This is a genomic window from Ruegeria sp. HKCCD7181 (assembly GCF_057221055.1).
Genome location: NZ_JBWVBC010000004.1, coordinates 172,862 through 230,532, shown reverse-complemented (window position 1 = coordinate 230,532; position 57,671 = coordinate 172,862). Strand labels below are relative to the sequence as shown.

Sequence of the window (57,671 nt, the reverse complement as noted above, 5' to 3'; positions counted from 1 at the left end):
TCTGCGAGAAAGCTTCATCTTGGTTCTCCTTGTTGTCCGACAAATTTTTCAGATTTATTGGTCGACGGCATATTTCTTCTCCAGGTGGCTCACGCCGATCGACAGGATCAGGGTCACCACCAGATAGACCAGTGCGATGGTGAACCAGATTTCGAAACTCATGTAGGTATCGGAAATGATGTTGCGTCCGAACGTGGTCAGTTCAGCAACCGCGATCACACTAACAATCGCAGAAGACTTGATCAGGTGAACGATCTCACCGGTCATGGGCGGCAGCATGAAGCGAATGGACTGTGGCAGTATGATGTAGCGATAAGACTGATAGGTCGTCATCCCGATGGACTTAGACGCCTCCCACTGGCCTGTGGGAATGGCGTTAATCCCCGCGCGCAGGATCTCGGAAATCAGGGCGGAATGGAAAACGGCCAATGTCAGGATGCTGGCAACATAGCGGTCAAACCCGAATATCGGCCCCAGAACGTAATAAAACAAATAGAGCAGAACCAGCAGAGGGATATTACGGATCAGTTCAAGGTATCCAACCGCGACGGCAGACCCGATCACCAATCCCGACAACCGCAAAAGCGCCACCAGCAGGCCGATGACGGTTGCAAGAAGGAAAGCGGTGACCGACAGCTTTATCGTTGCCACCAGCCCAATCGGGATTTCACCCCATTCAAACCCAATTTCCGTGTTGCGGTACAGGAACTGTGGCACCCTGTACCATTGCCAATTATACCCCATGCCCTGCGCACCAACATACGCGCCGTATGCGATAAGCCCCACAATGATCGCGTAGATGGTAATCGAGATCAGAACCGAGTCGAAAAACCGCTTATAGACCGGCGGTTTCGGCAATGGCTGACCTTTTGGCCCCGATATGCCCAAATCGGCCACGTCAATGCGCCAGAATCTGATCCAGGAACAGGCGGCACCGTTCGCTGGATGGGTTGGTAAAGAATTGTTGGGGCGGTGAAACCTCGACGATGCGGCCTGCTTCCATGAAGACCATCGTATCGGCAACTTTTCGGGCAAATCCCATCTCATGGGTAACGACAACCATGGTCATACCGGTATCTGCGAGTTCGACCATAACATCCAGAACCTCGTTGATCATCTCGGGATCCAGCGCGGATGTTGGCTCATCGAACAACATAATCCGAGTTTCCATGCAGAGCGACCGTGCAATGGCCACGCGCTGCTGTTGCCCACCCGACAACTGCGCCGGGTATTTGTCGGCCTGTTCGGGAATATGTACGCGCTCCAAATAATTGCGGGCGGTTTCTTCGGCCTGCGCTTTAGGGATCTTGCGCACTTTCATCGGGCCGATCATCAGGTTTTCCAAAACCGTCAGATGCGGGAACAGATTAAACTGCTGAAAAACCATACCCACTTCCTGACGAAGCTCACGGATTTCCTTGGCACCGTCATACACCTCGATCCCGTCAATCACGAGACGGCCGGAATTGTGCCATTCCAATCCGTTGAAACAGCGGATCAGAGTGGATTTTCCAGATCCAGATGGGCCACAAATCACGACTTTCTCACCCTGATGCACCGTCAGATCGATGCTCTTCAACGCGTGAAACGAGCCGTAGTACTTATCCAGATTGGTCACTTCAATCATCGGAGTGGCTTGGTTCATGTTGCGCCTGTCTGGGTTCGGGACATCATGTTCGACTGTCCTTTGCGGTGATGAGTGTGGTGTGCATTCTTTGCAATTCTCCACATGGTCGCCGAGTAGATCTCCGGTCGCAGGGCGGCATGAGAACCGATGAAACAGCCAGTTCCAGCCAGGCGCTGGGATTGAGCGGGGCAATCGGGCAAGGCTTCAGAATCCTCAAATTCGTTGCACTCTGATTAATATGGTTGCTTAATATGCAATACTCGTCAATAAAAAACTCATGGGACAGAATTACAGCGCCCAAATTTCGAGCTGACGACCAAGGGAGGAACCGCGAATGTCTGCCTGGATCAGGATGATTTCCGATGAAGATGCCGACGAGCAGCTGAAGGCCACTCTGGATCTGGCGCGGACGCCACATGGAACAGTAGACAATGTCATGCGCGTTCATTCCCTGCGGCCTAACACCATGAAGGGGCACGTGATTTTGTATCGCGCTTGTCTGCACGATCAGGTCAACACAGTTCCGATGTGGTTTCAGGAAGTGATCAGCTCTTACGTTTCCACGCTAAACACCTGCCCCTATTCTTACGCCAACCACTGGACAAATGCCCGACATCTGATCGACGACGACTCGCGGGCCGACGAGATTGAGGCCGCGCTTAAGGCGCGTTGCCCGCAGGATGCGTTCGACGGCGCCCATCTTGCAGCGCTGAATTATGCCGAGAAACTGACGCTATCACCCGGAGCCATGACCGAAGCCGACGTCGCCGCCCTGAAAACAACAGGATGGGAAGATGGTGAAATCCTCGAAATCAATCAGATCGTAGGATACTTCAACTACGCGAACCGCTTATTGAACGGGCTGGGTGTGACAACTGACGGCGATGTTGTGGGATATTACAGCAACGATTGATAGGACAGATCATGCAGGGAGACCCTCCGGGAAGACAGATCGACCGCGCAATCGGAGCATCGCTCAGAGAACTGCGTCAAAGCCGCAAGCAATCGGCTCGCCGACTGGCCGAACAGTCGGGTATTTCCGCCGCGATGGTCAGCCGAATTGAGAATGGGCTTGTCTCACCGTCGATCGACACGCTGGCGGCGCTTGCCGAGGCCCTTGAAGTTCCGATCGTGTCTTTGTTCCGCGAAGCCCGCACCGACCATACTGACTATACCCTGGTACGTCACGGCGAAGGCTTGAAGTCGACGCGGATCGCAGGCGGGCATAGTCATGAGTATGTCAATCTGGCACTGCACTCGCGCAAAGATCTGCGATTTCAGGCGCGGCGCGTCACACTGTTGCGCGACGGCGGACAGCCGCCCACCTATGTCGGACATGGCGTCGTCTTTGTACTAGCGCTCGAGGGAGAGGCCGTCTACCGCTATGGCGACGCCCGGTTCAAACTTAAGACGGGCGACAGTATCAGCGTGGACGCAGAACTGAACCACGGTTTTGAAGAGGTTCTGACCCCTGAGTTTGTCTTTCTGACTGTTCAGGCTGAGCGGCCGTGATGCCCCGGTAACATGGCTCTTGCAGTCGACCTTGACCTGACCCGCGGATCCATTTCGGGACACTTCCGAACGCTGGCGGTGCCTGGTGCGGTTGGGATGCTGTTCAGCACACTCTACAACGTCGTGGACATTTTTTTTGCCGGACTGTTGTCGACAAGTGCACAGGCCGGACTGGCCCTTGGATTTCAGGCGTTTTTTATCGCGATGTCTGTGGGCGTCGGCCTTGGTGCCGCCATGAGCGCACTGGTTGGAAATGCGCTTGGGGCGGGAAACCATCGAATGGCTCGGCGTCTGGCTGCACAGGGAATGACCTTTGGCTTCATCGCCGCCGGTCTGCTCGCGTTGGCGGGGCTTTGGTATGGGCCGGCCTTGATACACTTGGTCTCGGTACCGGGCGAATATCGCGATGCCGGAATGCGCTATTTCTATTGGCTTCTCTTGGCGTTGCCCGGGTTTTTGTTGGCGCATGGGTGTAATGGTATCTTGCAGGCGCATGGCGATGCCGTGTCCATGCAACGAGCACTGATCATAGCATTTTTCGCCAATATCGGGCTGAATCCCTTGCTGATCTACGGTATTCCCGGGTTGGTTCCGGGTATCGGATTTGACGGTTTGGCGGCATCCACCGTGATCAGCCAGACCGGTGTAATGGCGTACATGATCCGGCAGGTTCTGAGGCGACGTCGGATGAAGCGGATGCGAGCCGCGTATTTCGCACCTCGCCTGAAACGATTTGCTGAAATCTCCGTTCAAGTGTTGCCAACAGCTGTGTCCTTCATGGTGATGTTGCTGTCTGGCTTTGTCATGCAATTTGCTCTCAAGATATTTGGAGAGCACGCAATAGCCGGGTTCGGTATCGCCATCCGGCTGGAACAAATCCTGCTTCTGCCCGTGCTTGGTGTCACCGGCGCTCTGCTACCAATTGCATCACAGAATTATGGAGCGCGCGAGTATCACCGCATGCGCAACGCCCTGTTTTATTGTTGGAAAGTTGGGTTTGTCATGACAGCGGTCGCTGCCCCCATCTTGTGGTTTCTGGGGCCATTCGTAATGCGTTTTTTCACCAACGACCCCGAGGTCATTCGGGTTGGCGTCAGCTACCTGCGCGTCGACAGTTTGATTTTGCCGTTTTACATGATGCTGTTTTCTATAAACTCACTGCTTCAGGCCCTCAAAAGACCCATTTGGACAGTTTGGATCAGCCTGTACCGCCAGGGTTTCGGCGTTGCATTCTTTGTCTGGGTGTTTGTCGGCCTGTGGGGCTTCAGCGAAATCGGCGTATGGTTTGGAACCGCGACGGCTGTTGTCACCGGGTGGGTTATTGCGTTGCTCATGACAACATATGTTGCAAGGCGGGAAATGGGTGGCCTCTGGAGACCTTCACGCCCTGCCTGACCAGACGCGACCGAGCTGCAATCATCATACAAAGAAGGGAGCGACAAAGCCCCTGTGACACAGTAGCTGCGGGCACCCGTACCGCCCGCCGTTGATTTTTCGATACCAAGACTAACGTCGACGAGGTCATCGCCTACCAGCTACAAGCGCCACCACTTTTCTCCTCAGATCATTGCTCACGCAGTGTGCTTTACTTTTGAGCCTGCGCGAAAATGAAGAGATGCTGCTGCAATGTGGTATCGATGCGTTTTATGAGACTCGAAACTAAGGAGCGCCGTTTCTTAGGTGCCCTGTTTGCGTAAGATTTTTTAGGCAGTCGCTCGAAGCTTGCCGTGTCTGACTATCCGGCAATTTCTGCAAGCAGTTTCTTGGCAATAGCTTGATCGTCAACGCAATCCCCATCTGCGATATTGTTGCTAGCAGACTCGAGGACGGAAATTGCTTCGTTCACCTGATCGCTTACTTGCCACAGAGTGGCAAGGTTAATGGCCGCCCGCAGTTCCCATGTTTTCGCGCCCTGTTTCCTTGCAACTTTCAGCGCTTCTGAAAAACAACCCTCTGCAGTTTTCCCGTCGCCGGTTTTCACCGCAATGACACCTTCGAGACGCAACAGATCGCTCTTAATGAAGTTCTCATGGGTTTCACGGAGTGCATGCCGTGACTGCGCCGCGAACATTTCTCCGAGGTTCATTTGGCCCGCGCCAAGAGCTTTCCATGCAGCCAAATTTCTGAATATTGGCAAGTATAGACGCGCGTTCAATTCCTCATACGTAACTTCAAACCTATTGTAGGAGTTTACCCACTCATCGTCTTCTTCGACCCCCGTGGCCAATGCGTTAATGGCATCAACGTAAATGCGCATTTGTTTCAAGCCGAATTTTTCACTTGTTTCCTGAAGCACATCGGCATGCCGACGGGCTGAGGAATGGGATCGGTTCAGTAGCTCACGCAGCCCAACGTGCATGTGCACATAACAGATCGTGGTCGCGTGATCAGTTTTCGATGCTGCGTCCTCTGCTCTTTTCGCCATAAAGTCGGATTCTTGCGTTCTGCCCAGACACCAGAGGTTTAGTGATTGATAAGCATAAATTGCAGCACCCGGATCTTGCCCGAAGCGGCTTTCATATCCACTGTTTTCGGCGGGCACATATAGATTTAAAGCACGGTCAAACTCAGCTTTCGCTGATTGGAACTTACCAAGCATGCAGCATGAAACACCTATCAGACGGGCGCTGATCATTTTGTTGACACGAACCCCTGAAGTTGTTGCTTCAGTTGCGACGTGTCGTGCTATTCTCAGGGCTTCCTCATGCCTTCCTGTCATCAAGTTTCCCACCCATAGACCATAAAGCGCAGGAAACCTAAGCGGTGAATCTCCGAGCTTCTCGGCCAAAGACAAGGCAACTCTATATGCCTCAGCCGTTTCGTCCGCAGCGTAACCATGCAGAGCCAGCAGTAAGGGCGCAATCTGCACCTGGAGGTCCAGCGCTCGCTTCAACCCTTCAGGCTCCTCCGCATTAGGTTTTTGGCTATTCAGGCTGAAGGCCCGTCTAAGGTGCGAAACCGCTTCTTCGAATGCGGGCCTTGCAAATGCAACTTTGCTTGCACTTTCCCATAGGTCTATTGCCCGATCAGTTTGGCCTGCGGCTTCAGCATGTGCCGCCAGTACTTCCGGCGCAATGTCGGCATCGTTTTCGAACGCGGCCAAGATGCGCGTATGAACTGTCCTGCGCTTTTCTTTCAGCAAGCTTTCATACGCGGCATCCCGAACCAGTGCGTGTTTAAATATATAGGTGGCCTCGGGCGGTAAACCGCGCCGATAGATTAGCTCCGCCGTGATCAAGCCCTCTAACGCAGCTCGGAGTTCGTCCTCTGGAAGGTGCGTAACCTTCGCCAGAAGGTCGTGGCTAAACTGACGTCCGATACAAGCAGCCGTCTGCGCCACATCCTTGATCGGTTGCAATCGGTCCAGTCGTGCCATCAAACTATCATGCAGAGTGGTCGGAATGGCCACAGCACTCAGCGGACCAACCATGACGAGTTGGTCACTCTCTTCTTTCAGCACACCAGATTCAAGGATCGTTTTTGTTAGTTCTTCTACAAAAAGAGGGACACCATCTGTGCGCTGAGCAATAATTTCCATTATCTCGTCCGGCAACGCCTTGCCGCCCGTCAGTTTTCCAGCAATGGCCACGATCTGATCTTTGCCCAGCCTGTTGAGTGCAAAGCGTGTCACAAGTGGATGCCCGCCAAACCCGTGTTCGAAACTTGGCCGCGCTGTTGCAAGGATCATGACCGGCTGTTTCGTGATCGCATCCAAAATAAGGTCAAGAAGCTCAAGCGAGGTCGGGTCAATCCAGTGCAGATCCTCGTAGATCAACAGCACCGGCTTTTCCGAGGCTTGTTGCGCCAGCAGCCGGATCAATGCCTGCATGGTATGTGCGCGCAATTGGACAGGTGTCAGGTTATGGTCGCCATAACGCTGTGCGCCATTCAATCCCAGCATCGGCGCGATCAACCTCAGCGTATCTTGATCCTTTCCTATCAGCGCCTCGAGCTTGTCAAGACGCGCCGCCAAATCATCATTCGCTGCGAAGCCGGCGGCAAAAGACAACTGCTGAATGATTGGGTAAAATGCGCTATCTGTATGATAAGGCGAGCATTGATAAGTGATACGGATATGATCGTCATGCGAAATGCTGTCGACAACCGCCCGCGTGATGCGAGATTTACCAATACCTGCTTCGCCGCTGACAACGGTCATTTGACCTTGCCCCGCCCGAGCCAAAGACCAACGTTCGAGCATCAGCTCTATCTCGTGGTCTCGCCCTATGATGGGGGTCAGGGTTCCAGATTGCCGGGCGGCAAACCGACTTTCGACTGCCTTTTCACCTTCGACAGCAAAAGTTTCGACCGGCGCGCCAACACCTTTCAATCGTTGCTTACCAATGGGCTTCAGCTTGAAGGTGCCGCCCAACAGCCGCTGGGTTTCGTAAGGTAGCACAAGTTGGTTTGGCTGAGCGATACCTTGCAATCTTGCCGCCAGATTGGGCGTTTCGCCAACCACAGCGGCTTCCTGTGATGCGCCGCTGCCCACCAAGTCACCAACAATGACAATCCCGGTGGCAATTCCAACACGGGTCGCAAGGGCGGTACCGTCAGGTGCTTTTGTATTCTGCACGCTGGTGATGACCTCTAGTCCAGCACGCACCGCGCGGTCCGCATCGTCTTCGTTAGCGCGGGGCCACCCGAAATAACACAGCACCCCATCGCCCATGAATTTGGCGACAAACCCTTCATGGCGCCCAACTACACCCGCCACAGTGTTTTGGTAGTTTGTTATGACATTGCGCATGTCCTCAGGATCGATACGTCCGGCTATCTCCGTCGAACCGACGAGATCGACAAACATGACCGTCAGGTGGCGGCGCTCCGCATCTATAGAAGAATTGTGTGACGGCTCGGTTGACTCAGCCGAATTCGCCCTTTCGGTAGAAGGTCCATGGTCGAAGTTGCCTAGCAAGGTTTGGGAAACTGCATCCATGATCCTGCGACGAGGTCCGATTGGCAGTCCAAGTTCTTTCAGGTCGTCCTTGTCCAGACTCGGCAAAATCTCCAAATCAATCTCAGCTTTTGCAAAGGCTTCAGAGTATTTTTCCAACCCCAGTTCGGTCAGCCAGCTTTGAATATCCTGCAAATCAAACTCCTCCCCCTGCTATTGCGGACGAGCAAAAATCCAATAATGTTCAACTCTAGCCGCAACGAGAGTTGCTTGTCATGTTTGGATATTTCTTTGGAACGAACCGACCACAGTATTTGTGCCAACGTACGTCACCCAGGCATGTGAGACACAACGGGTCCTTGATTGCGATCCAGCAACGGCGAACAGCTTGGATTATAGCTGTATTTTCAGGAACAGATCATAGGCGTAATACGCCAATGTCACATGCATAAATACTAATTCACTTTCAATAGCCTAAGGCTCTATGTCCAATTTGGGAGTATATTCAGCAATGCAGGAGCTTTACATTTCCAGCCAAAAAAATTCCTCCGTGTGTCTGGATCGATTGATGGATCGGTTGTTTTTTGAGCTTGCAGATGCAGCCGAGAACCCCGCCCGCAAAATTGCGTTGTCTGAAGGGGCGGTTAGAAACCTCTCTCAAATCACGGAAAGCGTTTGACTTGGTTAAATCCAATCAACCCGAACATGGAAGTGGCAGGACCGGCAGACCCGCCGCCTCCATTTGCGGGAATTAAGTGATTGTGAAGAGGACTAACCCTATGCGGACGAAGTGATTTTTCGCTGCGATTGCACCGATGTCGGCTTTGGGGGACTCAACAAAGGATCGTTCATTGAGGCAAATTATGTGTTGACCTACAAAATGCAGTAATTTCGTTGCAATAACCAAATTTCCGAAAAGGAACACACTGAATGATTGCCTACGTCACCGTTGGTGTTGACGACATCGCTCGCGCGGAGCGTTTTTACTCTGCGTTCCTGCCAGCCCTTGGTTACGAGCTAGAAGAGTTTCATGGAGACCTGAGCTACGTGCTGCCCGTAGAGCCGGACCAGTCTTTTGTTATGCCGGACTTCTACGTTAAATCCCCCTTTGATGGACGTCCGGCCTCGACTGGTAACGGTACTATGGTTGCATTCGCGGCTCGCAATCAAAAGCAGGTTCGTGACCTTCACTCCGCTGCTCTTGCCGCAGGCGGTTTTGACGAGGGCCAGCCGGGCTTCCGTGCCTCGTATGGATCTCAATTTTATGTTGGCTACCTTCGCGACCCTCAAGGTAACAAGATCGCTTTGTTCTCCAGCGATCCAGACGAACCCGGACGAGACGGATAACGCGGGTTTCGTGGGTGACAAAAGCCGTTCGTTGCGATGGAGAACATCGGTACAATGAGCTCGTCTCTAACCTTAGATGCACAGTGCCTGAACGGCTGGACTTGTTCCGACCTGTTATCTGGGTAGCATATGCAATGGACATGCCTGCCCAAGTGCCATTGGTGGGATCGAAGCGCAATTCTCATGGAATGGAGCTTGCCTGCGGGGCGTAAACTCACGTCATTGGTACGGTAGATCGGGCGAATGCCTGTGACCTCAGGAGCCGGTTCTGTATTTGACCAGCAGTTGATCTAGTCGCGGCGGGAGGAATCGAACCTCTGAATTCTACCTTGCGAAGACCATTGCAGGTAGCCAAGCCGTTGACTTCCTTCAAAGGAATGCTGTTTTCTGAGATGATTAGCCAGCTTGGATCAGATTCGCCAGTTTCATTGACCAAGGGGCACTACCTGCATAGCCCCGGCAGATACCCTGGCCCGAGTTAAAAGCCAGGTCGTTCTTTACTGTATTACCCCAAATTCAATCCATTTATGCACGATGAAGAGTCCTGCCGTGGGTTAAGCCATTCACTTTCTCCAGGATGGCATCCGCATCAATGCCGTGGTGGCGATAGAGATCGCCGATCGTTCCGGTCTGACCAAAATGCTCAACCCCCATTGGAATGGTCTGATGTCCAAGCACGGCCCCAAGCCAGGAAAGCGTCGCAGGATGTCCATCAATAACGGTGATCAGCTTGCAGTGAGGCGGAAGGCCGGACATCAGAGTTTCGACGTGGGAACGTGCCGCCAGATTGCCGCGCGAACGCGCCCGTTGTGCGGCCGTCCACCCGGCATTCAACCGATCGGCCGAAGTCACAGCCAAGACACCTATATCCCGGCGACCTTGGCCAATCATGCCTGCGGCCTTGATTGCCTCCGACGCGACTGCACCTTGGTAAGCAATCACAACCTCGCAATTTGGCCCCGGCTTGCGCAGCCAGTATGCACCGTCAACAGCACCCTGACGAAACGCGTTATCCACGCGATTGCCCGGTTGTTCAATCGGGTTGGTTGTCAGGCGCAAATAGACTGAGCCGCCGGTTTCGTCGCGAAGCCACGTGCGCTCGTCCGGTTGCCCTTCGCCATCACGTTGCAGGTAATCGAAGGCCCATTCCATAATCACGGCCAGCTCATCAGCGAAGGCCGGTTCAAACGCGGCCAACCCGTCCTGGCTCATCCCGATCAGCGGCGTGCCAACGGATTGATGCGCCCCGCCTTCAGGTGCCAGTGTAACGCCCGATGGCGTGCCGACCAGCATGAAGCGTGCGTCCTGATAACAGGCGTAGTTCAGAGCATCGAGCCCGCGGCTGACAAAAGGATCATAGACGGTGCCAATCGGGATCAATCGCTTACCGAACAGGGAATGCGACAGACCCGCGGCGCCCAGAAGCAACATGAGATTCATCTCGGCGATGCCAAGCTCGATATGCTGCCCTTTCGGTGTAAACTCCCACTTCGCAGTCGATGGGATGCGGTGCTCAATGAAGGCGTCGGCTTGCTCGGATCGGGCAAACAGCTTGCGCCGGTTCACCCAGGGACCAAGGCTTGTTGTGCCTGTCACATCTGGGGATGTTGTCACGATGCGCTCGGCCAATTGGCTGTCGCCCTTTGACAGATCGTCAAGGATCTTCCCAAACGCCATCTGGGTCGAAATTTCCCGACTGGTGTCGATTGCGATCGGCGGCACATCCAGCTTGTCATCAAAATAGCGGCGCGGACCTTTGGCAAAGAACGGCGTGTTCGCCAGAAAACCTTTGAGCGCGCCTGGGTTTTGCACAGTTGCAAACGGCTCCCATTCTTCTCCTTGAGGCACGCCCATATGGCTCTGCCATGTAGAGAACTGGCTGTTATTCATCAGCCCGCCGTGATTGTCCTTGTGACCTGCAATGGGTGTTCCCCATCCTTTGACGGTGTAGGCCAAGAAACACGTGGGACGATCATGATCGATTGCGGCAAATGTTTGGGCCATGGTCTCGACGCAGTTGCCGCCAAGGTTTTCCATCAAGGCAGAGAGTTCTGCATCCGTGCGCCGTTCAATCAAGGCGGTCACTTCCCCTTGATCACCCAGATCGTCCATGAGGCGCTGACGCCAGACCCCACCGCCCATGAAGGTCAGGGCCGAGTAATCCTGGTTGGGGCAAGCGTCGATCCAGTCGCGCAGGCGGTCGCCTCCGGGTTCTTCAAAGGCCGCACGTTGGAGGACTCCGTATTTCACGCGGACGACATCCCAGCTGAACGCATCGAAGATTTTTTCGATCCGTTCAAAAAGCCCCTCGCGGACGATACCGTCCAATGACTGGCGGTTGTAATCGATTATCCACCACGTATTGCGCAGGTCGTTCTTCCAGCCTTCCTGTAACGCCTCGTAAACGTTGCCTTCGTCCAACTCCGCATCGCCAACAAGTGCCACCATGCGTCCCATTGGGGCGTCCGAGCCCCATCTTTTGGCCTTGATGTAATCCTGAATGATCGAGGCAAACGAGGTTATCGCGACACCCAAACCAACTGACCCGGTCGAGAAATCAACGTCGTCGATATCCTTGGTCCGGCTGGGATAGCTTTGCACACCACCAAATCCGCGGAAGTTCTCCATCTTCTCTCGGGTTTGATTGCCCATAAGATAGTGCATCGCGTGAAAAACCGGCGACGCATGGGGTTTGACCGCAACCCGGTCCTCGGGGCGCAAGGCCGAGAAATAGAGCGCGGTCATGATCGACACCATCGACGCAGACGACGCCTGATGACCGCCGATCTTGATTCCATCCACCTTGGGCCGGACATGGTTGGCATGGTGAATCATCCAGTGCGACAACCACAGCAGGCGTTGTTCAACGATCTTTAGCTGGGTGGGATCAATGTGCATGGCGGTCTCCGGGTTCAGGCGGCGCTGCGGGCAGGATAAGGCAGAGCTTGCTCTAGGTCTGCAAGGATATCTTCGACATCTTCCAGCCCGACAGAGAGGCGGATCAATCCATCGCTAATCCCATGCTCGGCCCGCTCTTCCGGCGTGTATGTCGAATGGGTCATAGATGCCGGGTGCTGGATCAGTGTCTCGGCATCGCCCAAGGATACCGCGCGCTGGATCATGCTCAGGCGGTTCATGAATTCAATCCCACCGGACAGGCCGGATTTGACTTCAAAAGCAATCATGGCACCGGGTTGGGACATCTGGCGGAGTGCGACATCGTGCTGAGAAAAGCTCTCGAGCCCGGGGAAATAAACCGCGTCAACAGCGGGATGTGCTTCGAGGAAATCAGCAACTACCTTAGCGGACGCACAATGACGATCCAGACGTAAGTTCAGTGTTTTCAGCCCACGCAAGATCAGCATCGCGTTGAAAGGTGCCATCACCGCACCGGTCATGTCTTTCATCCCGACAAGACGGATTTCTGCAATCTGCTCGGCGTTTCCTACCACCAGACCAGCGACAACATCGCCATGCCCACCGAGGTATTTCGTGGCGGAGTGCAGAACGATATCCGCCCCATGTTCGATTGGGCGGGTCAGATAAGGGCTGGCATAGGTGTTGTCGACCACGACCTGAGCACCAACTGAATGCGCGACTTCGGCGCTAGCGGCAATATCCACCAAGCGCATGTTCGGGTTGGCTGGTGTTTCGAAATAGACAACGCGGGTTTTGTCAGAAACGGCTGCTTTCAGGTTCTCGGGGTCTGTCATGTCAACATGGGTGATTGTGACACCCCACTTCGCCAGACCGTGACGCATGAAGGCGAAGGTGCAGCCGTAGAGTGTTTTATCCACGATCACCTCGTCACCCGGCGACAGCAGTGTCCAAAGTACCGCCGTAATCGCGCCCATTCCACTGGACAGGGCCAGCCCCGCCTCAGCCCCTTCCAACACGGCGATACGACGTTCCAGAAGATCGCAAGTTGGGTTCGAGATACGGCTGTAGATATGGCCTTCACGCTCGCCTGCGAACATCTCGCCACCCGCTTCGGCCGTCTCGAATGTAAAGGTGGACGTCAAGTGAAGCGGTGGCGTCAGAGCGCCGTCGTTCTCCAGCGGATCGTAGGCATGGTGGATGGCGCGGGTGGCAAATCCGGTCGGTTGTGTCATTGCAAGCTCCTGATGCGTATTGAGACCAGATTACGCCTTTACATCAGGCGATTGATTTCAAATTATACTAACAGGCGCAGAGAAATTAGCAGATTATGCCAATTGTGAGGATGTAATGGACGCTAAGGACAAGCAGATTATCCGTGCGCTGCAGCGGGACGGGCGTATGACGAACCAGAATCTCGCTGACGAGGTGAACTTGTCTCCGTCACCGTGTTTGCGCCGGGTCAAGAACCTCGAAGCCAACGGGATCATAAAGGGATACAATGCCGATGTGGACGCTGCCGCATATGGGATGGCCATTACTGTCTTCGTGCGTATCCGGTTGGAGCGGCATAATGAAACGGATGTACAAAACTTCGAAAAGCGCGTTCGGATGATCGACGAAGTTCTGGAATGCCACGTGCTGACCGGAGCAATGGATTACCAGTTGCGGGTTTTAGTGTCGGATCTTGAGGCCTACGAGGATTTTATTCGAAACCGAATTCATCCGATTGGTGGGATAGCTTCGATCGATACTAGCTTTGTCTATGGAACGGTCAAGAAAACAGCGGTTTTTCCGCCCTGATGGAAAGCTTGGAGGCCGCAAGAGAAACACACAAATTCCCAAACATGGCAGCTGTATGGTTTTCTTCCCGCAAATAAATCGCCGCGCCCGCCTTCAATGTCAGTCTTGAATTGGGCACCCAAATCCTTGTCTTCCCGATCAACCCAAATTGGTTAAAAGGTTAGAAGCCTTGGATCGATTATCGGGAGAGGGTCAAGCACAACCTCATCATCTGCCATGATATGGAAGAGAAAAGCTCACCGTGTCGTTTCTTCAACAAGTGCGTGCACAGCGCACGAGATTGGTCAGTACGGTCTGCGACGCTATCATCGACTACGCATCGGGCGAAGTTTGCTTCGCGCGGGATGCCGCCCGTCTACTCAGCAACCATCTGTGCAGAGGGCGTGGACATAGAAATTGCCTGTTCCTCTACTGTCATGTCCTCCTCTATACCTTCAAATAAAGGTGTCGAGAGATAACGCTCGCCTGTGTCGGGCAGCATCACCAACATGACGGACCCTTCCGGCGCTTTTTCCGCGACTTTCATCGCAGCCGCAAAAGTGGAGCCGCCGGAAATACCAATGAAGATGCCTTCCTCGGCGGCGAGGCGGCGAGACCACTCTATTCCTTCGTTGCCTGGAATTGGGATCAATTCGTCAAAGTAAGTCTGATCAATTGCCTCTTGCAGCACCCAGGGGATGAAGTCCGGCGTCCAACCCTGGATCGGATGCGGCTCAAAGTTTGGATGACTTTCGGTCGGCTGATGGGCCTCGTTGCGGGTGTTTACGTAGCCCGAGCCAACAATGGCCGCGTTATCCGGTTCAGTCAGAATAATCTTTGTGTCGGGGCGCTCTTTTCGAAGAACACGGGCAACGCCCGAAACAGTTCCGCCGGTCCCGTAGCCCGTGATCCAGTAGTCGAGCTGTTCCCCCTTGAAGTCGGCGAGGATTTCTTGGGCGGTTGTGGTCTCGTGAATATCGGCGTTGGCGGACGTCTCGAACTGGCTGGCCAGGAACCATCCATTCTCCTCTGCCAGTTCTTTTGCCTTTGTGTACATACCGAAGCCTTTCTGGGCCCGCGGCGTTAACACGACCTTCGCGCCCAGAAAACGCATCAATTTCCTTCGTTCCACTGAAAAACTATCGGCCATGGTAACCACAAGCGGGTATCCTTTGGCCGCACACACCATAGCAAGCCCGATCCCGGTGTTGCCCGATGTAGCCTCGACAATGGTTTGACCTGGCTTCAGTCGACCCTCGCGCTCAGCTGCTTCAATGATGTTAAGCGCCAATCGATCTTTGACAGACCCAGCAGGGTTAAACGCTTCGACTTTGACATAAACCTTCACATGCGTCGGCGCGATCCTAGTAATGCGGATGCATGGCGTGTCGCCCACCGTGTCAAGAACGCTGCCAAATAGGCGTCCCCGCCCCTTTGTGTTTCGGATAGCCATGATATTCCCCCTGTTCACTATCTGGGAAGGGTGCCACAGATCGGGCTAAAAATATACGTCCCTAGTGTGCCGCCTGTGCCCCATCCCAGTGTTGACAACGCATGACCGAAGACTTCGAAGTGATGGTCGATTAGGTATTGCTGAAACTTGGCTGGAAGGGCTCGGACAATCGACAGTTACTCGACAGGTGACCAATCCGGGCCGGGATCGTAACCAGAGATTTCGGCAGTTAGATCAAGTGTCTCCGGGCCAAAATCCGCCTCGTAGACGATGCCGTTTTCGCCCACGAGAAAGGAATGGATACCCGTTTCTCCGTAATCAGACGGTACTGCCAGCAAGGCATGTCCCGCAACGAACCGATCCCCGACAAAGTACGAGTAGGCGCCACCAGGGGCGTTCGACCCCTGCTCCTGCAAGATTGTGTAGTAGTAGCCAAGAAAGGGTTCCGCGTCATAGTCAGCCTCACCGTCGCTCCACCCCGAGGCGGCCGCACGTGCAAGCGCTGCACCGACGAAGCTGTCTTCTTCTGGCCAGAAAAGTCCGTTTCGCGATCCGGGGTCGGAAATGATCGTCTGAGCAAATTCCATGACGCCATCACCATTGTGATCCACCAGCCGGAACGCCGCCTGAAGGTCGACATAGGCCTCAAGCATTTCGATCACTTCCAGTTCATTCAAACCGATTTCGCGGGCCGAAAGCTCTTCGATCCCTGCTTCAAGATCATATTGCCAACCGTCTTCCCCTTGCAGAATTGGGATTGGGAAGGGCCAACTGTCCTCGCCCAGTAGAAGAACAACCCCATCATCCTCGGGCTGAAAACGGTACCCCTCAGCGTACATGCCAAGCACTTCCTGCCTTCTTTCCCGGTCTTCCGCCGGATCACCCGTTCCGATCACATCTTCGGCCTCGGGTCCGAAAATCTCGAGCAACTTGCTCTGATCATTTGCCTTCAACGCTTCGACAAAAGCGGCCAAAGCGGCCTGCGGAGTGCCAAATCGGGCTCCGTCCGACAGCGCCGGGCTGGTGGTCGCAGCAAGCAGCAAAATAGAAAAAACCGAATTACGCATATTACCGTCTCCGCTTGCCTTTTGCCGCGTGCCCACGTTTGGACGCGCTATGAGTTCTGCTGCCTGACGCATTTTTTTTCATCGCCCGCCCCTTGGACGCAGTGGGTTTACGCTGGGTCGTTGAAGCCTTCCTTGCCTGAGGCTTCTTGGCCGTCTGCGGTCTTTGTGCGACAGGCTTTTTTGCCGCATCCGGACGTTTGGTTCGGTCGACGGCCTTCTGCTTGGCGGCAGCCTTATCTCGATCAACGTTGCCCCGGTTCGCCAGAGCGCCACCGGCGACGGCCCCTGCCCCTGCGCCGACTGCAACCGCCGCCGCGCCATCCCGGCTAATGTCCGCGGCACCGGATTCACGGCTCAACTTTGCGCGCAGTTCATCGGTGCGTCCCTCGGGGCGGTTGACCGGCATATCGCCACGACCACCTTCTGGTCTCTTGTGATCCGAGATTTTGTCTCGGGCTTGCTGTTGACGGTCAGGATCGGGTTTCCATTCGATATCGGTACGATCGCCCAGATCAATATCATTGCCTATGTTGACGTTGCCATCGACGTCTATGTCGATATCCGGGTTTCTGTATATCGGGCCACCGCCCCATCCACCGCAATTTCGGCATCCCCAGTAACCATACCAATCGTCGTCGTCGTCAAATATCTCATCGATCAGGGCCACGGTGCCAAAAGTCAGCAACGCCGCGCCCACCACGTCTCCGGTAGAGGGGCCAGTATAAACTGTCTCGGGGTTATATTGCGGGACGTACACTGTTTCGGGCTCTGTCGGCGTGATTACAATCGTGTCGTCGTTAGACACCTCGACGGTTTGCTCGGGCCCAGAAACAAGAGCACCGGTGTCAATCGCCTGATCCCGCATGACCTGAACCGCGTCCATCACATCATCGGATTGGGCCAGCATCGCAGTGCCCATTGTCTCGGTCCAATCAATATGTGTGGCCATCTGACCAACAACTTCGGGGAACGCTGTCGCCAATACACTTACAGAAGGATCCCACCCCATTGCTTCGATTTCCGGCTCAAGCTCTGCGGGGTCGCGGTCGGCATTGTCTAACAAATAGCGCTCTGCCTTCACAATTTCCAATGGCTGCGTGGCCGCGACGAAAATCTGTATCAGCAACGTGTCGGGATAAAGAGCCACCGGGGCGACCAAAGTTTGCAGTTCAGCATCAGTAAGAATATCGGATGAGGTGGTTGAGGCGTCTTCCGTTGCAACGGCGTCATCGGATGCCTCTTGCGCAAACAGAGCAGTGGATGCGCCAATACCGAGCGAAAATATTAGATATTTGAACATATTGCGATCCTTTAATTTCTCAAAGGATCACCCAAAACTTCGATTCTTGCAATCGAACAGCCGAAAAGACCGCTATGGGCCGTTCTGGCGACTTGGGGACCTCAGTCAAAGCTGAAAACCTGCTTATTCTATCACGCTGTCTCCGTAGGATTAAGATCGTCAACACTGTCGTGAAATCAGATAAGGTATTGAGTAGAAGGGAAATGTTGGCTCTTGCATAGAGGATTCACAATAAGGAGGTGGAAGCCGTGAGGGCTAAAAAGGCATTATGTTCGGCCTTGGTTGCGACTTGTTTTTTCGCTCTTACTGGTTGCGCGCAGTCCCTAGAAGTGGATCAAGTAACGGTAGACGAAGCAATGGCGCTATTGAACTCCGGTCAGGTTGATTCACTTGGCGTCTCTCACAGTGGCTGGATTAATTTAACGAAGCTGATGGGACAGTTGTCGTGATCCGTGCTTCGAAAATTGGCTATCCACAGGAAATAATTGCGGGTTGTTCAAACTGTGACGATGTCTCTGTCTGGATTGAGTAGACGACAAATAGGAGCGTATCCGGCGGCAAGACGGATCATAATTTCGCACGATACTTCAACAAGGACACAAATGAAGAGTATCCAGCGTCGTTACCGCGAAGATTTAATAGTCAACCTAATCGAATTGGTTGAGAAATCGGATGCTCAACGGATACGAGCCGTCACGGTGAGCAAGTTGTTTCCCAGATGCAACGAATTCTAACGGTGCTGCCCCAGACAACGAGTGACTCCGCTAGTCAACTGAATTTGCCATAACGAATTGTAATTATGGATTTAATTGGTCGGAGTGAGAGGATTCGAACCTCCGACCCCTGCCTCCCGAAGACAAGGAATATCCAGTAAAACAGGGGTGTCAAGGCACCAAACTGGCATGAACCTTACACGAACGCATTGAGAACAATATCATCGGTCGTGCCATCTTGGCACAAGGTGAGGGCAGTCGACCAAAGTTCGATCAGCGCCCTCGAAAAAATTGATCGGTGGCCCAACATTCTGCGAGCGCATCACGAAGTTTGACTAGATAATTGCTAGATGCGCTAATTGTTGCTTCAACTACGTGCGCACCGACCATATGATGTTGTGGCGTCCGTCGCGGAACATAGAGAGCGGGATGGCGCCAATAGCAAGAAATTGGACGAGGTAGTGTACATGGCGAGCGACGAAGAAGAGCTGCGGGAAGGGTACGTTCGGGACGTTGTATCGGGACGAGAAGTCCGAGCGACACCGGAGGAGGTCGAAGCAGTGCAAGTATTTGCGCGTAGGCTTCTTGACGACTTTGGATATCCTGTAAGTCACCTGCAGACTAGACCTCAGTTCCGCGTTAGAGCGCGACCTTCTGAAGAGCGGGCTAAAACATACCCTGTTGATATTGCGGTATTTTCTGCATCTCGAAAGCTGGAAGATGATGTCGATATCATTGTTGAATGCAAACGAAAGAACCGAAACGATGGAGAAAAACAGTTAAAACTCTACCTCTCAATGAGCTCGGCTCGGATTGGTGTTTGGTTCAACGGCGATGACCATTTGTATCTTTACAAACGCTACAAGACAGATGGAACGTTGGAATGGTCGGTACTCCCAAACATCCCTAAATTCGGGCAAACGGTAGAAGATATTGGCCTGTTGAGGCGCAGAGAGCTTCAGGCACCTACTGACCTAAAGGCTCATTTTCGCACGATACGGAACTACCTTGCTGGGAATGCGACAGGAATAACTAGAGATCAATCGCTCGCAGAAGCGATTATGTCGCTATTGTTCTGTAAGATATTTGATGAGTTAAACACTCCGCCAGATGACCTGCCTCGATTTAGAACTGCTGTTGATGAGCCGTCGGATAGAGTCTTTTCCCGTGTAACTGAGCTATTTGAACACGTTAAAGGAGAATACCCGGATGTTTTTCAAGAACATGAGATCATTGAACTCGATTCAACAAGCTTGCAGTACGTTGTCGGCGAATTGCAAAATTTCGCGATAACTGAGAGTTCCCGGGATGCCATTGGAGATGCGTTTGAGGTTTTCATTGGTCCAGCCGTACGTGGTGAGGAGGGGCAGTTCTTCACGCCCAGAAATGTTGTCCAAATGATGGTCGACATTTTGGATCCAGCGCCAAATGAGACCGTGATAGATCCGTCCTGTGGTTCTGGAGGGTTTTTGGTAGTTGCCCTCGAACATGTTTGGAGGAAGCTGGAAGCTCAAGGTGCACAGAACGGTTGGTCCGAAACCGTGATGGAAAGACGGAAAAGGGAAGTCGCAAGCCGCGGTTTCAGAGGAATAGACAAAGACAGCTTTCTCACTAAGGTGACCAAGGCTTATATGGCGATTATTGGCGATGGAAGGGGCGGCGTTTTTTGTGAAGATAGCCTCGCTGAGCCTCAGAACTGGTCACCAATGACACAGGATAGAACGAAGTTGGGATCGTTCGATGTGGTCATCACTAACCCACCATTTGGCTCCAAGATAAAGATTTCCGGGAGCCAAAAGCTCTCCCAATACCGCTTGGGTCACAAGTGGAGACAGCCTAGAGGCGAAGACTGGCAAGAAGAAACTTCGCTTAGAACAGACCAAAGCCCTCAAGTCCTCTTTATCGAGCGTTGTGTACAACTTCTGAAACCCGGGGGGCGTCTCGGAATCGTTCTCCCGGAGAGCTTGTTTGGAATGTCGAACTACGGCTATGTGCAGAAATATTTGTTGGAGAACTTTAACCTGATCGCCTTCATTTCCCTGCCGGATGAGGTGTTTCAGCCTTATACACATGCTAAGACCTGTGTGGTTATACTTGAGAACTCTCCTCCCAAGAACAAAGAAATCCATATGGCAATCGCGGACTGGTGTGGTCACGATAGCCGTGGAAAACCCACAACTCGGGTGACGGAGGACGGAACGGTAGAGCTTCTAGATGACCTTCCCAAGATCGCTGAAAATTTGGGTCCGTTAATGAGGTGGCACTGAAATGGTTGATCACCTGAGTTTTTCAATCAAACGGAACGAATTGAAATCCCGTATTCTGATCCCAAAATACTATGATCCAGAGCTGGTCGAAAACGCGAAGCTAGCTGAAAGCAAGTTTGAATTGGTGGCCTTAGGCGAACTTCTTGAAAAGGGATCAGCCGGCAGTCGCTTGGGGCATTGGGTAAGACGAGACAATTACGGCACCGGTGATATTCCTTATGTACGCACAAGTGATTTGGAGGCGTGGCGCATCAGGCCTGACTTCAAAAAAGGTTTATGTGAAAGCGTTTACGAGGAACTTCGTGACAAGCAAGATGTACGTCCATTCGACTTGCTTTTTGTTGCACACGGCACTTACTTGATCGGTAATGTGGGAATGGTTCTGCCCGGAGAAGAGCGTCTAGTTCTGCAAGATCATGTTTTCCGCTTGAGGCTTTCAGAAAGCGCTAAAATCTCACCACGGTATCTTCTGGCAGCCCTGTCGACATCGTTTTGCAGGCGCCAAATCCGTTCCAAGCAGTTTTCAGCCGATATTATCGATAAAATCGGAAATAGACACCTCGAGGTATTAGTCCCAATCCACAAGGACCTAGGTGCCCGTGAAGCCGTAGATCGTAGCGTTGAGGAACTATTGTCTGAACAAAGTTCAATTTCGAAGAACGTGTCAAAAATCATTGGAGCTGACTTTCGAATGCTTCGGGAGCGTCCAGAAACCAATTTGGGTTTCACTATTAAGACTTCCCAAATCAAATCTCGGATTCTGCTTCCCAAGTACTATGACCCAAAACTATCGAACGAAATCAACGACGCAGCGGCAAAGCAAAGTGAAAGCTGGCTCGAGATAGGCGAACTTGTGGAAAGTGGTCTGCTATCGGTGACCACTGGTGTCGAAGTGGGTAAACTCGCCTATGGAACCGGAGATATCCCATTCCTGCGCACCTCAGATATTGCTGGCTTAGAGGTGCGTCATGATCCTAAGCACTGCGTAAGCCAAGCTTTGTTCGACCAGCATGCAGAGAAGGCCAGTCTGGAACCACTGGACGTGCTACTAGTGCGCGATGGCACATACTTAGTGGGTTCTTCCGCCTTGGTTGAAGAAGAGGCTGGTCCCGCACTATTTTGCGGCGGAATGCACCGTCTGCGCTCTATTGATAGAGTTAGACTCGATCCAGTAGTTTTGTTGGCGTTGTTAAACCAACCGCTGAGCAGGAGACAAATGCGAGCCAAGCAGTTTACCCGGGATGTGATCGACACTCTTGGAAAACGGTTACTTGAAGTACGAATACCTTCACCATTTTCCGCGGAGTCAAAAAAAATGGGAGAAGAGCTTCGACTAGAAATGCGACGCAAGGCGCTTGTACGCCAGCGATTGCAAGCCACTGTGGGAGAAATTGAACCGACCGTTCCAGAGCGTTCAAAAGGTCGTCCCGGATGGTCCATGCGTGCATAGTCGGTGCATCAGTGGCTCCGATTGTTGAAGGCCTGCTGCTAAAGTTACGCACAATGTCACTTTTGCATCATACGCAAAGAAAGTTGTTCCGCATAAATCCGCATTGGTCGAGCTGACTTCGGCTTTAACCGCTAGAACTGCGGGCAAGCCAGCTCAGCGGGCCGGTGGAACGTGTGTTGATGGGAGCGCCGCATATAGGAGGCTGACGGTGCGATCTCGCTAACACAGGAAGGTGCTTGGGCCTTGCGGGTGACAAGCGTTCATTTTGTTACTTTAGTATCGCGGTGGTGCAAGGGCGCTGGAATAGGAAATATTGAAGAATGAAGATACTCATAGATCAGGTCCGTATTTCTGGATTTCGAGGGATCCGCGATTTTGAAACTTCGCTTCCACGAGTAGCAGTTCTAATTGGGCCCAACAATTGTGGGATAGAAATCGACGACCCTGACACGCATTAACGAGCGAGTATGTCACCAAGGTCTTCTTCTAAATCGGGGCGATGGTGGTCATAGTGCTTTTTCAGTGTCTCGACGGACGTGTTCGTTAGCTTCTCGATTGTCTCGTACGACATACCTCCACGAACAAGCCACGTGATGCATGTACGCTTTAGTACGTGGTGAGTAAGCTTGAAGGGCAACCCAGCTTCATTCCCGACTGTTTCAAGCCCTTTCTTTAGACTCTGAACAGGTTTCCCGTGGTAGGTGATTACGTACTCTGAGGCGCGATCTTTTGAACAAAGGTATTGGACAACGCGCCAGTTTTGGCCGATTGGCATTTTGGGGCGTCTTTTATTGCCGTGTCCTTCCCCAAAATTAATGTATGCCCCCTTCACAACACGCTCTGCGATTAAGTCAAAGGCTGGCTCATGGCCGGGTAGTGGTTTCCCGTTGACCATGTCGAAGCCGGGCATGAAGATGCTTGACCACTTTAACTCGAACAATGCCCCTGCGCGCGCGCCAGTCGCAGAGCCGAGAATTAGGAAAGCGTATAGGTGCTCGCGTTCATCTTCGAGACACCTTTTTAAGCAGGTGTAGAACTGATCGTCAGTTAGCCATGTCCGAACGCGATTACCGGGCAGGTCTTTAATCTCAATCTTCGTTCCAGTAGGCACAATTTTTCGAATGTGAGCGAAATTTAGAGCTGCGCGAAGTGTTTCTAGGTCTTTCCCAATGGTTCCGTTAGCCAAGGTCCCGTTCGACTCTTTATGATCGTGTCTTTCCCAACGCTTAATGTTTCGGGCCCAGTCTTTGTAGTCGTCCACATATTCCTGAGAAAAATCTTCCCAAGCTACGTCGCCTAGAAACTCCTTCAGTCTTGCAATCTTCGATTGCATAGGCACCACCGTGCCCTCAGATTTCTCTTTTTGTATGTGTAGAAAGTATCGGTCGATAATGTAGCCGAGGGTAACATGCTTAGGTGGGCGGGTGTCTCCGGACAAAATAAGATGCGCGAGTTGCCGCTTCGCCTCTGTCTCGCTTCTGGTCTTAGTAGACCTTCGTTTAAGGCTACCGTTTTCGTCGGTCCAAACAATTTCCCAGATTTCGTTTTCGGGCCGCTTGCGCAACCGGAAATCAGGCTGATGAGTGGACGAAGAAGCGTAATTTGTAAGCCGCAAATGTGTCATGTTCTCTGAACTCTTTTGGTTTTTCATGCCATTTTGGCACGAAGAGCTTCATTCAAGGAGGTTGTGAAAAAGCGGCAAGACTATGATCTTTAATGCTTTTGTTGGTCGGAGTGAGAGGATTCGAACCTCCGACCCCTGCCTCCCGAAGGCGAGCTTCCAGGGGAAAAGTCAACAAAATAAGGGCTTTGGACGTCAGTCACCGCGCTTCAATGGCAGATAGTGCTGCAATAACGTTGCGGTTTCATTGCGAGCAAATCCTGCGACACATTCCCATTCTCACCGTCGCTATAACGAAGACATGCAGAGCGTGCTGCATCACTTCTAAGAGGATAGCGATGACCACTAAACCGTATGGAGACACTCGAATGGCGAAATATGTCGACCGTCGGGTGCTCGAACTGAAACCGACCAAGAGCCAGGCCGAGATCGCGGCTCAGGTGGGATACGTAAGCCCGAACATGATCACGATGATCAAGCAGGGTAGTTCCAAGGTGGCATTGGATCGCGTCCCGGCTTTGGCGAAAGCTTTAGAATGCGGCGCCGCCTACCTTATGCGCCTCGCAATTGAGCAGTCGATCGGCCTGACTGCAGGCGAGGCAGTTGTCGAGGTGTTCGGAGAACCTGTCTCGTCGAATGAACTTGGCTGGCTGAAAGCAATTCGCAAGGCCTCCAACAACACTGACCCCCGGCTGACCAGTCGGTCAGAGACGGCGATCAAAACCATCTTAGGGAGGTAGGTGCCGTGTATGACCAGGATGACGACCTGACATTGAATGAGCGCGCCTGGTTGCGGTTCCTCCGTGACGTGAGCAACGGAAGTGATCCTGAGCCTACCTTACGGAGAGTGCAGCTATTGAGGCGCCTTTATCGACCTCACAAAGAAAAATGGAATGGGTTTTCGAGATTGCGGCGAGGAATGGCTGGTGAACCCTGCCTCGGCGGGTCCCTTGCTGATTGAACTGAGGTTGCACAAGGTTGACAAAGGTTTACATTCGCCTTCCCGGGATCGACGGAATGTAAACCTTTCGACCTTAAAAACACCTCAAATCAGGCCAAAAGGTTTACACTAAGTTTACATTAAGTTGACAGATCCGGACCGAAATCAGGTTTTTCCGACCAAAATGTAAACCTTTGAACCAGCGGAACCCAATAATACATGGCTCTCTGAAGACAACGCATTCCAACACAGGCCAGAAAAGCGCACACAGAGACGAAACACAGGCCAGACGACACCAGACACACAAACAAACAAGGACGTAACTCAGGCCAGAGCACAGCGCTCCTGAGAGAAAACCACATAGAGAGCAAACACAGAGGTCAAAGCCAGGCAGTATTTCGAACTACTCCCGAGAGAAGAAACCGACGATTGCTAGTAGTGGGGGAATAGTCGTGAATAGTGAGCTACACCCTATAGAGGCTGACTGTGCCTAGATATGCAAAGTAGTGCTAGGTCCGGCCTAAAATCTGGTTGTCCAAAAAGGAGGCTGGTGATGGGGAGATTGTAGGGAGGAGCTCTCAGAACCGAGAACTGTTCCCGAGCTCTAGTTCACAGGTGTGATGGATGCTCCCCAAACAGAATTGAACTGGATCAGCTCGACCTGAAAGAATGTGAGTTTGGGCATGTCGTAGACCCGATCTATCGCGTAACACATCAAAAGCAGCTTTTTCGAAGGGTGATAACTTGGACAAACTGTCAGTCATGCAAGCTTTTCGCCGCATCGTTGAACGCGGCAGTTTTGCCCGTGCGGCGGAGGACCTTGGTGTTTCTCCTGCGCTTCTCAGCAGAGAAATCAAGCTTCTGGAAGAAAGTCTGGGAACCGTCCTCCTCACCAGAACGACCCGATCCATGTCACTGACTGACACCGGCAGTCTCTATTACCAAGATGCAATTGGAATTCTCGACGCGGTCGAAAAAACGGAACAGACCATCAGGGAAGGTGCAAAAGCGATGCGTGGGCACCTGCGGGTGAATGCGTCAAGTTCGTTCGGCCAAACCGTTATCGCACCGATGCTTCCAGAGTTCTTGGAAACCTATCCAGATCTGCGATTTACTCTTTCGATGGACGACAAGGTGATCGATATGGTCGAGGGCGGGTTCGATCTATCGATACGTATCCGTGCTGCCATGCCGGATTCGGCACTTGTTGCCCGACGGATCGGCGTGATGCGGCAAAGAATATTTGCGTCTCCAGACTATTTGGAGCGATGCGGGGCACCGACTCAGCCGGCGGATCTGAAAAACCACGCGATCATCGGCTTTTTACTTGCTGATCATTTGACGAGCTGGAAACTCTCGGCCGCCGAAGGTGTCACAACATTAGAGCTTGATCCGCGCGTGCGCGTCGGCAACAGCCTCGTTTTGCGGGATCTGCTAATAGCGGGGCAAGGTATCGGAACACTGCCCGAGTTCGTCTCTGATGCTCCCGAAGCCAGCGGGGCCTTGGTGCGAGTTCTTCCTGACCACGAACTGCCTGCGCCGGAAGTATTCGCCGTTACAGCATCTCGCTTGGGAATGGACGCAAAGGTTACAGCCTTTCTTGATCATCTGCGCCTGGCTCTCAGGTCCTGACATTATTCAATACAGGTAAAGAGTGATGTCAAAGAGCGCGCCTTAATTGGCGGCGCAACAAATTCCATTCTCTCAGGGAACAAGTCGCAGCCCTGAGAGGTATCCTATGTCACGTATTCTCGTTCTCTACTATTCAAGCTATGGCCACGTCCGCACATTGGCCGATGCCGAAGCTGAAGGCGCCAGAAGTGTTCCCGGCACTGATGTTGACGTTCGACGTGTGCCCGAAACCGTCCCTGAAGAGGTCCGTCAGCAGGCTGGCTATGTCGTAGATGATACACCTGCCGCCTTGCCGACAGATCTGGAAAACTATGATGCAATAATTTTAGGAACACCGACCCGATTTGGCATGATGGCTGGCCAAATGAAGTCCTTCCTTGACCAGGCCGGAGGGCTTTGGGCCAGGAATGCACTGGTTGGTAAGGTCGGAGCGGTCTTTGCATCAACAGGTTCGCAACATGGCGGGCACGAGGCCACTCTTCTGACAACGCAAGTCCCTCTTCAACACTTTGGGATGCTGATTGCCGGAATGCCCTACACATTTGCTGGCCAGACTACATCAGAAGATATCATTGGCGGCGCACCATATGGTGCCGGAACGATCGCCGGTGCTGATGGTTCCCGCACACCTACCGAATTTGACCTGGCCGGAGCGCGGTTCCAGGGCACTCATGTTGCACGGATTGCAGCGTGCCTCGTTGGATCAAACCTCAAAGCGGAAGCAGCGTAACCCGCGCGCCTCTGACGTCTCACTCAAGTTCTCAAACGCCTTAGCCGGGAGACATAAAATGTCACGCTCAACCGACATTCTTCTCACCTCACTCGCCCCAGCGGTATGGGGAAGCACTTATCTGGTAACTACCGAAGCGCTCCCGGCTGGCTATCCGATTACCCTGGCTGCGTTACGAGCTCTGCCTGCTGGCTTGTTGTTGCTTGCAGTGACGCGCTGCGTTCCACCACGTGAATGGCTCGGTCGAGTCTTCGTCTTAGGCAGCCTCAATTTCGCTCTGTTCTGGGTGCTCCTCTTCATTGCTGCGTATAGGTTACCCGGTGGTGTGGCCGCCACCCTGGGATCTTTGCAAGCAATGATCGTGATTTTGATGGCGTGGGGATGGCTGGGAACCCCAATCCGACTTTGTGCGCTCGGCGCCGCAGCGACTGGCGTAATTGGTGTGTCTCTGCTGCTGATCGGACCAGAAGCACAACTTGATTGGATCGGAATAGCAGCGGGTTTGGGAGGAGCCGCGTCAATGGCTGCTGGCACCGTTCTCAGCCGGAAATGGCAACCTCCGGTTTCGGCGCTGAGTTTCACAGCGTGGCAATTAACAGCCGGTGGTTTGATGCTGCTGCCAGTCGCACTGTTCCTTGAACCGCCTCTCCCAGCGCTCAGCGCGACAAATGCCGCTGGCCTTATTTGGCTTGGGTTGATTGGTGCTGCAGCAACCTATGCTCTTTGGTTTCGTGGCATCGGGCGCCTGGACCCCAGTGCAGTCTCGATGCTTGGCATGATGAGTCCTGTTACAGCTGTCGTGCTCGGCTGGGTATACTTGGGACAAACGCTTAGCTTCACCCAGTCCATAGGAGCAGTCATAGTTATTGGCTCTGTTGTGGTCGGCCAGAGCGTGAGCCGAAGGGACAATTCGGGTTTGAAAAAATGGAGACCAGCAACAGCTGGATCTGTTTGATGGGTTTGAGGCGCAAACAATGGGCCCAATCACGCAAGCGGGCGAGGAATGGCTGAGCGCCTCGCTCAAGCCTGTTCGTCAGACCCCTACAATATCAAAGTCCTAGGTTTCCCCACGCATGATTAAAGGGATGGGTTCTGGCACCGCAGCATCCGGACGATCCAAACCTCCTGTAGCAATGGCCGCAGTATGGCCGAACAAGCCAATCGCTGAGAGCGCTCATACGCGGCATGACGCTGGAAGACGCGACGGCCTACTTCGCTACCTCGCGCGAGACCTTGGAGAACGTCTATCGGTCCTACAGCCCCGATGCGCTTAAGAATGTCGCGGGTATTTGCTCCTCGTTTTATTGGTCGGATTGAAAGGATTCGAACCTCCGACCCTTGCCTGAGTAGATCGATCTCAGGCCTCACCAGCGGACAGGGCATTGGCCCGGAAATTACATGGGCCTGGCGACGCAGATATCTTGTCTTGCCATTGTTCGTAAGCAGCTATGTTTTCCGCAGTTCCGGGCTCCTTTTTGGGATGTCATTCGAAATATCGATTTGACATCAACGGATCAAACTTTCTCCAGCGACAGAGGCCAGCCGATCCGGAATAGATTGATGCCCTCATCATTGGCTACTTTGCATACCGCCTCTTGGAAGCGCTCGGCGATCAACACGCCGTCTAGCTGTCCGTGATCAATGTCACGCCGCTGTGCCAGTGCCCGCAGATAGCTCGCCGTCTGGTGCACAGCATCAGGCGTCGCTTCGGCACGCTTTAGCTCCAGAATCAGCCAATTCCCGGTCACACGATGTCGGGCGAGGATGTCGATGCGCCTCGACGTGCGGCCTCCATCAACCGGGTATTCGTCTTGGATGATGTCGTAGTGCTCACCCCACGGCGTCTGCTTCCATTCCGACAAGAGCTTCCTCTGGATGATGTATTCCGTCGTGAATCCTTCTCCGGAATGTGCGACACGATTTAGCGCGAGCACGGTATGATCAAACCCCGAAAGCGCCTTGATTGTCGGCAACACAAGTTCCCTCGCAACAACGAGGTGGCCAGCGGTCTTGTTGCGCCCCTCAAATACGAAGGGGATTCCTGCTTGCAGAAATTGCTCGTGATACTTGCCGTTGAAGACGGCAGAGCCGTAATTCTCCCTACGAGGATTGAAGGTATCGATTGCAAGTGACCACTGCCCAGTCACATTGGGCGAAAAGGCGAGATAGACGACACCGCGCGGATTGGGCCAGCGCGCATTGCGACGTGGATGATCTTCGCGGATCATGTGCCCTAAGCCCGCCCTGATGGCGGTCTCTATCAATTCCTCGACGGCTGGGCAGAGCCGCCAGTTACGAGCGACGTATCCTTCGCTGCCTTGGCGGATGAGCAAGCCTTCGGCAACCTGCTCGACAACGAAATCTCCCTCAAAGCGTCTGGTGCAAACCTGCTCGCTCATCGACTCGTCTCCACAAACTCCTCAACCGACCGATAGGCTGACAGCAGGGCAAAAGTTAGGCGACCCCAACTGTGAGCGTCTGATCCAATTCTGATCGGGGAGGCCAACCGCCCTCTGTCCGTTGAGCCCAACATTATTCCCGACCAGAATTTTGGTCGGTCCAAGGCGGAGCACGCGCCTCTCAGACCTAGTTCCAAAACCAAAATTAGATGTCCCCAATCTGTCCGATGACCACTGCGCCCGCGAAGGTTTATCTCCTCGTATGTTGACTATTCACATGGAGATCAACTGATGCCGAAACCAACAAAAATGACCAAAACAGCTGCGGCCCGTATTCAGAGGGCTGAGGCCAAAAAGACAGGCGGTGTGGTTCGCAAAAGTAGCTTCGCGGCAAAAGCACAGTCGGTCGCAGACAAAGCTAAAAAGTAGGAACTGTGTAAGCGGCGGTGCGAGTTATTGCTCCTCCGCCTCTTTCACCTGGAAACGACTATGAAATACTGCCAAAACAAAGACATAAATCGACTGATCCGGAATGAAGTCAAGATGGGCGCTCAGTTCCGAAGTGGCCGAAAACACGGCAAATTGCTGCTATCCAACGGAGCTTTACTTGTAATCTCAAAAAGCCCAAGTGATTGGCGAGCATATAGGAACGCGTGCGCCAGGTTGCAGGCGCTCAAGAACAAAACCCAACCTATCTAAGACTAAAGATTTTCAATGACACCCATTCCTCAGCTTTCCGAAATCGTTTCCTTCATCATCAGGTGTTTTTCGCGTGTCGATCACGAAAACAACGCTGCTCTGAAGAAAATGCTGCAAAGACTAAAGCAAGATACGCCATTGTCCGTCGATGCAGCGGTAGAGCTTTTGTCGCGGCATCTTGAGGAACTGTTGGATGTGAGTCCAAACAGGGGGCAGATACTGCTTGGAGTTCAGCATTACCTGAGGGTCTACGTCAAGTTTGTTACCACTTTGGATTGTGGCGCATTGCCGGCAGAAGAAATTCGACGCGTTTTCGATCAGTATGCTGTGGCGATGTTTGCAGAAACACTCCGGCCCCGCCTAAGCAAGTATCGCGTTTATCCGACGGAGGTTTTAGGAGATCCTGAGCAGGCTATTTCAGCCGTTTGGAAATCCTACTGCAAAGGACGCGCATTTGGCGAGGTTGCCGCACTGTTTCAATCCAAAATTCCGAAGGAAGATGGCACTTGGGAAAAAAACATAAACCGCTGGATGGGCGGGCAAGGGATGAACGTCTTAACTATTCTGGAGATCACGACCAAGGTTGATTACGATTTCGGCTTGGCTCTTCTGCAGGTGAATGCCTATCAGGAGTATTGCAAGTATGCTCCGGTGACTCCATCAACTCATCGTCCGCCCTTCTTGAAAACGCCCGTAAAGATCATTCAAGATATCCGTGATTTGCACCACGGGCCGTTTTCAGACTGTGGGGCGCTTTCGAATGAAGTCCAAAAAAATACTCAAAGACTTACACAACTCATCGATCCACGCGTGCCAAAACGTGTCGGGGACGCTCAAAAGGCGATTGAGTGTATAAAGGTAATCCGGGCCGACTTGGCCGGCGAAGAACGCTTGGCTGGGTTCGGTGTCCTGGAAGGACGCCATGAAGCACAGTTGGGGAACCTCGATCGAGCCTTAGAACTTTTTGAGCACGCATCCGAGTGGTTCAAGTTTCGCAGCAGTGTGCAACTAAGAGTCAGTCTTCATCATCTGCTCAACACCTCCGCCGCGCTCGGCGAGAAACGCATAAGGAAACGGTGGATTGGATGGTGTAAAACACTTGGACTTGATGCGCTGCCGACACAATCCGCGCAACCCTTTCTGCGGGATTTTCCGCATCCTTACGTCGAAGCAGAAAAATGGCCGACAGCAAAATCCAACGATGGCAGCCTGGTCTCTCTCCCGGAATGGGTAAAATGGCAGCCGGACTTGAATCACCCGAACCGCCTGGTCAAGGGCTACGGAGCAACGCCTTCGCCTCAATTGCATGTCTCTGCCAATCTCGGTCATGTCAGCAAGGTAATGGCCCTGCTAGATGAAGGAGCCGATCCCAACAAGCTCGACCAGACATCCGGCTCAGCCCTGCTAAACGCTATACAAGGCGGCGATGACGCGTGTTTCGAAGCATTGATCAAAGTGACTTTACCTTCCACGATAAATACCAGAACCCGAGGCGGGCGATCATGCTTGCACGAGGCGATCATCGCGGGCAAAGCGGATTGGGTGAAAGCACTGCTGGAAGCCGGCGCAGATCCGGAAATCGAAGGAACAAAAGAGCAGTCGCCGTTGTATTCGGCTGTCAGCCTGTTTCTCGAAGGTAGTGCGGTTTCTCGGGCCTTTCATGATCCCGGGCTCCGACGCGCATTTCCATTGCAGTTACCTGAAATCTTGAGGCCAAGCAGCTCACCTTTCGCTGATGCTCAGGGACAATTTTTGGAAACATTCGCGGGGAAATACCCTGAACTCGAAGCTGCCTTCAAAGAGTATTTCGCAGGAAAATTCGGAGACAAGGCGAACCACCGAGAGATTGTAACAGCACTTCTGCACACGAAGGCAGAAGTTAACGCCAAGGTTCCATATGAGGGATGGACGCCGTTTCTCTATGCAGCCGAGATTGGCAACGCTTGGTTGCTCAAATTGCTGCTTGAACACGGAGCTGATGTCCAGGATCGCTTGGTCAACGGTCATACCGCGTTCACTTTGCTCACCGGGTATGGCCATCGAGAGCTGGCCAACTCCTTTTTCCGGAATGCTGACGCTCTTGATCGCATTTGGCTACGTGAGAATGGCCCGTATGCGAGATAGATTTCTAGAATGCGTCGACACCTTAAACTAGCGACACATTAGTGAAATTATTGGAAGCAGACCTGCACACAACGCGTTTTGGCTAGGCACTTGAATGGCTACCTGATCAAAAACCATTAGCTATCTAGCCATTAAACTCCGCTGGGGTTTGCCTACTGGAGGCATTCGTGTGCCTCATAAAATTGACACATCCGACCCGTTGGAAATACTCTAAACAACACCGAATGGGCTCTAGGAGGAGAACGTGAAGAAAGAATGCAATGCTCCCTCGAGCGAAGAATTATCTGCGATGCTTCGCGAATCTCTGGCTCAATCCATAGAACGCTCCAAACAGCCAGCTTGGCGCGTTGTTCTGGCGCCAATGTTGTTGGGAGCCACATTCACCCTCGGGATCATGATCTTGGTTTCATGGCTGGTAAGAACTGGATTGCTTTGAGTAAGTTGATAGGCGTGACGGAACAGAAGTATGCGCCCTTTGCGATGCTCCTGGGCTGATTCAAGTGGTCACATCACGGCAGGGAATGGCTGAGTATCACGGAAGAAACCTGTGCTCTTCTCCACAGGTATTAACGAAGTCCTAGAAACATCCACTAAATACGAAGGGGATGCGTTCTGGCGTGGCCAAGTCCCGGCGATTGGAACCTCCTATAGTTGCCCCTACGCAAAAGTGCCTATCTGTCTTGACTCGCTAGCGAGCAAAGACGCAGAGAAATTTCTCCTAATCCTGCCCGTCAACTACGCCCTCGTAGTGACGCTCAACTTCAGCCAGCAGATCTTCCATTCGAATGTCCAGCCCTCTACTGAGAGCATACAAAGCCGAAAGTGAGGGTTGGCGGCGCCCGGTCTCCAGAAACGAGATGAACCTCGCAGATACGTCCGCGCGCTCGGCAAGCTGCTCCTGTGTGAGCCGGGCCTGTTCACGCTGCTCGGAGAGCACGGCCGCAAAGGCTGCCACAAGGTTTTCATTCTGCCGGTTCATATGGATAGCCATCCCGTATGGGTTGACATGCCACCACGAACAGTTGTTCTAGTTACTCTAAAAGAACGAATTCACTACGCAGAAAATTATGAGCAGATGAACCCAGTTAAGAGATCAACGCGCGTCGGCTTGTTCTCGGAATGACCCACCCCACCACCTTCAGTCCCGCGTAATTCGAAACCCTCGCGCCATCTTCGGCGGGCGTTACCGAATTAGCACCACAGAAAATCACTTTGGAACCCCCATGAGTTACGCAACCATCACGATTGGCGACCTTCTAACAGATGTTAATACGCGGTTTTTCCTGCCCGCTTTCCAGCGGCCCTATGTATGGGGCGCGGACCAGGTGATCACCCTGATCGACTCTCTCATGAAAGGCTATCCGATCAGCTCCTTCATGTTTTGGGCTGTCAATGACGACCTGAAGCGAGAGTTGAAGATCTACAACTTCATCGAGAACTGGAAGCCGGGGATGCACAACCCAACCACGTCCTCAGACGGCCGGGACGTGACGCTGGTGCTGGATGGTCAACAACGCATCACGTCGCTGTTGATTGCTCTACGTGGCACCTTTTCGGAGAAGGCCAAGTATCAGCGACGCACAAGTGCGGATGCCTGGACGGAGAAGACCCTGTATTTGGACCTCTTGCAGGATCCAGCCGAGGATTACGAGGAAGAAGGCATGGATCTTGGTGTAAGCTACGGCTTGCGCTTCCACTCCACAGCACCGCGCAACGACTATCGCCGCCATTGGTTCCGGTTGGGTGATATTCTGAACTATCGATCGGAAGAACAACTGGCACTGCTGACCGAAAATACGCTGGCGAAACTGCACCACGGCGTCACTGCCTATGAACGGGAACTTGTCACTTCGACCCTGCAGCGGTTGCACCAGGTCATCTGGGCTGACGAGGTAATAAATTACTACACAGAGGCCAGCCCTTCTGTTGATCGCGTGCTCGACATCTTCGTGCGAGCCAACGATGGTGGGACCAAGCTGTCCAAATCCGACCTTATGATGTCATTGATTACCTCGCGCTGGGAGAACGGCTCGGCCAGAGATGCGGTGTTCGGTTTTGTCGATCACATCAACAGCGGTCTGGGCGCAGAGAACAAGATCACCAAGGATTTTGTATTGAAAGCGTGCCTCGTCCTGTGTGGCTTCGACGTGAAATACAATGTGTCCAATTTTACAACCCATTCCATTGCCCAGATCGAACAAACATGGCCATCCATCAAGGATGCGATCGAACGCACCTTCAGGTTCTTGAATGGGCTGGGGATCACAGCGGAAAAGCTGTCGTCGTTGAATGCCGTGTTGCCGATCGTGTGGTATCTGTTTCATACACCCGGCGTGACACTGCGCGGGTCCTCGGAATTCGACCGACTGAACGCTCGTGCCGCTCAGCGATGGCTTCTCAACAGCCTGTTGATGGGGGTGTTCGCCGGCACTTCTGATCGGACCATTGCTACAGCACGCACGACATTGAAGGACGCGAGCCTGACCAGTCGAAATTTCCCTGAGGAACAGCTCTATCATTCCCTGGCAATCGGCGGGCGCTTGACTCGTTTGGACGAACGCGGTGTCGAAGAACTTCTTGAGTTGAAATACAGTAAAACGAAAACCTTCCTAGCGCTGTCGCTGCTTTATGACGATCTCGACTGGGGCGGGACCATCTACCATGTTGATCACATCATTCCGAAAGCAAGAGCTGCACGGCGCGTTCTGATGGGAATGAGCCTGCCGGAACACCGCATCCGTGAAATCACTGGATCTGTCGACCTGATTGGAAACCTTCAGCTTTTACCTAGCCAGGAAAACATCGAGAAAGGCGATCTACCATTCGACTCATGGATCACGGGTCGTAGCGATGTCTACCGCAGTCGGCACCTTATCGAGCATACCCCCGACCTCTGGACTGCGGCTATGCTGCCGGAGTTCGTGCGCGGTAGGGAACGGTTGATCCGGCAGCGGTTGCTGGCGCTGACGGAACCGGAACCTTCTTGATGGACAGGGAAGAGCTGAAGCTGAAATGCCTTGAGTGCCTTGCAGCACTAGCGATAGAGCACCCGGTTGGTCACCGGGGCAAACTCGCCGCACGGTATTTGCTGCGATGTAGTGATGGCGACAGGGCCGAATTGATGTTCGAGAAAGGACCAAAGACACCAGCTAACCTATGGGTCGCACACAATCGTGTGGTCGATCTGATTGCAGAGCCTGGGCTACATTTCCAATCGTCTCCGGCTTCGGCGCTCTTCGGCACCAAGGGCTCAAACGGAAAACCCATCTACGGCCGTCATTCGGCCTTAAAATCGATGCGCGAACTGGAACATGCGGATCTGATTTGCTTCCGGATCACGTCACCGGACGATCTGGAGCGAATCTTGGATCATATTCTGGCCTGACACCGGTCATCCGCAAGTTGGTGCCTCCGCCCTAAACGCGCCGAGAGAGTTCTACGCTCTGCGTTGATCAGTGCGCCAACCGGGGTCATCTTGAACCTTTGCGTGCACCTCTTCGATTGAGCTTACCCTTGTCGGCGGAGCACACAGCCGACATTAGTTCTTGGCGCTGACATGGTAAGTTAATCGATTAGCTCCTAAGCGCACCCATTTGACATCAAATTGTCGGATTGAAGAGCGGCGAAGCGCTGATTGCACGAGGCATGAAGGGTCTGGAACTTCAGTAAACGCTTACTTCCGAGCAATAAGCCGTCCAACGCAACGGCTGCGAATTCTCATCGCCCTATTAACTAGGGAAACCTCTCTTCTTAGACACCACTCTTACATATCGCTCACCAACCATACTTCTTGTCCTCATACACACGGAGGAAACAGGCCCAAGCGTCGAAGTCACAGTCTCGAAACAAAGTGCCTAGTATGATCATCAGACCCTAGTTCGCTCCGCGCGCTCTTACTTCCAGGAAAAGCCGCCCCACCGACGCTGAAGTTCATCAAGTGCTTTCCCTACCACGTCATTCATCTCCTTCCAGCTTACCAGTCCTCGGCCTTCCAAATCATTCTTGCGGCCCATTTTCTGGCCGCCGCGCCGCCGCTCCTCACGTTCCTCGAGCGCTCGTGCGCGGTTCCTCAACTCTATCCCGTAGACCCCACGAGTCCGCATCTGGATTTGTGCGTCGTCAAGTAAGTGTCGAACGGGCTCAATCTCAGCGAGCTTGAACGAAAGAAAGGGCATGGCCAACTTCCGGAACGACGCAGACGCCAGGTCGATTACGGTGTCTAGCCCTTCCTTTTGAAGTGCGTCATCTCCGGAGATCGTAACTTCAATCCGTGCACGGCGTTCTTGATCTGGCAGGTCTTCTTTAGTTTGTTTTTCAGGGTTTCGGCGGTTGGCGATCTTGTGTTGGATACTGACCTGGGAGGCTGAATTTTCGGCGCCCTTCCAGATTGTCGAGTTCAGGTAAAGATCTCGTCCGGGACGGGTGGTCAACAAGCGCGTTCGAACGTCCGGATCGTCGAGGTCGTGATCAGAGCCGGATGTCGTTTGCTTCTCCTTCGCGAAGAAAAAGTCTGTCTTCGCATTATTGTTGGTTTCCAGATAGAACTGTCTCGCATCCGCTCTACGTGGAACAGGAAGACCGTGACGATGAAAGAGGCTGTGCTTTGCCCAATGATGGCGCTGTAGCAGACCAACCATCTTTTCTCGGAACAGAATTGCCTCTTCCGGCAATCCGCGAGTGCGCGGATAGAAGTCGACAGTGACCTCAATCAGATGAAAATTGACATCACCATCGATCCCATGGGTGCCTTGGATCACGTCGAGGATGGAGGAAAGCAATTCCGGGTCGGGATCTTGGATCAAGACTGCGAAATGGTGACCTAAAGGTTTCTTGCAGTCTAGTCGCGGAATAGAGGCGCGCCAGTCTTGCTTGTTGACGTGCTTTCTCAAGTCATGTGCGAAAACCTTTGAGCGCGTCGCCTTGAAAATCTTATCGTAAAGATAATTCGGTGCCGTCGAGGTCGTAGTGTTAACTAATATCACCATCCGGTCGATCAGCGCCTCGACCTTGTAGGTATCGCGCACGGCCATATCCGGGACCAAGACGATCTTGTCTTTCCGATCAGCGCGGACCGTGCCGCTCGGTAATGTAGAAGACACAGTAATCGGCTCGTATCGCAGGTGGGATGGCGGCAACGAGATCCCGGTGAGGTTGCGATATTCATCCTCCTGCGCAGGCGATGAGTAACGTAGCTCGATATCGAATGGCGTCAGGTCTGCCGGAACTGGTGTCAATGGTTTCGCCATCGCGGAGAACTTCGCTTCCGGTCGAGGCGTTTTTTTGCCGGTAATGGCTCTCAGCACCTTCTCAATCTCTGGCGATTTCTTGATCTGCTTGCCGCCAACCACAAAGGCACCGGACTTCATGTGCTCTAGGTAGGCGGATAGGATGCGCTTCATCGACCGTAGGCGGGTGTCGAAGAATGAGGGCTCCATCTTCTCACCGAGCAGCTTGAGCCATCGTTCGGCTAGATCGCGTTTCGTGATTTCCCGCGTGCGGCTTTCTCGTCCGGCCAGGGCGAGCTCGTGCTCACGGAGTTTCGGTCGGACGCGAAGTTCATACATGGCGACCGCGACGCACTTCACGATCACTCGCAGGTTCGGTTGCTTGCCGCCCTGCTTCGCCATCCCTGGATGCCCGTCGAGAAGCAGCCAGCGCCCAAACACCACCAGTTCAGCATATCTGTTCAGCCTCCCTGTGGTGGTAATGGCATTCGTGAGATCGGACGGTGTTTTTTTCTCCGCATCCGGGAAGCGCCGAGCCACGATGGCGTTAAGACGGAGAACGAAGCTGTCTTCTGAAATCTCGTTCGACAGAGCACCGGCCTCGAAAAGGGTCGATGCTGCAGCGAGGCGCTTCGCGCGCGGCTCGCGAATGGCACTTTCGACCAAGATGTTCGCTTTGGACATTGAAGTTCTCATCTATCAATATCGCGGCGGTCTATTCTCCCGGGCATTGGAGCTCAATCTGTGGAATCGTGCTACACCAAGCTGAGAGCCTCGTTTTTTGCAACCCGTCACATTGTTTGTGCCAGCGCCTCAGCTTGCTGGAGGACCAGTTTTACGGCGGCGGCTTGAAGGTCAGGGGGGTAGCCATACCGCCGCAGAATCCGCTTGACGGCGACGCGCATCCTTGCGCGCACATCATCGCGCTGCCACCAGTCCACACCGGAGTTCTCGCGAACCGATTTCACCAGCTCAGATGCGATCACCTTGAGCCGTTCGTTGTCCATGACCTCGACGGCGCTCTCGTTCTGCGCCAACGCGTCGTAGAAGCTCCGTTCCGCCTCCGACATATCGTCCTCGGGCTCGGCGCTCAGGTCTTTGGCCATTCCGATGAGTTCCTGGATCACTTGAAGGGCATCGACGCTGCGGTTGTGATACCTAGCGATCGCGTTCGTGAGGCGTTCCGAGAACTTCTGGTTCTGCACGACGTTGCCCCGCGTCCGCGCCTTAATCTCGCCGTTGAGAAGCTTCTTCAGGGCCTCTACGGCGAGGTTCTTGTGCTGCATGTTCTGGATCTCGATGAGAAACTCTTCAGACAGAACGCTGATATCTGGGCGGTTGAACCCGCACGCCTCGAGGATGTCCACGACCTCGGTCGAGGCGACAGCCCGGTTCAGAAGTTGCTCGATCGCGAAATCCGGTGAAGAGTTCCGCCCTCCGCCGCCCTTTACATCGAGCTTCTGCAGCGCGGACCTCACCGCCAGGAAAAAGGCCACCTCTTCGGAGTGCTCCTTGGCTTCCGACGACCCTGCCGCCAGCTTGAATGCCCTGGCGAGCGCCGCAACCGCATCCAGAAACCGCTTGCCGAAATCTTTGTGACCTTCCTGCCCATCGGCACGCGACTGGTAGAGAACATGGTTTGCCGCCGCCGGTAGAATTTCGATCCGGTCGGCAGCCGTGCCACCAAGAACCCGCGAGTAATCGAACCCATGGAACAATCCACGCGCAACGTCCAGCGCATTGAGGAAGGCCGAAGCTGCTTCCCGCTCGTCAACCCCCGTCTGGGCTTGGTCTCCTTGGGAGTAATGCGCGAGGGCCTTCTTCAGATCAGCTGCAAGACCGATATAATCGACAACGAGACCGGCAGGTTTTCCGGTGAAGACCCGGTTCACCCGAGCAATCGCCTGCATCAACCCGTGCCCCTTCATCGGTTTGTCGACGTAGAGGGTGTGCATGCAGGGCGCGTCGAAGCCGGTCAGCCACATGTCACGGACGATCACCAGCTTTAGCGGGTCACCAGTATCCTTGTATCGCTTTCTGAGGGCTTCCAGCTTCGCCTTGCTGCGAATGTGGGGCTGGAAATTCTGGGGATCGGTGGCGTTTCCGGTCATAACGACTTTCACCGCACCGGTCTCGTCGGTTTCAGAATGCCAATCGGGGCGGACGGCGACGATGCGCTCGTAGACCTCGACGCAGATACGACGGCTCATGCAGACAATCATCGCCTTGCCGTCAATGGCCTCGAACCGGGCGTCGAAATGCTCAAGGATGTCGGCGACCACCGCGTCAAGGCGGGGACCGGCACCGACCAGTTTCTCGATCTGCGACCATTTTTTGGCGGCAGCTCCTGTCTCATCCTCAGCCAGCGCCTCGGTCGCCTCATCGAATTCCTCGTCTAGACTGTCGCGCAAATCCTCCGCGATCTCCACGCGGGCCACACGTCCCTCGTAGTAGATCGGCACGGTTGCGCCGTCCTCGACCGCCTGAGCGATGTCGTAGACGTCGATATAGTCGCCGAATACCGACCGCGTGTTCGCGCCGACCAATTCCACAGGGGTGCCGGTGAATGCAACGTAGACGGCCTTGGGCAAAGCCGTGCGCAGGTGATAAGCCAGACCATGGTGCACCTCGCCGGTCTTCTGGTCCATCTTGGCCTCGAACCCGTATTGTGTCCGGTGCGCCTCGTCGACCATGACGATGACGTTGGATCGGTCCGTAAGCTCCGGGAAGTCCTGGCCGCGCTCCGGTCGGAATTTTTGGATCGTCGAGAATACGATGCCGCCGACCTGCCGGTTCAGCAGCGTCTTCAGGTCTTCGATGCTGTCCGCCTGAACCGGCGTCTCGCCAAGAAGATCTTTGCATCGACCGAACGTGGCGAAAAGCTGGTTGTCGAGGTCGTTGCGGTCAGTGAGGATCAGGATCGTCGGGTTCTCCAGGTCCGGCAGGTGCATGGCCCGACCGGCGAGAAAAGCCATCAAGAGCGACTTCCCGGAGCCCTGCGTGTGCCAGATGACACCGCCCTTGCCATCGTCGCTGCGCGCACCGAGGATCGACTCCGTGGCTTTTCGAACCGCGTGGAACTGGTGATAGCCGGCCGCCTTTTTCACTGGCCCCTTGCCCTCGTCCTCGAAGACAGTGAACCAGCGCAGCATGTCGAGTAAAACGGGCCGATTTAGAAGACCTTCGGTCAGCGTGTTAAGAGCTAGACCCTCGCGCTCCGACAGAATGGTCTTGCCGTCGACGGTCCGCCACCGCATGAACCGGTCAAGGCCGGCCGAGAGCGTGCCGTATCGTGCGTTCAGTCCGTCGGAGATCACCGAGAAGACCGTGGTCCGGAACAGGTTCGGGATATCGGCTTTGTAGGTCTCGATCTGGTTGAAGGCTGCCTCGATGTCGGCTCCCTCGGTGCCCTTCAGCTCCACCACGACCAGAGGCAGGCCATTCAGGTAAAACACGATGTCCGGGATTCGTGGGTTCCGCCCGACCATGTCGACTTGGTTGAAGGCATGCCAGGCATTGTCCTGGTCGCTCCAGTCGATTAGGCGTGCACGCCCATGTCGCTCTTCACCTTGGCTGAAGTAGGTGATTGGGACACCTCCGGTCATAAGGCCGTGAAGGCGCCGATTCTCGGCCATCAGGTCGCCGGCGAAGACTTCGTCGGTGACACGGGTCATCACCTCCTGCACCGCGCCATCTGGTAGGCTAGGATTTAGGCGCCTCACGGCCTTTTCGAACACCTTCCGCAGGACCGCCTCGTGGAAGCTACGGCGCTCCGGATCGCGCTTTTCTGGCGAGATCTCGGCACCGGAATCGGCGGCATAGCCCAGCCCGGCCAGTTTCCCCATCATCCAGTCTTCGAGGTCGGATTCCGAGTTCCAGGCCATCAGGAGCCTCCACCCGGCTTCATGCGAGCCGCCAGGTCCCGCACGGGCTCGGAGAAGATCTCGTCCATCTTCCGGTAGTGTTCGACGAGCCAGTCGATCATCTCCGGCCAGTTCTCCTTGCTGTATCCTTGGACCGGTGTCTTACAGACGACCATGCTGACCTTCTTGTCGTCGATCCGGCGCCACTCGAGTTCCTCACCGACGGTCTGCTCATACGTCTCCCTGTTCTCGGCAAGCTGGTCGAAGAGCCACTTATTCTCGTCCCGATCAGACCGGTTCAGCTGGAACTCGACGCGCAACTCATGTCGTAGGAAAATCAGTGTCAGTGTGACACCGGAGACGCCGATGCTGGAGTTTAGCCAGTGATCGCGCGACGGGGTGATGTTCTGCCATCGCTCTAAGCCGGCGCCGCGGAGTGCCTCCAGAGCCAGCTCCCAGAACTCGAGACGCGTCTGGTGGCTCCACCTCTGAGCGCCCTTGGCCGATTTCTCTTCGTTGTCCTTCTCGGCCATGCGGATCATGTAGTCGGCGGCCTCGGGCGTTGGGATCACCTGCTGAATGTCGATGAACATCTCCTCGCCGAACTTATAGGGCAGGACCTTGATGCAGCGGGCATCAATCTGGTGCTCGCGCAGCCAGAGGACCGTCGCCGTGACCTCCCGCCGGAAATTCGCGGCGATGAAAACGACGCGCTGGTTGGTGCCGTCGTTCAGCACGACCTCGTCCAGCGTGTCTTCTCCCAGGAACTCGCAGATCAGACTGACCGCGTCGCCGCCGGCTTCGCGGTCGAGATACTGCTGGAAGATGCCCACGATCTCGGCCTTCTTCAGACTCGAGCAATATGCCGCGTATTTCAGGGCCTGCCAGACGACATCGCGCCCGGAGTCGTCGAGCTTGTTCTCTATGATGACAAGCTGCCCGCTCTTGTCGAGTGCCAGCAGGTCCAACCGCTCCCTTGTGCCGTCAAACCCGTCGAACTCCTTCTGGATGATCAGAAGACCATCCTCGCCCTCGCTCATCGCCTCGCAGAGGGCGTCCGGCATGGTGGCCAGCCATTCCTGGAGATGCTCCCGTTCCCGGAACCCGACCTCGGAGAAGCTGGTGCGCTCGAGCTTGCGCAGGCGGTTGGCGGAACGGTCGATCTGGAACATTAGACCTCCACGCTTCCCGGTGTCGGAGGATCGCCGGGATCCTCACCCCGCATTTTCTGCATGAACCAGTCAACGAAGCCGCCAAGTTCGGAGGTGCCTCCTGTCAGGGCGGCGACACCAAAGCGGACAGCTTGCTTCCCGCCTTCAGCACCTGCCCCTTTGACCGCCTGCTCGATAAACATCCGGAAGAGACCCCTCTGCTCTGTCGCAGAAAGCTCTTCCTTGTGCCGCTTGAGCTCCTCTTCGACCTTCTTACGCGCGCTCTCGGGCAACACCTCGAAAACCAGAGCGAGGAACTTGTCGCCGGACAAAACGATGATCGAACTGTTGAAGGACGAGTCCACGATCCCGTAGTCTTTCTGGACCAGATCCTTGGCGAATTCCCTCAGGAAGCCATCTTCGATCTGCAGGCGCACCCGGCTTTCCTCGAAGACCTGATCCCCTTCCTCCCGGATGCGATCCTCGATAACCTTCCGTAGGCGCTTTCGGGCGCGATCTTCGTCGGCCAGATGCCGGAACGACAGCTCATCCATCATGGAGCGGATCCGGCTACGCTTGGCCCGGAGCTTCTGCGAGAGTTCGAATGCGGTCGGGGGATCTTCCCATGACCAGCCTTCAGAATGTTCAACAATCAGACGCAGCACCAGCAAGTCGATTTCACGCTTACCCATCGTCGTGAAACCATGCTCGAGATAGGCGTCGAGAAATTCTCGAGCAAATGCCTCGAGCTGCAGGTCATCGGAAACCGTCATACAAATTCCTCTATTTCTTTCTCGGCCTCGTGGATGCGGAGTTCGCCAGACATGAGGCGGGGGAGAAGGGCGTCTCGCAGGGCGGCGAGGGTTCGCGACCCTTCGCGAAGGCGCTCTTGCTGTGCGAAGGCAGGTCGCACGATCTCGTTCATCTTCTCCACGATTGCAGCCGGAGGGATGGCGGCCTCCAGGATTTCGAAGGCATCGGCGGGCAGCATGTTCACCGTCGTGCCGTTCGAGAAACCCCGCATCTCGACGCCGAGGGGAGCAATCGACAGGGCAAGGTAGACCCACTCTTTCGAAAACGGGGAGCCGGGTCTGATCTCGATCTTGTAGAGGTGCTGGCTGAAAATACCCGATGGACCGAACCAGGATGGAACAAGAGCCGCGTAGCCGATCAATTCCAGCCCAAAGCTCTGCTCCGTGTTCGCAACGATCAGGTCACCCGGACGGATTTCATGGCGCGGCTTGAATTCGCCGTTGTAGTATTTCACCCCTTCGTCCTTGTATCCGCCGCCTTCGTATATGGAGTTTAGGTTATGGAGCGGCACGCCGTCGCCCGGCCCGCAGAGATGCTTGCCCTTGTAGCTGAGCCCACGTGTCGCCTTCACATGCTGCGAGAGGGGCTCCCGCTCCCACCCCTTCGGCAGGCCGTCAGGGCCGAAGCTGTCTGGGAAGAGGGCGGCGATGGTGGGGGCCATGTGGGCGGGGGGCTGACCGAGGGCGCGGGTGTGGACGGGGTCGAAATCCACGAACCAGGACCGATAGAGCGCCCGCGCCATCTCCTCCAGCGTCGCGCTCATCCGGCGGTTCAGCTCGATCTTGTCGTCGAGGGCACCGAGGATCGAGAGAACCTTGTCCTGCTCTGCGATATCAGGGAGGACAATTGGCATCTTCTTGGCGGCGCCGACATTGAAGTGCTGTTGGACAGCGCCGACGAGATGCGAGGCGACATGCTCCGAGGCGATCGTGTTGACCCAGTAGGCCAGGAAACGAGGTCGGATCTCTGGCCCGCATCGGACGATGACCAAGTCAGAACAATTGGCTACCGGTAGGTCTTCGGGAATCACGGCGCATGTGCCGGGTTTCCCTGTGCGAACAATCACAACGTCACCGGGTTTAAGAGCCGATTTCCTAAGACGCCCATGAAACTCGGGCGAAATGTGCCGGATATCTTCTCGGGAGATTCGGTGAGGCAGAATATTCAGGGACCGCAGGAACGGGATGCCATCCTTGAGGTATTCGTCGGCCATTGAGCCAACATGGCCGACGGTCACCTCTCGCGCGACATCTTCGAGCAAGACTTCCCGGGTCATTGAAGCTTCTCGAGCTGCGTCGAAATCTGCTGTTCCAGCCGCCGCCCCTCGGCGAACTGCGCCCGAAGTTCCGCCGTCAGGCGGTCGAACTTCTCCTCGAAGGGTTCGCCATCTTCCTTGGCCGCGCCGGCACCGACATAGCGGCCCGGAGTCAGGACGAAGTTGTGCTTCGCGATCTCCTCCATGGAGGCCGCCTTGCAAAACCCCGGCTCGTCGGCATAGGCGCCAGCATCCGGCTCTCCGCGCCAGGCGTGGTAGGCGGTGGCAATGCGCGCGATCTCCTCGTGCGACAGCTCCTTCTGTTTGCGCGAGCCTGACACCAGAGCGCCCATCTTGCGGGCGTCGATGAATAGCACCTCGCCACGCCGGTCGCGCAGCTTGGCGTCCTTGGCCACGCCGTTCGACTTATCCTTGGCCAAGATCCAGATGCAGGCTGGGATTTGGGTGCCGTAGAAGAGCTGCCCCGGCAAGGCGATCATGGCGTCCACTGCCTCGGCCTCAACCATGGCGCGGCGGATGTCACCCTCGCCCGAGGACATGGACGACATGGAGCCGTTGGCCATGACCATGCCAGCGATGCCGGTGCTACCCAGCTTGTCGTAGATGTGCTGCATCCAGGCGAAGTTGGCGTTGCCGACCGGGGGCGTGCCATATTTCCAGCGCCGGTCTTCGGACAGGAGGTCGCCGGACCAGTCGGAGATGTTGAACGGCGGGTTCGCCATGACAAAGTCAAACTTCTCGTCCGGGAAGGCGTCGCGCAGCAGCGTGCCCTCGGCGTTCCACTGGATGTTCGCAACGATGCCCCGAATGGCGAGGTTCATTCGAGCGAGGCCGTATGTGGTGTGGTTCCGTTCCTGCCCATAAACGGCCAGATCGGCGCGGCGGCCGGCGTGCTTCTCCATGAAGCGCTCAGACTGGACCATGAAAGAGCCGGAGCCGCAGCAGGGCTCATACAGCCGCCCCTTCAAAGGTTCGATCATGTCGACGATGAGATCGACGACCGGTTTTGGGGTATGGAAGTCGCCGCCACGCTTGCCCTCGTTGCTGGCGAATTCAGAAATGAAATACTCGTAGATGCGCCCGATCAGGTCAAAGTCCTTTGGGGTGCTGTCGAACTCGATGTTTGAGAAGAGGTCAATCAGGCCAGTGACGATGGTCGGATCGAGTGCTTCGCGCCCGAAGACCTTAGGGAGTGCACCCTTGAGCTGCTCGTTGTCGGCCTCAATGGCGCGCATGGCGTTGTCAACCTTGACACCGATGCCTTTGTCCTTGGCGTTCGCGGCCAGCGTGCTCCAGCGCGCGGCCTCGGGCACCCAGAAGATGCCGTCGGCCAGGTATTCATCGACATCCTCTGCGACCTCTGCGCCCTCAGGTATTAGTTCGTCATACTTCCGCTGAAAGGCCACGCCGATGTAGCGCAGGAAGAGCAGGCCAAGGGCCACGTGTTTGTATTCGCCCGGATCCATGGAGCCGCGCATCTTGTCGGCTGCCGCAAAAAGCGTCTTCTCGATTGTCACTTGCTGTCCTCACCGGCATCTGAGTGCCGTTTGCTACCATTTTCCCGCACTATCGACCACAACTCGCGTCGAGATCAACCGCAGTTTAGGGAACTCTGGCATAGGCTGGGATGAGCTTGGATTGAAACGGCCCGAAGCGGTCATCCGCCGGCCCTACGGTTTCTGCAACGCGGCTACGGAAAGCAGACCCTCGTGTCGTGTCGAGGCAACGAAAGATAACGTCAATCGCCGCCATTAACCATGAGATCAATTTAAGGCAGCTTGGATAGTTTCCGCGCTGACTTTACGCAGCCACCTATTGTGTTCAGGACGGCTTCTTTATGGTCGTGATTGATTTCCTGGGCCAGAAAACTCGGCGAAGCGAGACTGGTAGTGCTCGACAGGATTGGGAGGAGTTTGATCATGCGGGCGTTTCTCTGCGCCCTCGAGACTGCCGCGGCTACCGAGTCACCCAGCATCTTGACAGCCCCATCTTCGCCCAACCTCTCTGAGAGAGCTTCAAGCATGAAGGCGGCATAGGCCACACAAAGGGCACCATCGTCTTCGCCGTCCCAGAGATCCAGGAGACTGGACCCGATCAGTTGAGCAATGCTCCAGGGGTCGTTCGACGGCAGGGCGATATGATCGAGGAATTGGTTCAGCCATGGCGACGTATCCTTGCGCTCCCATTCGAACAGCGTCGTGTCTCCGTCGATGCTGACGTATCGGTAGTTCCCCTCCAGCATTGCCCCGAGGGCCTCAGAATACGCATCCTGCGAAAGCGTGCCCGCATTGCGCGCGATCTGCAGCGCAACCTGACTCCAAGCCGATGAGACATCATCCATGCCGGCGAACAGCCGGAGAGCAGTATCATCCGCCAACAAGGTCCAACCTCTCTCCTTGGCGACTACCAACGTATCTACGAAACATGGGCCAACATCTTCGAATACAGCCTCGAAATCTGGATGAAGAGTGGTGCCTTCTTCCGGCATGGCGATTGTCAGGCTTCTTGCAATCTCGAGGGTTTGTCTGAGGTTCGAGATGAGGAGGTCGGAGGTTTCCTGGGACATTTCGATTATGCGCATCCCGTGATCGTCCGCGACAAGGCTACCTCGGTGCCCCGCCCCTCCGATGGCATCCACCTTGGCTTGGTAGGCCTCGTGAAGCAGATCGATGCTGCTCTGGGTGATGTGCAGATCCGGGTAGGCTTGAAGAAGGCTGTCTACAAATCCGAGGGTCTGGGCGCCGTAAAGGGTGATGGGATCGACGATCAAGCCCGGCGTAGCCAGGACAGATTGTGTCGCGGCCTTCCTCTCGACGGCGTTACCGAGGGCCATCTTGATATTGATGTTGCCGTGGTGCCGAAGGAAATCCCAAAAATCGAAGACCGTGCCTCCACCAGCGGCGGCCAACAACGCCATGGGGGCTTTCCCGGAAGCGTAGGCCTCTTCGATGCGCTTGACCTGCTCTGCGCGCTCCTTGGCGCTTTCGAAGATGGGACGAAAGCTGCCCTCCAAATCATTTTCATCGATCCGCAGCGCTCCGAATATCTTGCTCTCAGGAAACAGGCGCTCGAAGTCCTTCTGAGACCGATGATACGCATGGGCATACTTGGACAGGATCTTTGTGACGGTGGCGTTCAGCTTCCCGACAGCGGAATCCATCGGGAGATTGTCACCCACAGCCTTTCCCATCAGGCGAAGAGCCAGTGGGTCATCAGGGGAAATTTCGTCGCGGTCCGCCCGTGGGGCAGGGGCTGTCTCGATGATCTTCGTGAGCGGGTCAGCGTGATCTCGCGAGACCACAACGACCGTATCCTCCTCGACGACCTCGCGGTCGAAATCGACATGTCGCCCAGACCGGCCGGTCAGGATCAACCCGACCATGAAGCCAAGGTGTATTTGGGAATCTTCGTAGCCGTCGCGCAATGCGCGGTATCCAATCTCGAGAGCCTTGTGAAAATCGTCCGTGTAGTGATCGAGTTTGTGCGCGAGGTGCATACGCATCCGGGGATCGCCGGCAATATCCACTGGCACGGTGTCGAGGTAACGAGTGATTGCCGCGGTGTCCGGCTGACGCTCACAGATTTCGATCCAGCGAGCTCGGTCTTCCAAGGTTTCTTCCCCCGTGCCGAACACGTGCTCGAGTTCCTTCCTGGCACCCGTCAGGTTTCCAGCGCATTGAAAGATGACTGCGCCGATCCTGCGCATGCTCGCGGTATCTTTGATCCCGGCGTCGATCTTCCCGTAGAGTTCTCGGGCTTCGCGGGTTCTGCGGCTGTTCACCAGTGTCTGGAGTGCCATCCTGAGCTGGGGCGTATCCGTGTCAGGACTACAGAGGTCGATATAGATGTCCGCGGCCTCGGAGTTCCGTCCAACCCTCGCAAGGGCATGAGCCGCACGGTCACGAGCGAAGCTGTTGGTTTCGTGCCCTGACAACTCGGCAAGGCGATCGATGACCGCGGGATCGTCGAGATCTCCGGGATGGTTGAACACGAAGCAGGCCAAGAGCAGAGCGGAGTCTGGATGCTCCGTCAGGACGTCATGGGCAACTTCCTTGAAGAGAGCAGGGTTGATCTGTGCTGCCGCCAGGATACGGCAGTTGCCAAATGCGACACGCAAACCGGCGTCTTCCACTTCTCGATACAAGACTTCGGCACGTGCGAGGGCTGCCTCTGGATGATCTTCATTGATGCGCGCCTGAAGAAGCATGAGCTCGTCATTCGGATCCCGATCGCCTTCGGGAATCCTCGACAGCGCATCGGCAACCGCGGCATCCTCACCCTTGTGCATCTGATGGGTGGCGCGGAACCGGAGCAGTTGCGGCGTATCTCCAAGTCTCCGGAATGCTTCTTCGATGAGCTCTTCGGCCTTCTCGTCATCCCCAAGCATCAGGGAGGCCGAGAGGGCGTTCATGACGCAGGTTTCGGCCTCTCGCGCCCATCCGCTTGCCTGTAGAAGGTCCCAGGCAAGGAGAAAATGTGCTCTTGCATCCTCGACGATCTCGATGTCGCTTTTCCGCATGAGGCTGAGGCTGCGGATGTCTTCTCGCTCGACTACCTCCTGGAACCTGAGGTAGCCCGCATATGCTCGCACGCGCCAATTGTCGGGATCGCGATTGACCGCATCCTTGGTCAACCGCCGACAATCCTTGATCAGGCCCGCTTTCTGGGCGTGTTCCGCGAGTGCCAGAAGGAGCTCCGGGATCCGCTGAAACTGTTTCGGAAGCTGGGTCTGAAGCTCTTGCCATGGCGTTTCCGCCGGAGCCGTCTCCAGGAACACCCCGGCCGCCCGCTGTTGTGGCTCTCGCATCGCCATGGCGCTGGCGGCCAGTTCAGCCGCCTTCTCACGATTGCCTGCGATGGACTCAGCAGCCGCCAGTATGGATAGCGCTTCGGATGTATCGGGATACTCATCGTGAGCCTGACGATACCAATCTACGGCTGCATGCTTGTCACCCTTTGCAAAATTGGCGGAGCCAAGATTGGCCTTGAGACGGAAGCGGTTTCGGGCGCTCGCTTCGCGGCCTTCGGTTTCCAAGAGCTTTTCGAGCCGGGAGATAGCCGACTGCGCAGGGCTATCATTCAGAAGATCGGCTGCGTCGGTGATGCGCTGACCGAGTGCGTCATCGGACGGTTCTCTCTCTATTGCTGCCGAGGCTGACCTCTGGAGATCAAGGATGGCGGATGAGATCCCTGTTAGCTCCCTGGAGACGTCACCGCGCAGGTCATTCATCGCTTCCGATATCTGGAGGTCGGCGATCGTCGATACGCCCGAACAATGAATCGCCGCGACGTGAGGATGGCGATTGAGAACAGCCTTGATCTCGTCCCAACCCATAACATCGACTTCGAAGAGAAACCCCTTGCGGTTCTTCTCGTTCAGCTCGCGCGCGACTTCCTGTATTCGCGCATCATTGGGGGCTGTGGTGGCGAGAATGAACCTGTCGAGTGGGGGTCGGAAAGCCTTGGCCTTCTCGACTTCTTCACGAAGCTCTTTTTCTTTAAGCGCCTTCCCGTAGCTTCCGCCGGAGCGGCCTTTGCACTGGATGCCAACCCACTTTTTGTGAACCCGGTCGGTGCCATAAACATCGACACCATGCTGCTTTTGACCCGACCGGCCATTGGCACGGGCGTCGTCTGTCTGCCATTCGCTTTCGAACAGATCCCTCGTCAGCCGCTCGAATGCCTGCCAGTCGGCAGGCGCGGGAAGATTTACACTTGTTACGTTAACCATGCTGCTCGTGGCTATGTATTTTCTAAATCCAAACCTTAGCTTGGGCCCTTCGAAATTGGAAACACAACTTCGAAGCATAAGCTAAGCGAGTCGACGTCGATAAGTTGCATAGTGAGAGTCCGCACTCCGCCCCAACCGTTCACCCGGCTCGAGTGCATCGTCGTGCAAAATTGAACAAAGTAGCCGCCCATTCGCGCCAGAAATGCGTTCCTTTAGGTTTCCCGCTTTCCAATATTTGCTACACCCAGGAAAAGACTGACAATTCGGTGCACATGAATCTCGTCTCAAAATCCTTCCTAGGGTTCTTGGTTGACCCTCTGGGCCGACACCCAAGATCCCTAACGCTGCGTGAAAAGGGTATTGCGGCACGCGGCGCTGGTTCGCCCTGGATAGGATTTGAAGCTATCGCGACGCGCCCATCAGTGAGGAAGGGCCTAGTCTCGTCGTCGCTTTCGCTCGATCTTGGAGGCGACCAAAACCTGACTTTGCCGGCAGTGGATATGGTTGCGGCCAGAACCTTCGCAGACGCCGCCGCCAACGCATGGACGGATTTCAACTGGGCGGAGCTGGAGAAGGAGGACGCCGCTGTCCGGCGCATCCTGCATGCGCTCAATGCGCTCAAAGTGCCGGATGCTTATCCCGCAGCATGCCGCGTAGCCCCACTTGCGGACGATGCTGTCGACCTGACCGTCAGGGTGCTGTCCAAGCTCAATGCAGAAGCCGTCGGCGACAAGGTGATGTCCCGAATTGCGCCGATCATGGCGTTCGCATCCGATCTGATTGCCGCCCGGGACGCGTCAATCGAGGCGTTCGTGGAAGCTCAATTGCTTCGTTGGAAGGATTTCTTCGACACGGTCGAGTCCATGCCGTTGACGCCGGAGCAGCGGCTGTCCGTCGTCGTCGACGAAGACGCGACGCTGGTTCTAGCCGGCGCGGGGTCGGGCAAGACCAGCGTGATCACCGCGAAGGCCGCCTACCTTGTGAAGGCCGGAATACGGAAGCCGAGCGAGCTTCTGCTGCTGGCCTTCGCGAAGGATGCCGCAACCGAGATGTCGGAGCGGATAGAGGCCAGGTGCGGGGTCCCCGTGACGGCACGCACCTTCCACGCGTTGGCGTATGAGATCATCGGCGAAGTGGAAGGCGAGAAGCCGCCTTTGGCGCCGACCGCGACCGACGACAAGGCGTTCTTGTCGCTGATGAAGGAGATCTTGCGGCACATCGTGGCGACCGCCAACGAGATCGCGCAGACCGTGATCGGCTGGTTCGCTGGTTTCTTCGACGAATTCCCGACAGAATGGGACTTCAAGACAAAGCACGAATGGTATGCGCAGATCGAAAGCCGCAACCTGCGGACGCTGCAAGGCGAGACGGTGAACAGCTTCGAAGAGCTTCTGATCGCCAACTGGCTGTTCCGAAACGGCATCGCTTACGAATATGAGCCAAGCTACGAGCATAGACTCCAGAAGACCGGGCGCCGCACCTACATGCCCGATTTCCGGCTGACAGAGAGCGGCGTTTACATCGAGCATTTCGGCGTGCGTAAGAAACGCGGCAGGGACGGCGTGGAGGAGCTGACCACGGCACCTTACGTCGATCGCGATGCATACCTCGAAAGCATGCACTGGAAACGGCAGGTCCATGCCGACCACGAGACAGTTCTCGTCGAGACCTACAGCTGGGAGCGTGAAGAAGGCCGGCTGCTCGAAGCGCTTGCCGAAAAGCTCGAACCACATGTCACGCTGCGGCCGATCCCGGACATCGAGATTTACGATCGTGTGGCCGAGGTCGGGGTGGTGGACAGCTTCACCTCGCTGATGGGCACCTTCCTGCGCCACTTCAAGAACGGCGGCTATCGGGTTGAGGATTGCTCCGACAAGGCGCAAACGCTGAAGATGGGCACGCGGGCAGAGGCCTTTCTCAAGATTTTCGGCGCAGTCTTTCGTGAGTATCAGTCCCGCCTTGGCGACCGCATCGACTTCGAGGATATGGTGAACCGCGCGACGGCGCTCGTCGAGAGCGGGCGCTACCAGAGCCCGTTCCGTCACATTCTCGTCGACGAGTTTCAGGATATCTCAACTGGGCGGGCGAATCTGATCCAGGCTCTCAAACGCCAGCACTCTGATGCCAAGGTGTTTGCCGTCGGCGACGACTGGCAGTCGATCTACCGCTTTGCCGGATCGGACATTCACATCATGCGTAACTTTGGTGCGGAGTTCGGAGGCATCTATGCAGGGGCCACTGGTGTCCATCGCACCGTCGATCTTGGCCGGACCTTTCGGTCAGTCGACAAGATCGCACTGGCTGCGCGTCGCTTCGTTCTCCGAAATCCCGCACAGATCACCAAGACGGTGATACCGGCAGGCGAAACGGATGAACCTTCGATCAGGATTGCCTGGACACGCCGCGACACGGGGGAGACTGCCTTGAACGACGCCGTAGCTGGTCTTGCCGCTACTGAAGGCAAGGGTGGCGGGAAGCCGTCGATCCTGATCCTGGGGCGATATCGTTTCCTGAGGCCCGATGTGGGGCGGCTTCAGCGCCAGAATCCCGGGGCGACAATCACCTTCAAGACCATACATGCCTCGAAGGGCCTTGAGGCTGATCACGTCATCATTCTTGGCGCCGACAACGCCAAGATGGGCTTTCCGTCGATGATCGTCGATGACCCTCTGCTCAGCTTGGTGTCACCCGAGACCGAGCCATTTCCGAATGCCGAAGAGCGGCGTGTCATGTATGTCGCCGTGACCCGGGCCCGGCGGTCCGTAACCATCCTTGCGTCCGAGGCGCGCCCCTCCGTCTTCGTCGAGGAGCTGATAAAGGAACCGGAGTTCGGCGTAGTCGTGCCACCGGAGGCCCAGAAGCACACCCACACCTGTCCGGCTTGTGGCGGGCGTCTACTCCATATGGCAGGCAAAGATGGTCGCGACTGGTATCGCTGCGAGCATGTGAAGCTGTGCGGCAGTCGAATGCCGGCTTGCCCCGCCTGTGGTATCGGCTTCCCGGTCCGTTCTCGGGCCAGTGATGTCCTGATTTGTGGTGATTGCGGGGAGACCCAGCCGGCTTGTCCCAGTTGCGACGCGGGATGGCTTGTCGAGCGACGCGGCCGCTATGGAGCGTTTCTTGGCTGTGTCCGCTTCCCTGAGTGTGATGGCAAAGCCAAGCTAAAGAAAGGCGCATGACAGGCTGAAAGAGCGCGATCTAGCCGCCATTGGTTAGATCAGCAACGACGGTCCGTGGGCAGCGCATTCCCTACACCCATAGTTGCCTCGGTGAACGGCAGATCCCCGCCCTTAAAGTAAGATTGCTTCAGAGTCATCACGCAATTACGGAGATCATCTCGTTAAACATTTTTACAGTCTCTTTTTTGTGCTTATGAAACGCGCCCATTCCTCCATCATCCCTCGCCGCTTCTCGACCATGTCTCCGCGTCTGTAGGCGCGCTCAACATCACTGCCGACGTTGTGTGCCAGTGCCATCTCAGCCATGTCGCGAGGGTAGTTCGTGCGCTCGACAGCCCAGTCCCTAAAGCTAGAGCGCAGACCATGAGGGACTGTTGGGCGACGCGATCGAGGATCTAGGAAGCCCGGGCGACCCTCCTTCTCCTCCGCAGCTTGGATCCGACGCATCACGGCCGAGATAGTCATGTCCGACATCTGACCGTTGTCGGGGGACAGGAACACGCAAGCCGATTTCTTACTCAGTCATCCAGATGACACAGCATTTCTTAAGCAGGACGCAGAGGGCGGCGCGGGAAGCTCGCTAGAGAGCGGCCGCTTGGATTAGTTGTTGGTCCGCTGTGTTATAAAAATCGCTATCGAAAATGGTGGACGGAGGCTCCAATCAGTTTTTTCATTCTAGATATTTCAATAGATTACGATTTTTCTCCGATCTCCAACGCTCACCCGTCATCGAGCTTGCTATAGACTTATTGATTGCACAAAAAAGGAGCCTCCCGGCAATGCGCACGCAGATCAGGAGTTCGGCACCCATGCCCGAGACGTCGATCGCTGAACGCCAACTTGGCATCTGGGTGACGGACACAAACCTCCGGGCGGTCACGTCATGAGTAGCGACGAAGCACTTCTCACGGTCGAGGAATTCGCGGCCGCCTTGCATCGCACGATCAACCCCAGAACGGTTCGGACCCTGATCCACCAGGGCGAAGTCAACGCCGTTCGCCTCGGCAAGCGCTACTACATGACCCACGACGAATTGAAGAGGTTCACGACATGCCCCGTAAACGCAAACCGGCCCGGCTCTTCCAGCGCAAGGACGATGGCGCCTGGGTCATCCTCGACGGAGGGCAGCAGATCCGGACAGGATTTGGTGATGGATTTCATGAGGCAGCGGAAGAAGTCCTGAGCAATTACATCGCCAGCAAGAAGCGGCAAGATGATCGCGACCGCGATCCGAGCAAGATCACCGTTGGCGAGGTTTTGGTGCACTACGGCGAGGCTAAGGTAAAGGTGGTCCGCGACAGGGACCGCCTGCTCTACACGATACAGGCACTGTCGCCCTACTGGAGCGACCTCAAGGTGTCCCAGATCGACGTCGACAGGTGCCGGGGCTATACGGCCTGGAGGCGGTGCGCCGCATGGACCGTCCGGCGCGAGATGAACACACTGAACGCCGCTGTCAAATACGCCCTGGCGTCGCGCAGGATCAGCCATGCACCGATCGTAACCCTGCCTGAAAAGGGAGTCGCCAATGACCGCTGGCTGACCGAGGAGGAGATCCAGCGCCTGCTGGAAGCCTCTGCTTCTCACGTCCAGCGGTTCATCAAGATCGCGCTATATACCGGACGTCGGAAGACCGCAATCACGCGGCTGAAGTGGATACCCTCCCTTGATAGCGGCTGGGTCGATCTTGACAGCGGGGTGATCCATTTCCTTGGCAAGGCCGAGGCCGAGACCAAGAAGCGCAAGGGAATGGTCAAGATGCCTGGCACGCTCCACGCGGAGATGAAGACCTGGGCCCAGGAGGGGAGCCACGTAGTGTCGTTTAAGGGGGCGCCGATAGATCGGATCGACAAGGCCTTTCGTGCGGCCGTCCAGCGGGCGGGTCTAAAGGATGTGACGCCGCACACCCTAAAGCACACAGCGGTTACCTGGGCGTTCATGCGCGGCATGACACTGGAGGACGCCACGGCCTATTTTGCGACCTCGCGCGAAACTCTGGAAAACGTCTATCGGTCCTACAGCCCAGATGCGCTTAAGAACGCAGCGGGAATTATGGACTGGAAGATATGAAGTGCTAATTCGGTAGTTGGTGGATGCCGGTAGTGAACGAACTGAGCACATCTATCGAACGAAACGTTGCGGATATCGTTGCGGCCATTCCTCTGAAAACAACAAAGGCGCCCTCGGGCGCCTTGTTTCATTGGTCGGAGTGAGAGGATTCGAACCTCCGACCCCTGCCTCCCGAAGACAGTGCTCTACCAGGCTGAGCTACACTCCGACCGTGGCGGGTGATCTATACCTGGCGACCCTGATGTGCAAGAGGGATTTTGCTGTTACACCGCGTGAGAATACGTGCACAAGCGCGTGTGTGACACCTGACGAGGACATGGGCGAATTAATCGCTTCAACTCAAGCTGAATTCCTGTTGCGATCCCCAATGCAAGCAACGTTTCGAAAGAAAAATCTGTTGACATCAGAGGATACCGAGGCGAGAGGGCATTGATTTTCTTACCCTCACAAACCGGATCCCCTCAGCCAAAGGCCTTTGAGGTCGAGCGTGCAGAATGCTGCAAATGGTAATCAACCTTGTTGCCTACGATAGAGGGCTCAAACGGTTATCCACGGGCTGCGCTCGTATAGCACTTCTAAAAAACCAGAACATCCGACAAGGTTGGAAATTAAGTCAGCTCATCCCAGAGAAACCAACCTTGTGTCCTATTGCCACGAAGTTGGTAAGGCCTGCCGCACTGGAGTAGTTTGGCGTCACCTGATACCCAGACGGGCTCGTGTCTCAGACACGTTCGCTTTGCCGACAAACGAATTTCAAGTCGTTTCATCCGTTTACGGCAACAGACGATCTCTACCGCCCGCATTCAATACCCAGCATTCTGTTCCTTCAAATACCGCGACGGTCAGCGCATGCCCGTAGCCCGCACCAGTATCAAGGTTGATACGGTTTCCGTGATGTTGGGGTTTCGAAACATGTGAATGCCCATGCACAACAAGCCAAGGGAATTCGCGGCGGTCATCCAGGAATTCATCGCGAATCCAGATCAAGTCACCCGGATCTTGCTCCTCCAATGCGATACCGGGTCGGACTCCGGCGTGGACAAAAAGAATCCCGTTTTCCTGATGGTAATTTTCCAAGCTGGTCAACAAGTCGATATGAGCTTGAGGTACTACCTTTTTGGCTTCAGCGTGGACCTGGTATATTCGATCACCTTCAGTGACCTTGATACCATACGAATTCAAGGTCTCGACACCGCCGACGCGAGGATGCAGCCAGTGATAACCGACCAACTGTCGCGCATCAGTACGTGGATAGTCCTCTAGGAACATCGCGCACATTTGGTCGTGATTGCCCCGCAGAAAAACCCAGTTCCTGCCACTGCCCTGCCCCTCGATCAGCAAATCCAGAACTTCGCGGCTATGCGGTCCGCGGTCAGTGTAATCGCCCAAAAAAACGACCTTAGCGTTCGGACCGCCATCTCTTTCAACCCGAGACAGCGCATCTTCAAGCATCCCCAACTGACCGTGGATATCCCCGATGGCATATATCGGTTCTGGCATGGTTGCCCTCTTTTGCTCTGACCTTCGACCGCCCTGAAACTGGACTTAACTCGCCCACTCGATGTGGAATTCTTCGCGAAAGGCAAACCGGGCAAGATGAGATTCAATGACCCCTTGCCATCTAGCCAAGTCACCTCTTGGACCGGTTTCAGCCTTCAGCTTCAGACCGGAGTCATCTGCTTGCATTGAAACTCGGTTACCATTGGCAAAGGATACGGTTCCACGATCCGCATCGAAGGAAACTTCGGCTTTATGGGACCAATGTTTGCAAAGCTGCTGCATGTATTTGCTGGCCGAAGCCGTTCGCGCAACGCCTGACACTGCCTGATCCGGCAACAGCGCCAGGGCTGCATCAGCTGCCCCGCGCACTGCCCTGGCAAACAAGGTCACATCGATATTGGTCGCCAGAAAGGTTACGCCCAGTTC

The 57,671-nt window shown here is 55.0% G+C and carries 37 protein-coding genes, 1 tRNA gene and 2 pseudogenes (2 of these 40 running past the window's edge); 17 read left to right on the top strand and 23 right to left on the bottom strand.

Annotated features, from left to right (window positions below; genetic code table 11):
- The 3 genes in view from AC2TCY_RS10200 to AC2TCY_RS10190 are tightly spaced (at most 36 nt apart) and all read right to left on the bottom strand, a layout consistent with a single transcriptional unit that may run on beyond the window.
- Positions 1 to 18: the beginning of a transporter substrate-binding domain-containing protein gene (locus tag AC2TCY_RS10200; RefSeq protein ID WP_480847234.1), read on the bottom strand. Its footprint begins 816 nt before the window's first position; 18 of the gene's 834 nt are visible here — the first part of the coding sequence; its start codon is at positions 16 to 18; its stop codon lies off the left edge, out of view.
- A 36-nt stretch (positions 19 to 54) separates the two neighbouring features.
- Positions 55 to 897, bottom strand: coding sequence for an amino acid ABC transporter permease (locus tag AC2TCY_RS10195; RefSeq protein ID WP_480847232.1), 843 nt, complete (start codon positions 895 to 897; stop codon positions 55 to 57).
- A gap of 1 nt (position 898) precedes the next feature.
- On the bottom strand, positions 899 to 1,645 hold the full coding sequence (locus AC2TCY_RS10190; RefSeq protein ID WP_480847230.1) for an amino acid ABC transporter ATP-binding protein: 747 nt from the start codon (positions 1,643 to 1,645) through the stop codon (positions 899 to 901).
- A gap of 316 nt (positions 1,646 to 1,961) precedes the next feature.
- Between AC2TCY_RS10190 and AC2TCY_RS10185 the strand changes: the two genes are divergently transcribed.
- The 3 genes from AC2TCY_RS10185 to AC2TCY_RS10175 are packed head-to-tail and all read left to right on the top strand — an operon-like array spanning position 1,962 to position 4,534.
- Complete coding sequence (locus AC2TCY_RS10185) at positions 1,962 to 2,540, top strand: carboxymuconolactone decarboxylase family protein (RefSeq protein ID WP_480847229.1); 579 nt, start codon at positions 1,962 to 1,964, stop codon at positions 2,538 to 2,540.
- A gap of 11 nt (positions 2,541 to 2,551) precedes the next feature.
- Entirely contained in the window at positions 2,552 to 3,139 is a 588-nt protein-coding gene (locus tag AC2TCY_RS10180; RefSeq protein WP_480847228.1) for a helix-turn-helix domain-containing protein, read from the top strand.
- A gap of 12 nt (positions 3,140 to 3,151) precedes the next feature.
- On the top strand, positions 3,152 to 4,534 hold the full coding sequence (locus AC2TCY_RS10175) for an MATE family efflux transporter (RefSeq protein WP_480847227.1): 1,383 nt from the start codon (positions 3,152 to 3,154) through the stop codon (positions 4,532 to 4,534).
- Positions 4,535 to 4,874: 340 nt separating this feature from the next.
- On the opposite strand, the gene AC2TCY_RS10170 is transcribed toward AC2TCY_RS10175, so the two are convergent.
- The gene (locus AC2TCY_RS10170; protein ID WP_480847226.1) at positions 4,875 to 8,231 is read right to left on the bottom strand and encodes an ATP-binding protein; all 3,357 of its coding nucleotides are present in this window, start codon (positions 8,229 to 8,231) and stop codon (positions 4,875 to 4,877) included.
- Between the two features lie 735 nt (positions 8,232 to 8,966).
- Here AC2TCY_RS10170 and AC2TCY_RS10165 point away from each other — a divergent pair.
- Positions 8,967 to 9,383 (top strand): VOC family protein, encoded by a 417-nt coding sequence (locus AC2TCY_RS10165; RefSeq protein WP_480847225.1) that lies wholly within the window; start codon positions 8,967 to 8,969, stop codon positions 9,381 to 9,383.
- A 525-nt stretch (positions 9,384 to 9,908) separates the two neighbouring features.
- On the opposite strand, the gene AC2TCY_RS10160 is transcribed toward AC2TCY_RS10165, so the two are convergent.
- Together AC2TCY_RS10160 and AC2TCY_RS10155 are read right to left on the bottom strand one after the other, a co-directional pair.
- Positions 9,909 to 12,281, bottom strand: coding sequence for a 1-deoxy-D-xylulose-5-phosphate synthase N-terminal domain-containing protein (locus AC2TCY_RS10160; protein WP_480847224.1), 2,373 nt, complete (start codon positions 12,279 to 12,281; stop codon positions 9,909 to 9,911).
- 14 nt (positions 12,282 to 12,295) lie between these two features.
- A complete protein-coding gene (locus AC2TCY_RS10155) occupies positions 12,296 to 13,495 on the bottom strand; it encodes a methionine gamma-lyase (protein WP_480847223.1) in 1,200 nt (399 codons plus the stop codon).
- 115 nt (positions 13,496 to 13,610) lie between these two features.
- Here AC2TCY_RS10155 and AC2TCY_RS10150 point away from each other — a divergent pair, with 115 nt between their 5' ends.
- Complete coding sequence (locus AC2TCY_RS10150) at positions 13,611 to 14,063, top strand: Lrp/AsnC family transcriptional regulator (RefSeq protein ID WP_480847222.1); 453 nt, start codon at positions 13,611 to 13,613, stop codon at positions 14,061 to 14,063.
- A 355-nt stretch (positions 14,064 to 14,418) separates the two neighbouring features.
- Here AC2TCY_RS10150 and cysK read toward each other — a convergent pair whose 3' ends face one another.
- From cysK to AC2TCY_RS10135, 3 genes are all read right to left on the bottom strand, one after another.
- A complete protein-coding gene (gene cysK / locus AC2TCY_RS10145) occupies positions 14,419 to 15,495 on the bottom strand; it encodes a cysteine synthase A (protein WP_480847221.1) in 1,077 nt (358 codons plus the stop codon).
- Between the two features lie 176 nt (positions 15,496 to 15,671).
- Positions 15,672 to 16,562: a DUF2950 family protein gene (locus AC2TCY_RS10140; protein ID WP_480847219.1), complete on the bottom strand. Its 891-nt coding sequence runs from the start codon at positions 16,560 to 16,562 to the stop codon at positions 15,672 to 15,674.
- A gap of 1 nt (position 16,563) precedes the next feature.
- Entirely contained in the window at positions 16,564 to 17,862 is a 1,299-nt protein-coding gene (locus AC2TCY_RS10135) for a DUF3300 domain-containing protein (RefSeq protein WP_480847218.1), read from the bottom strand.
- 1,180 nt (positions 17,863 to 19,042) lie between these two features.
- Between AC2TCY_RS10135 and AC2TCY_RS10130 the strand changes: the two genes are divergently transcribed.
- Both AC2TCY_RS10130 and AC2TCY_RS10125 read left to right on the top strand, forming a co-directional pair.
- Positions 19,043 to 20,842 carry a type I restriction-modification system subunit M gene (locus AC2TCY_RS10130; protein ID WP_480847217.1) on the top strand — a complete coding sequence of 600 codons (1,800 nt, stop codon included), beginning with the start codon at positions 19,043 to 19,045 and terminating at the stop codon, positions 20,840 to 20,842.
- Between the two features lies 1 nt (position 20,843).
- On the top strand, positions 20,844 to 22,292 hold the full coding sequence (locus AC2TCY_RS10125) for a restriction endonuclease subunit S domain-containing protein (RefSeq protein ID WP_480847216.1): 1,449 nt from the start codon (positions 20,844 to 20,846) through the stop codon (positions 22,290 to 22,292).
- 454 nt (positions 22,293 to 22,746) lie between these two features.
- Here AC2TCY_RS10125 and AC2TCY_RS10120 read toward each other — a convergent pair whose 3' ends face one another.
- Entirely contained in the window at positions 22,747 to 23,916 is a 1,170-nt protein-coding gene (locus AC2TCY_RS10120) for a tyrosine-type recombinase/integrase (RefSeq protein WP_480847214.1), read from the bottom strand.
- A gap of 335 nt (positions 23,917 to 24,251) precedes the next feature.
- Here AC2TCY_RS10120 and AC2TCY_RS10115 point away from each other — a divergent pair, with 335 nt between their 5' ends.
- From AC2TCY_RS10115 to AC2TCY_RS10100, 4 genes are all read left to right on the top strand, one after another.
- Entirely contained in the window at positions 24,252 to 24,653 is a 402-nt protein-coding gene (locus tag AC2TCY_RS10115) for a helix-turn-helix domain-containing protein (protein WP_480847213.1), read from the top strand.
- Between the two features lie 944 nt (positions 24,654 to 25,597).
- Positions 25,598 to 26,485 (top strand): LysR family transcriptional regulator, encoded by an 888-nt coding sequence (locus AC2TCY_RS10110; RefSeq protein WP_480847212.1) that lies wholly within the window; start codon positions 25,598 to 25,600, stop codon positions 26,483 to 26,485.
- A gap of 106 nt (positions 26,486 to 26,591) precedes the next feature.
- A complete protein-coding gene (wrbA, locus tag AC2TCY_RS10105; RefSeq protein WP_480847211.1) occupies positions 26,592 to 27,215 on the top strand; it encodes an NAD(P)H:quinone oxidoreductase in 624 nt (207 codons plus the stop codon).
- Positions 27,216 to 27,273: 58 nt separating this feature from the next.
- Entirely contained in the window at positions 27,274 to 28,170 is an 897-nt protein-coding gene (locus AC2TCY_RS10100; protein WP_480847209.1) for an EamA family transporter, read from the top strand.
- 559 nt (positions 28,171 to 28,729) lie between these two features.
- On the opposite strand, the gene AC2TCY_RS10095 is transcribed toward AC2TCY_RS10100, so the two are convergent.
- A complete protein-coding gene (locus tag AC2TCY_RS10095; protein ID WP_480847208.1) occupies positions 28,730 to 29,614 on the bottom strand; it encodes an endonuclease NucS domain-containing protein in 885 nt (294 codons plus the stop codon).
- Between the two features lie 714 nt (positions 29,615 to 30,328).
- On the opposite strand from AC2TCY_RS10095, the gene AC2TCY_RS10090 reads away from it, so the two are divergent.
- On the top strand, positions 30,329 to 32,437 hold the full coding sequence (locus AC2TCY_RS10090; protein ID WP_480847207.1) for an ankyrin repeat domain-containing protein: 2,109 nt from the start codon (positions 30,329 to 30,331) through the stop codon (positions 32,435 to 32,437).
- Positions 32,438 to 33,155: 718 nt separating this feature from the next.
- Here the strand turns inward: AC2TCY_RS10090 and AC2TCY_RS10085 are convergent.
- On the bottom strand, positions 33,156 to 33,416 hold the full coding sequence (locus AC2TCY_RS10085; protein WP_480847206.1) for a helix-turn-helix domain-containing protein: 261 nt from the start codon (positions 33,414 to 33,416) through the stop codon (positions 33,156 to 33,158).
- Between the two features lie 244 nt (positions 33,417 to 33,660).
- Here AC2TCY_RS10085 and AC2TCY_RS10080 point away from each other — a divergent pair, with 244 nt between their 5' ends.
- A complete protein-coding gene (locus tag AC2TCY_RS10080; RefSeq protein WP_480847205.1) occupies positions 33,661 to 35,424 on the top strand; it encodes a DUF262 domain-containing protein in 1,764 nt (587 codons plus the stop codon).
- Positions 35,424 to 35,822, top strand: coding sequence for a hypothetical protein (locus AC2TCY_RS10075; RefSeq protein WP_480847204.1), 399 nt, complete (start codon positions 35,424 to 35,426; stop codon positions 35,820 to 35,822). Before AC2TCY_RS10080 ends, AC2TCY_RS10075 begins: the two co-directional genes overlap by 1 nt.
- A gap of 508 nt (positions 35,823 to 36,330) precedes the next feature.
- On the opposite strand, the gene AC2TCY_RS10070 is transcribed toward AC2TCY_RS10075, so the two are convergent.
- The 7 genes from AC2TCY_RS10070 to AC2TCY_RS10040 form a co-directional block, all read right to left on the bottom strand.
- Positions 36,331 to 38,346, bottom strand: coding sequence for a hypothetical protein (locus AC2TCY_RS10070; RefSeq protein WP_480847203.1), 2,016 nt, complete (start codon positions 38,344 to 38,346; stop codon positions 36,331 to 36,333).
- Between the two features lie 107 nt (positions 38,347 to 38,453).
- Positions 38,454 to 41,546: a type I restriction endonuclease subunit R gene (locus AC2TCY_RS10065; protein ID WP_480847201.1), complete on the bottom strand. Its 3,093-nt coding sequence runs from the start codon at positions 41,544 to 41,546 to the stop codon at positions 38,454 to 38,456.
- Complete coding sequence (locus AC2TCY_RS10060; RefSeq protein ID WP_480847200.1) at positions 41,546 to 42,697, bottom strand: DUF4268 domain-containing protein; 1,152 nt, start codon at positions 42,695 to 42,697, stop codon at positions 41,546 to 41,548. The genes AC2TCY_RS10065 and AC2TCY_RS10060 overlap by 1 nt, the downstream gene beginning before the upstream one ends.
- Positions 42,697 to 43,449: a hypothetical protein gene (locus tag AC2TCY_RS10055; protein ID WP_480847199.1), complete on the bottom strand. Its 753-nt coding sequence runs from the start codon at positions 43,447 to 43,449 to the stop codon at positions 42,697 to 42,699. The genes AC2TCY_RS10060 and AC2TCY_RS10055 overlap by 1 nt, the downstream gene beginning before the upstream one ends.
- Positions 43,446 to 44,765, bottom strand: coding sequence for a restriction endonuclease subunit S (locus tag AC2TCY_RS10050; protein WP_480847198.1), 1,320 nt, complete (start codon positions 44,763 to 44,765; stop codon positions 43,446 to 43,448). The genes AC2TCY_RS10055 and AC2TCY_RS10050 overlap by 4 nt, the downstream gene beginning before the upstream one ends.
- On the bottom strand, positions 44,762 to 46,282 hold the full coding sequence (locus tag AC2TCY_RS10045) for a type I restriction-modification system subunit M (RefSeq protein WP_480847197.1): 1,521 nt from the start codon (positions 46,280 to 46,282) through the stop codon (positions 44,762 to 44,764). Before AC2TCY_RS10045 ends, AC2TCY_RS10050 begins: the two co-directional genes overlap by 4 nt.
- A 251-nt stretch (positions 46,283 to 46,533) precedes the next feature.
- Positions 46,534 to 50,496, bottom strand: coding sequence for a tetratricopeptide repeat protein (locus AC2TCY_RS10040; protein ID WP_480847195.1), 3,963 nt, complete (start codon positions 50,494 to 50,496; stop codon positions 46,534 to 46,536).
- 500 nt (positions 50,497 to 50,996) lie between these two features.
- Between AC2TCY_RS10040 and AC2TCY_RS10035 the strand changes: the two genes are divergently transcribed.
- A complete protein-coding gene (locus AC2TCY_RS10035; protein WP_480847194.1) occupies positions 50,997 to 53,675 on the top strand; it encodes a UvrD-helicase domain-containing protein in 2,679 nt (892 codons plus the stop codon).
- 171 nt (positions 53,676 to 53,846) lie between these two features.
- On the opposite strand, the pseudogene AC2TCY_RS10030 reads toward AC2TCY_RS10035, so the two are convergent.
- A pseudogene (locus AC2TCY_RS10030) lies at positions 53,847 to 54,176 on the bottom strand (integrase); the annotation flags it as partial.
- Positions 54,177 to 54,558: 382 nt separating this feature from the next.
- Here AC2TCY_RS10030 and AC2TCY_RS10025 point away from each other — a divergent pair.
- Together AC2TCY_RS10025 and AC2TCY_RS10020 are read left to right on the top strand one after the other, a co-directional pair.
- Positions 54,559 to 54,708 (top strand): annotated as a pseudogene (locus tag AC2TCY_RS10025) (helix-turn-helix domain-containing protein); the annotation flags it as partial.
- Between the two features lie 17 nt (positions 54,709 to 54,725).
- Entirely contained in the window at positions 54,726 to 55,745 is a 1,020-nt protein-coding gene (locus AC2TCY_RS10020; protein ID WP_480847193.1) for a tyrosine-type recombinase/integrase, read from the top strand.
- A gap of 131 nt (positions 55,746 to 55,876) precedes the next feature.
- Here AC2TCY_RS10020 and AC2TCY_RS10015 read toward each other — a convergent pair.
- The 3 genes from AC2TCY_RS10015 to AC2TCY_RS10005 all read right to left on the bottom strand — a co-directional run.
- Positions 55,877 to 55,953, bottom strand: a tRNA-Pro gene (locus AC2TCY_RS10015).
- A gap of 563 nt (positions 55,954 to 56,516) precedes the next feature.
- Complete coding sequence (locus tag AC2TCY_RS10010; protein WP_480847192.1) at positions 56,517 to 57,245, bottom strand: metallophosphoesterase family protein; 729 nt, start codon at positions 57,243 to 57,245, stop codon at positions 56,517 to 56,519.
- Positions 57,246 to 57,290: 45 nt separating this feature from the next.
- Positions 57,291 to 57,671 carry the end of an aldolase/citrate lyase family protein gene (locus AC2TCY_RS10005; RefSeq protein WP_480847191.1) on the bottom strand. 675 nt of this gene lie beyond the right edge of the window, so only the last 381 of its 1,056 coding nucleotides appear in the window; its start codon lies beyond the right edge, outside the window — the gene reads right to left on this strand; the stop codon is at positions 57,291 to 57,293.

Bases quoted from the DNA above. Each gene is read 5' to 3' on its own strand.
- cysK (WP_480847221.1), bottom strand. From the start codon at position 15,495: ATGGCTATCCGAAACACAAAGGGGCGGGGACGCCTATTTGGCAGCGTT.
- AC2TCY_RS10175 (WP_480847227.1), top strand. From the start codon at position 3,152: ATGGCTCTTGCAGTCGACCTTGACCTGACCCGCGGATCCATTTCGGGA.
- wrbA (WP_480847211.1), top strand. From the start codon at position 26,592: ATGTCACGTATTCTCGTTCTCTACTATTCAAGCTATGGCCACGTCCGC.
- AC2TCY_RS10085 (WP_480847206.1), bottom strand. From the start codon at position 33,416: ATGAACCGGCAGAATGAAAACCTTGTGGCAGCCTTTGCGGCCGTGCTC.
- AC2TCY_RS10080 (WP_480847205.1), top strand. From the start codon at position 33,661: ATGAGTTACGCAACCATCACGATTGGCGACCTTCTAACAGATGTTAAT.
- AC2TCY_RS10125 (WP_480847216.1), top strand. From the start codon at position 20,844: ATGGTTGATCACCTGAGTTTTTCAATCAAACGGAACGAATTGAAATCC.
- AC2TCY_RS10140 (WP_480847219.1), bottom strand. From the start codon at position 16,562: ATGCGTAATTCGGTTTTTTCTATTTTGCTGCTTGCTGCGACCACCAGC.
- AC2TCY_RS10055 (WP_480847199.1), bottom strand. From the start codon at position 43,449: ATGACGGTTTCCGATGACCTGCAGCTCGAGGCATTTGCTCGAGAATTT.
- AC2TCY_RS10135 (WP_480847218.1), bottom strand. From the start codon at position 17,862: ATGTTCAAATATCTAATATTTTCGCTCGGTATTGGCGCATCCACTGCT.
- AC2TCY_RS10160 (WP_480847224.1), bottom strand. From the start codon at position 12,281: ATGCACATTGATCCCACCCAGCTAAAGATCGTTGAACAACGCCTGCTG.
- AC2TCY_RS10185 (WP_480847229.1), top strand. From the start codon at position 1,962: ATGTCTGCCTGGATCAGGATGATTTCCGATGAAGATGCCGACGAGCAG.
- AC2TCY_RS10150 (WP_480847222.1), top strand. From the start codon at position 13,611: ATGGACGCTAAGGACAAGCAGATTATCCGTGCGCTGCAGCGGGACGGG.
- AC2TCY_RS10010 (WP_480847192.1), bottom strand. From the start codon at position 57,245: ATGCCAGAACCGATATATGCCATCGGGGATATCCACGGTCAGTTGGGG.
- AC2TCY_RS10060 (WP_480847200.1), bottom strand. From the start codon at position 42,697: ATGTTCCAGATCGACCGTTCCGCCAACCGCCTGCGCAAGCTCGAGCGC.
- AC2TCY_RS10070 (WP_480847203.1), bottom strand. From the start codon at position 38,346: ATGTCCAAAGCGAACATCTTGGTCGAAAGTGCCATTCGCGAGCCGCGC.
- AC2TCY_RS10190 (WP_480847230.1), bottom strand. From the start codon at position 1,645: ATGAACCAAGCCACTCCGATGATTGAAGTGACCAATCTGGATAAGTAC.
- AC2TCY_RS10155 (WP_480847223.1), bottom strand. From the start codon at position 13,495: ATGACACAACCGACCGGATTTGCCACCCGCGCCATCCACCATGCCTAC.
- AC2TCY_RS10115 (WP_480847213.1), top strand. From the start codon at position 24,252: ATGACCACTAAACCGTATGGAGACACTCGAATGGCGAAATATGTCGAC.
- AC2TCY_RS10050 (WP_480847198.1), bottom strand. From the start codon at position 44,765: ATGACCCGGGAAGTCTTGCTCGAAGATGTCGCGCGAGAGGTGACCGTC.
- AC2TCY_RS10035 (WP_480847194.1), top strand. From the start codon at position 50,997: ATGGTTGCGGCCAGAACCTTCGCAGACGCCGCCGCCAACGCATGGACG.
- AC2TCY_RS10130 (WP_480847217.1), top strand. From the start codon at position 19,043: ATGGCGAGCGACGAAGAAGAGCTGCGGGAAGGGTACGTTCGGGACGTT.
- AC2TCY_RS10180 (WP_480847228.1), top strand. From the start codon at position 2,552: ATGCAGGGAGACCCTCCGGGAAGACAGATCGACCGCGCAATCGGAGCA.
- AC2TCY_RS10165 (WP_480847225.1), top strand. From the start codon at position 8,967: ATGATTGCCTACGTCACCGTTGGTGTTGACGACATCGCTCGCGCGGAG.
- AC2TCY_RS10120 (WP_480847214.1), bottom strand. From the start codon at position 23,916: ATGACACATTTGCGGCTTACAAATTACGCTTCTTCGTCCACTCATCAG.
- AC2TCY_RS10065 (WP_480847201.1), bottom strand. From the start codon at position 41,546: ATGGCCTGGAACTCGGAATCCGACCTCGAAGACTGGATGATGGGGAAA.
- AC2TCY_RS10075 (WP_480847204.1), top strand. From the start codon at position 35,424: ATGGACAGGGAAGAGCTGAAGCTGAAATGCCTTGAGTGCCTTGCAGCA.
- AC2TCY_RS10020 (WP_480847193.1), top strand. From the start codon at position 54,726: ATGCCCCGTAAACGCAAACCGGCCCGGCTCTTCCAGCGCAAGGACGAT.
- AC2TCY_RS10100 (WP_480847209.1), top strand. From the start codon at position 27,274: ATGTCACGCTCAACCGACATTCTTCTCACCTCACTCGCCCCAGCGGTA.
- AC2TCY_RS10040 (WP_480847195.1), bottom strand. From the start codon at position 50,496: ATGGTTAACGTAACAAGTGTAAATCTTCCCGCGCCTGCCGACTGGCAG.
- AC2TCY_RS10095 (WP_480847208.1), bottom strand. From the start codon at position 29,614: ATGAGCGAGCAGGTTTGCACCAGACGCTTTGAGGGAGATTTCGTTGTC.
- AC2TCY_RS10090 (WP_480847207.1), top strand. From the start codon at position 30,329: ATGACACCCATTCCTCAGCTTTCCGAAATCGTTTCCTTCATCATCAGG.